This is a genomic window from Pseudomonas sp. SH10-3B, assembly GCF_019891415.1.
GTDB lineage: Bacteria > Pseudomonadota > Gammaproteobacteria > Pseudomonadales > Pseudomonadaceae > Aquipseudomonas.
Genome location: NZ_JAFLXD010000040.1, coordinates 1 through 54,767, shown reverse-complemented (window position 1 = coordinate 54,767; position 54,767 = coordinate 1). Strand labels below are relative to the sequence as shown.

The following is a 54,767-nucleotide window of genomic DNA, read 5'->3' as shown; positions in this document are numbered from 1 at the left end:
GCACAAACAGCCGCCGGTCAAGGTGGAATGGGTTGACCCGACCCTGGCGGTGGAGGATGTGCTGGAGATGGTCCAGGCGGGTATTTTTCATCTGACTATTGTCGAGAAACCGATTGCTGAGCGCTGGTCGAAGATCCTGCCCAAGTTGCGCTTCGACAAGCAGGTGGCAATCAGCGAACCGGGCGACGAGTACTGGTTTGTGCGCCAGGACGCCTCGATGCTGCGGGCCAGTATTGATCGATTTCTCAAGACCTATCGCACGCCGTCCGACCAGGACGTGGCATTCCAGCGCATCTATCGACGCCTCTACCAGGTGCGCAACCCGCTGGCCCGAGCCGACCGCCAGCGCCTGGAAAAACTGCGCCCGGTATTACAAAAACACGCCCGTGAGCAGGGTATGGACTGGCTGAACCTCGCGGCGCTGGCGTTCAAGGAGTCGGCTTTCGAGCCGGGTGCGCGCAGCAGCGGTGGCCCTACCGGCCTGATGCAGATCACCCCCTCGGCGGCGCAGCGGGTGGGCGTCAACAACATCGAGAGTCTCGACAGTAATGTGCAGGCGGGCGCGCGTTACCTGGCGTTGATCCGTCGCAAATTCTTCGCCAGCCCCAAGCTCAATGAGCGCGAACGCATGGCCTTCGTATTGGCCGCGTACAATATGGGGCCGGAGCGGGTGCAGGGCATGCGCACCGAGGCCAAGCGCCGGGGCCTGAATCCCAACCAATGGTTCTTCCAGGTGGAGCGCATTGCCATGGAGCAGGTGGGAATGGGGGGTGTCAGCTATGTTAATAGCGTCAACAAGTACTACTTGGCGTTCGATCGGGAGCGAGAGTCCCTGGAACCGCCAGCGCCGAAAATCGCCTCACGGAAGTAATCGATTTTTTCGATATTAATCAGGCATTTTTTCGGCTTTTATCATTGTTTAAACTGATTAATATAGCGGCCAACCAACCCCTACTTCGAAAAGGATTCACCCCATGAGCCCAATGATCAAAAGCCTACTGTCCACCCGTGCCGGCTACGGCCTGACCATCCTGCGCATTGTGGTCGGCATCATCTTCGCTGCCCATGGTTCGCAAAAACTATTCGGCTGGTTTGGCGGTTATGGCCTGGCGGGTACAGCCCAGTGGATGGAAAGCATCGGCCTGGCGCCGGGTACCTTGATGGCGCTGCTGTCGGGTGGCACCGAGTTTTTTGCCGGCCTGGCGCTGATTATCGGTTTGCTGGTACGCCCGGCTGCATTGGGTCTGACCATTCTGTCGCTGGTGGCGATCTTCTCGGTGCATATCCATAACGGCCTGTTCATGGCCAACAACGGTTATGAGTTCGCACTGGCCCTGCTGGGCGGCTCCCTGGCGGTGTTGCTGGAAGGTGCTGGCAAGCTGTCGGCTGACCGCGCCATCGCCAACTGACGACTCTGCAAAACCCTGAAAAGGCCCGCCATGCGCGGGCCTTTTCGTTGCTCAGGATTCTTGACATGGGCCCTCCGGCTTCTCTAGGATGCTGCTCATGCGCCGATTTAAACAGCTAATTGCGGGGCGCCACGGGGTCTCAATGCGACCCGACAGAAGCCTGATCTCCCCTGAGGAGGTCACTTCGAAATACCGCTAAAGCGCTGGTTCGGTGTTGCCTCTCACCTGCCCGCAGACTTTTGAGGCAGAGACACGACACAATGAATGCACTACGCCCCCTGATACGCCTGGCTCCGATCACTGCGGACCTCACTCAGCGCAATCCAAAAATCCTCCTTGGCGGCAAGCATCAGCCGACGCTCCTGCGTTATCTGGACGGCTGGCCACGTCGCAGCGGGCGGCCCTCGGCATTCTTGATTCAGTTTGTTGAAGACGGCGATTCTCTCGCTCGTTTTGCGAATAACAGCTTCGATCTGGCAGTTATTCAGGCCCCCAGCGCTGATAACGCGCAGGAAGTCATTCGACAATTGACCCGCATTGCCAGGCAGGGATTGATTGCCCGGCGCTGAACGCTCAGTGGAGCACGACGTCCGCTTGCAATCGACGCCGGCGATTACCCAGGAAAACCAACCACGCAACCAGGCATAGCATCAGCGGAATCGCCAAGGTCACGACCATTTTTATAGTGAACTCCAGGCGATCTACCTGCGCGTACGCCTCGGCCTTCAGTGCATGTAATTCCATTGGCAAGCGCAGGCGTTCCTTGTTGAGAGCCACCAGTTGGGTCGAAGTGTCCACTGCCTGGGAGCCAAGGGAGACCGCTGTCGGGCTCAACATTTGCCATTCCTGCTCCGTTCGCAGCAGGCGCTTTTCCAATTCAATCGCCTTCTGACCGTAGGCCTGTAAGGCGCTATTGCGCATCCGGTCCAGCACATTCGGCGGTCTGTCCGCCGGCGCGCGTGGGCGAATATTGGTCAGTGCGTCGTCGGCGGACAAGTTATCCAGTGTATTCAAGATAAACAACGTGTTGCTGTCGGCCGCTGAGCTGTTGACTTGATCCGTGAGTAAATCAGTGTCGGCAACCACCACCACATGGATCTGCGCCTCGTTTTGCAAACCTGCTGGCTTCCCTTCAACGCCGTCGGGGAATATCGAATAGGCCGGCCCTTCTATACGGGCTGCAATCACCTGGCTTTGCGCTTGATTGGAGGCATCATTGCTCATGGAGTCGAACTCGGTTGCTGAGACCAACTGGTTGGTTTCCAGCAACTCGGATTGCCCAGAGCTTTGCAGAAGAGGGGTGAACGTCGTGCGACCTTTTGGGCGGCGAATGAGCACGCCGCTGCTCGACACCGTCACAGTATTCAGTTTCCAGGTGCTGATATCGTGTGTGCTCATTGCCTGCCGAGGCAGGTTCAACCTACCCGGATACGGCGCTTTGAGATTCCCAGGCTCTGGTACCTGCGACGCCGCGTAGCGGTGGTCGATCAGAAACTTGTCCGTTGGCATCTGTATACCCCACGCTGCAAGCAGCTCAGGCAGTCGGGTATTGCTGTCGGTGGAGGTATTGGTTTTGGCTTTGGTGGAGGTGAGGTTCGATTTTTGCTCGCTTACCGGGTCGATAAATACCATTAATCTACCGCCCCTCAGTACAAATTGTTCAATCTCATACAGTGATTGCTCAGGCAGCGCCTGAGGTTGCACGACCATGAGCGTTTTGACCTGTTCAGGAACACGCTGGGTGGCCGCTCCCAGATCGACCAGGTTGAAATGTCGCTGCAGTTCCTTCAGCAACCGGCTGGCAGACTCTCCCATGGCCAGCCCCGAAAGCAGTCCGACAACAGGGCGCTCCGGACGCTGCAATTTATAGATCAGATGGCCGATTTCATATTCGAGCAAGGTCTCCCGGTCCAGGCTGAATGATTCGATGCGTTGTGCTCTGTGGCCGGCTCGGGTGCCGACCAGACCCAGGAACCCCTCATGGTCGTCGAGACCGAAAAGCCTGGCTTTGTAGGCGTCTTCTGAAAAAGGTAAGGGATCGACAAGGTGCAGGTTGATCATGCCCTTCGCGGCCTTTTCGTACTCCAGCAACCGGTCTTCGATGCGTTTGCCATAGCGTTTCAAGGCGTAGCTTCGTTTTGGATCGTTGTTGGCATTGAAGTAATACAAGTCCAGAGGGTGTTGCAGTGACACGAGTAGCTGACGTACTTGAGGAGATAGGGAATTGGTTTTCTCTGGTGAAAAGTCCCATCGGATATCAGGAAGTTTGCCTACCCAAACTAAATTGAACGCCAGGAATAGTAACCAGATGACAGTGAGTGTCATACCGGTGCGCAGAGCAGGTCGCATGGATGGCTTTCCTTCTCAGCTGTATTTGTAGTTGAGAGTAACTGTCGTCGCGGCGAGAAAGGCTAAGATCATGCTAATGAAGTAGAGCGTGTCACGAAGCGTGAACTTTCCATTGTCGATGGCGCTGTACCTCGAAAAAGGGCTGAGGGACACAAGGCTGTCTACTGCCCAGAGGGGAACCTGATGCTCAAGTGCGTCGAGCAAGTAAGACAGTCCGCTGATGATGAGCATCAAGCCCACTGTCAGTATGAAAAGGGCATTACGCTGACGCACCAACGTGAAAATAAAAAAGCCGACAGATAAATAACTGCCTGCCAGCAGCCAGCTCGACATGAATTGTGAGGCAATGACGCCGTTTTCCGCCCCACCCAAGTAGTTCGCAGTAATGACCAGCGGGAAGGTCAACAACAGGCCGATGCCCGCCACGACCCAGGCTGCTAAGAATTTGCCAAAAACCCATTCAAACGTCGTGATGGGTAATGTTTTCATCAGTTCGAGAAAGCCGGCGTTGGACTCGTCCGACCAGAGTTGTGCCGCCAATACAGAGATCAATAACAAATAGAGCCAGGGATGTAACTGGAAGAAAATCTGCATGTTGCTGCTGTCTTCTTCCGGCCAAGGACTCATGTGCAACCCCAATGCCACAGACAGTACTGAAAAAATCGCAATGCTCAGGTAGGTGCCGGGCGTACGGGCATAGTGGTTGAGCTGACGCTTGAAAATGACGGGCAGCAGTTTCAAAGGGGGGCCTCTCGGCTCAGATAGTGAACTACGTCGCTCAACCGACCGGGCTCCACGTTCAACGAGTTGATTTTCCAGCGACGATTGGCAATGAGCGTATTGATGTGGGGGTAGATGGTGTGCCCCGGCATGGCCAGAACGGTCACCGTACCGGGTGCATGCAGATGCTCTTCAATGCCCGCCACCCCAGGCAGCACGGCGAGAGCCAGCAGATCCAAGGGGGCATCGGCACGGAGGGTGACTGCCTGGAAGTGTCGGGAGTCGCGTTGTAGATCAGCCATTGGGGTATCTGCCACCAGGCGATCGCCTGCGATAACCAGTGCGCGCGTACAGAGTTCGGACAATTCATCGCAGTGGCGGGAAGCCACGATCACGGTCATTTCTTGTGTCAGCGACTGGATGAGCGTCCTGAGCTTTTGTTTTTGATCAGGTGCGAGCCCCTCGGTCGGTTCATCCAGTAATAGCAAGGCCGGGGTATGCAAAATGGCCTGGGCGATGGCGACTTTGCGCTTCAAGCCGATGGAGAGCGCGTCGAGGGGAGTGTTGAGGACTGGCAGCAGTTCCAGGCGTGTGGTGGCCTGTTCCACCTGAGTGCGTATTGCCGTGCCGCAGAGTCCGCGAATGGTTGCGATGTAGGCGAGGAACTCTTTAACCAACATCGTCGGATGACTGACACCGCTCTGAAGTTGGTAGCCGATGAGTTTTTTTGCTTTAAGTGGGTGGGTTCTAGTGTTGATACCCTGAATCTTGATAAGCCCCTCGGAAGGAACGGTCGAGCCCGCTATTACATCGAGAAGTGCTGTTTTAACTGTAGGATTTTCTCCGAATAGCCCCAGGCATTCCTTTTTGTTTGCACTAAATGAAAAATCACTGATTATTTTTTTCTTATCCAAGTGTTTTGTCAGGTTGATTACTTCGATCATTTAGTTTTATGTGGTGTAGGGGGTGAGGTTAAAAAGGGTACGAGTAATAGCTGTTTTTGGGAACGCCGATCAGCGTTAATAGGAAAAGTCCTACGTGCGTGCCAGGTATATCGCTGAAACAATTGTTTCGTGTTTTAAACCTTTAAATATTGAGTGTTTGTCTGAAGGTTATAGAGACTTTTCGAATTTTAATAAGGCCCGATTATCATGATGCTTCTACGTACTCTTGTTCTTGAACGCGATGGTCAGGATGCTCCGGTCAACGGCGCATTGCTCTGTGGCTTTGCTGTTGGTCAGATCGCTTCCAACTTCCTGGTTTATAGCCTGGATGAAGAGGTTGAACCGGCGAGTTCCAGGGTTTATGTCGCAGTCTTGCGCAAAAAACTCGATCGGTATTTTCTCGGGGGGGTTGAGTCCCAGGAAGACCTGCAAGTGGCGATGCATGTCTTCAAGCAAATTCTCACCTCGGCGGCGGCGGGCACTAAGACGGGCGGCGTTACCGAAACTCAGGTTTCCTACCACTTCATCGATTTGAAGGGCTGCAAGCTGCCGCCTGCGAGGCCCGAGGAACATCACTCGGTGATCATCAAGAAGGCGCTGGTGATGAAAGTGATCACCCTGGGAATGTCTGCTCCGGTGATGCCGGCAATCGAAAGTGCTTCATTGATTGTGCCGTCCATTCGTTTCTCGTCGAAAATGAGTTCGTCTGCCAGGGAGGCTAATCCACCCGAGCCTCCTCGACTTCCCGTGCATGAATCTGTTGTAGAGGAGCCCCGGCCGATGCCAGTCGAAGCGCCTGTGGCCATTGCGCGGGCGGTTCCGGTTGCGCTGAATGAGCCAAGCGCCCCGGCGCAGCCGAAGCCTCAGGCATCCATGGACGACAGCACCCTGTTCGAAGTGGACAGTACGCTGACCAACCTCGCTCGTGTCGCTCAGGAGTTGACCCAGCAGAAACTCGCTGCCATGGAGCGGGAAGCGGCGCTTGATCAATGGCAGGCTCGATTGCAGCAGGAGCAAACGCAGTTGGATGAAAAGAACCGGGATCTGGAGCACCGCACCGCTCAGCTTCATGACCAGTCGCTGGCAGTCAGTCAGCGGACCGAAGCCCTAAGGGGGATGGCCGCGCAAGTCTCAGGCTTGCGACAGAGCTTGCGCGGTGTGCTGCTTGAACTGGATCAGGCTTTGGACGGTTAGACAGACCTGGCTACTTTCTCGGGTTCATTTATCATCCATGCCAGCGAACCGACGCCAGGATGTGATTTCCTGCCCTATCGGTACCTATGACATTGCCTGGGGATGCATGCGTTTGAGTACCAAGCTGATAACCAAAGAAGGTCATGAAGCGCTGAAGAAAGAGCTGGATTACCTGTGGCGCGAAAAGCGTCCGGATACCACGCGCAAGGTGACGTGGGCGGCCTCCTTGGGGGATCGCAGCGAGAACGCCGACTACCAGTACAACAAGAAGCTGCTGCGCGAAATCGACCGGCGGGTGCGTTACTTGCGCAAGCGTCTGGAAGACATGCGTGTGGTGGAGTACATGCCCGAGCAGGAGGGGAAGGTATTTTTCGGCGCATGGGTCGATATTGAAAACGAGCAAGGCGAGACCAAGCGTTTTCGCATCGTCGGCTATGACGAGATTTATGATCGGATGGACTATATCTCCATCGACTCACCGATGGCCCGTGCACTGCTGCGCAAGGAAGTCGACGATGAGGCCATTGTGCAGACCCCGGGAGGCGAGGTGTGTTGGTGGATCACCGCTATTGAGTACGTGAAGTAAGCGCCGCTACCCGCCCCCGGCAAGGGAGGCGGGTCATTGGCCGCTCAGCCCTCGCGCAATACCGTCAGCGGGCTCGCATTCAGCGCACGGCGTGTGCCGAACACCCCGGCACCGCCGATCAATGCAGCGCCGATCACAGGCAGCATCAATAGCCAGGGGTGCGGGTGCCAGGCCAGGTCGAAGGCGTAGCGGTACAGCACCCACGTCACCAACTCGGTACCCAATGCCGCCAGCAAGCCACTGACTGCGCCCAGCAAGCCAAACTCGATACGCCGCGCCTTGACCAGCAACTTGCGCTCTGCGCCCAGTGCTCGCAGCAGTGCGCCTTGGCGAATGCGCTCATCCAACGTGGCTTGTAGGCCGGAGAACAGCACGGCCATCCCTGCAGCCAGTACAAACAACAACACGTACTCCACTGCCAGGGTCACTTGGGCGAGGATGCTGCGCAGCTGCTCCAGCAGGGCCTCGACCTGCAGGATGGTCACCGCCGGAAAGGCGCGGGACAGATCAACGATCTGCTGATCATGCCCAGGTGCGAGGTAGAAGCTGGTCAGGTAGGTGGCCGGCAGGTCCGTCAAGGTACCCGGTTGGAAAATCATGAAGAAGTTCGGCTGGAAGTTATCCCAGTTGATGGTTCGCAGGCTGGCAACCCGCGCCTCACGATTTTCCCCGGCAATGGTGAACACCAGATGATCGTTCAGCTTGAGCTTGAGGCTTTGCGCGACCTTGGCTTCCACCGAGACTCCGGGAATTCCATCGGTGGGTTGTTGCGACCACCATGAGCCTTCGGTCAGGGTATTGCCCGGCGGCAGGTCGGCGGCCCAGGTCAGGCTCAAGTCGCGCTGTACCGCGCGGTCACCGCTGGAGTCCTTGCTGACGATTTCCTGTACCGGCTCGCCATTGATACTGATCAACCGTCCTGGCACGACCGGGTACAGCGGCGCTGATTGTGCCTGCACTTCCAGCAGTCGGGCACTAAAGGCGTCCTTATCGGCTGGCAGGATATTCAGGGCGAAATAGTTAGGTGCGTCCTTGGGCAATTGGTTTTGCCAGGTGTCCAGCAACTCGCCACGCAGCAGTGCGATCAAGCCCATGGACAACAGGATCAAGCCGAACGCCAGGGACTGGCCCGCCGCCGCCAGCGGGTGGCGCAGCAATTGGCCCAGGCCCAGGCGCCAGGGCAGGGACGCGCGGGCCAGCAGGCGTCGTAGGCTCTGCAACAGCAGCAGGAGCAAGCCACCCAGCACCAGCGCGGCGACCACGCCGCCGCCCAGCAGGGCGAAGGTCAGCACAAGGTCGAGGCTCAGGCGCCACATGATCAGGCCCAGGGCGAACAGCGCAGCGCCGTAGACCATCCAGGTGCTGGACGGGATGGGCAGCAGGTCGCGCCTCAACACTCGCAGCGGTGGTACGCGACCAAGTGCGGCCAAGGGTGGCAGGGCGAAACCCGCGAGAGCGACCAGTCCGGTGCCGATCCCGGCAATGGCCGGCAACAGTCCGCCTGGCGGAACGTCCGCCGGCAGCAGGTCGTGCAGGAAATAGAACAAGCCAAACTGTGCCAGCCAGCCGAGCAGCGCACCGGCCAGGCTCGCCAGCAACCCCAGTACACTCAATTGCAGGCTGAACAGCAACATGGCCTCGCGTCGCGACAACCCAAGGCAACGTAGCAACGCACTGGCGTCGAAACGGCGGGTGGCAAAACGGTTGGCCGACAGGGCCACGGCCACACCGGCCAACAGCACGGCCACCAGGCTGGCCATGTTCAGGTAGCGTTCGGCTTTGCCAAGGGCGCCGCCAATCTGCTGGTTGCCGTCCCGTGAATCCTGAAGACGCTGGTTGGCGGCGAGCCCCGGCTTGATCAGGTCACGGTAGGTTTGCAGCGCGGTGCTGGCCTGCGGCCCACGCCACAACTCGCGGTAGCTGACACGACTGCCTGGCTGGACCACGCCGGTGGCGTCCAGGTCTGCCAGGTTGATCATCACCCTGGGCGTCAGGCTGTAGAAGTTGCCGGCGCGATCCGGTTCGTAGGTCAGTATGCGTGCCAGGCGCAGGGTCTTCATGCCCACATCGATACTGTCGCCGACTTTCAGGTCCAGTGCCGTCAGCAGGCGCGACTCGACCCAGGCTTCACCGGGTTTCGGCCCGCCACCCGGGGTTTCGTCCCCAAAGGGCGCCCCTGCGCTCTTTAGCTCACCTCGCAGCGGGTACTGCTCGTTGACCGCCTTGATGCTGGAGAGCTGGATACCATTGTCGGTGGCAATGACGCTGGAAAATTCAACCACGCGGGCGTGATCCAGGCCCAGTTCGGTCCCGGAGCGAATTTGTTCGGGGCGGGCCGGTGAGCTGCCTTCGAGCACCAGGTCGGCGCCGAGGAATTCGGTGGCGCGCAACAACATCGCGCCGTTAAGGCGGGCGCCAAAATAACCGATGGCCGTACTGGCGGCCACGGCTACCAGCAGGGCGAAGAACAACACACGCAACTCGCCGGCGCGGGCGTCGCGCAGTAATTGGCGCATGGCAAGGCTGAACAGGCGCAACAGCGGCAAGCGTGCCATCAAGGCTCCAGGGGGGCGACCATCAGGCCGGCTTCAAGGCGGATCAGGCGTCGGCAACGATGAGCCAGGCGCTCGTCATGGGTGACCAGCACCAGGGTCGTGCCGCTTTCTTTATTGAGCTCGAACAGCAGATCGCTGATGCGCTCGCCGGTGTGGCTGTCGAGGTTGCCGGTGGGTTCATCGGCAAACAGCACGTCCGGTTCGGCGGCAAAGGCGCGGGCAATCGCCACCCGTTGCTGCTCGCCCCCGGAAAGCTGGCGCGGTGAGTGGGTCAGGCGTTGGCCGAGGCCCACGCGTTCCAGCAGGTGCTTGGCGCGTTCGCGGGCGTCTTTGCGGCCATCCAGCTCCAGCGGCAGCATGACGTTTTCCAGCGCATTGAGGCTGTCGAGCAGTTGGAACGACTGGAACACAAAGCCCACGTGTTCGGCACGGATGCGGGCGCGCTGGTCTTCGTCGAGGGTGCTGAGCGCCTGGCCAGCGAGCGTGACTTCACCGCTGCTGGGCAGGTCGAGGCCAGCCAGCAGGCCGAGGAGGGTGGATTTACCGGAACCGGAGCTGCCGACGATAGCGAGGCTATCGCCCTTGTTCAGTTCCAGGCTCAGTTCGTGCAGGATAGTCAGTTCACCTTCCGCGCTGGGAACCACTTTGCTGAGGTTCCGCGCGGTGAGAATGCTTGCGCCCATGGAGAATCCGATGCGAATGTGGTTTTTGAGTGCTGGCCTGGCCTTGATGTGCATGGCCCAGAACGCAGCGGCGGGTACAGTCCTGATCGTTGGCGATAGTATCAGTGCTGGTTTCGGCCTGGATACCCGCAAAGGGTGGGTGGCACTGCTGGAGCAACGGCTCAAGAAGGAGGGTTTCGACGATAAAGTGGTCAACGCCTCCATTAGTGGTGACACCAGTGCCGGAGGCCTTGCGCGGCTGCCTGCGGCGCTTGCAGAGCATAAGCCGGACGTGGTGGTGATCGAGTTGGGCGGTAACGACGGCTTGCGTGGGCAGCCACCGGCGCAATTGAAACAAAATCTTGCGTCGATGATTGATCAGTCCAAGGCCGGCGGTGCCAAGGTGCTGTTGTTGGGGATGCAGTTGCCGCCCAATTATGGCCCGCGATACACCACGGCATTCGCCGAAGTCTTTGGCACGCTGGCCAAGGAAAAAAACATCCCGCTGGTACCGTTTTTCCTTGAAGGAGTGGGTGGTCATCCGGAGCTGATGCAGGCGGATCAACTTCACCCGGCTGTCGGCGCCCAGGGCAAATTGCTGGAAAATGTCTGGCCGACGCTAAAACCGCTGCTATGACGCTTTTCTACCGGCAGGCTTTCGGCTAAGGTGGCGCCCCCCCGATCTGGAGCCCCCGATGTCGCGTCCTGCCTGGTCCCTGTTTAACTACCAACTGATCGAGCCGGATGAGCAGCTGGATCTGTTCGCCTGCCAGGAAGTGCGGGTGCATCTGGTGACGCGCCAGTTGGAACTGGGCGGCTCCATTGATCGCACGCTGTGCGGCACACTATTGCCGGCGCAACCGCGCTGGTCGCAGGTGGATCGTTCGATTTTCCAGGACCAGCGCCTGTGCCCATTGTGCCGCGCTATTCTGGAGTCGCAGAAGCGTGGCACGCCGCCGATCTGGCCTGAGTTACGTTTCGAGTTGTAGGGGCAGCTAGAAGCGCGCTTCACGTATACAATCGATTTTTACCTACCCGTCGTTCTGCGAAGGATTTTCCGGATGTTGTCGCGCCTTTCCGTCATCACCTGCTGCCTGTCTCTCGCTGCCCTTTGTGCGGCCGGCTCTGCGTCAGCCTTGCAGCTGCCCTTGCCACCACCGGGTGAAGATATCGTCGGTCAGGTCCAGGTGATCAAGGCCAAGTACGAAGATACCTTTGCCGATCTGGGCACTACCTACGACCTGGGTTATTCGGAAATGGTCGCGGCCAACCCGGGTGTCGACGCCTGGTTGCCGGGGGCGGGGACCGAGATTGTGCTGCCGACACGTTTCATCCTGCCACCTGGTCCACGGGAAGGCATCGTGATCAACCTGGCGGAATACCGGCTCTACTATTTCCCCAAGGGCCAGGACGTGGTCTACACCTTTCCGCTGGGAATCGGTCGTGAGGGCTGGGGTTCACCTATCGCCCACACCAGCATTATCGCCAAAACACCGAATCCGACCTGGACTCCGCCGGCCTCGATCAAGGCCGAGCACGCCGCCAACGGCGACCCGCTGCCCAACGTGGTGCCGGCCGGTCCGGATAACCCCTTGGGTCCGTTCAAGTTCACCCTGGGGACGCCGGGTTACCTGATCCATGGTTCCAACATGAAATTCGGCATCGGCACGCGGACCAGCCACGGCTGCTTCCGCATGTTCAACAACAACGTGCTGGAAATGGCCGGGATGGTCCCGGTGGGGACGTCGGTGCGCATTATCAACGATGCCTACAAGTTCGGCAGCAGCGGCGGCAAGGTGTATCTCGAAGCGCATACGCCCTTGAACGACGACGGCACACCCTCGGTGGTCGACAAGCACACGGCCGTGATCAACGCCTTGCTCAAGCGTGAAGACCTGGCCAATCACCTGCGGGTGAACTGGGATCAGGTGCGTGATGTGGTCGCGGCCGAAGATGGCCTGCCGACCGAGATCGGTGTGCCGGGTGCTGCACCGATTGCCTCCAGCGCGCCGATTGATCTGCAGCAGTAAACGTCTGGTCCGCTAATGAGCCCGCCACGGCCTTGCGCTGCGGCGGGCTTTTTATTGCCTGCAATCGAGAGCCGAATCGCAGGCAATAAAAAAGCCGATCCAAGAATGGATCGGCTTGATAACAATCCCGAGGGATTATTACTTGCGGCTAGCTTTTTCAAGCATACGCAGAGCGCGCTCGTTAGCTTCGTCAGCAGTCTGTTGTGCTTTTTGAGCAGCAGCCAGAGCTTCATCAGCTTTACGGTAGGCTTCGTCTGCACGGGCCTGGGAGCGAGCTGCTGCGTCTTCAGTTGCAGTCAGACGAGCTTCGGTTTCTTTGGAGACGCTGCTGCAACCGGTAGCCAGAACTGCGGCCAGAGCCAGAGCAGAGAATTTCAGAACGTTGTTCATCGTGTTCCCCTTCAAGGACTTTCTATTAAATGGCTACTTTCTCAGAGTGAGCTAATAGCCGGCGTACATACTACCCATTACTTGTAGTAAGTAAACTGACGTAGCGCAAGAAGCAAAAAAAATTCTCGCACCGAATCTATTTTGGCTAATCTTTTGGAGGTTTGTATAAAAACCGTCCAAATTTTTTCATTCTGATGAAGATTGGATCCAGGCTGAAAGCACCGGCCCGCATGTGCCGAGCCTGGCAATCAGATGAAAATTTATATATCTGCGCCGACACTTTGGTTACGTTTGACGTTGCTTGCCAGAGTATCTTTTACGCATGTAGAGGTGACTTTAAGAGCGCCTGTTCGTCTTAAGGTTCAACTGCCGGCAATGTTCAGGCTTTCGGTCACCGGTTGATCGAGGCCCTTTCTATATCCACCAGCGGCTGGGATGACGGGTACGTCTTGAGCAACGACAGGATTGGTGCCTACTATTCCCTACGTGCTGGTTGTGAGCGCTAGAGGTTTTCTCGTTGTCGAAACCGGCACGGGGTGGCGTAGATGTTCCTTCGCCGGAAAAACATCGGTAAGGTAGGGGTCAGAATCCAAGACCCGCGAGGAGTAGTGATGAGCGAGGCGTTGTCCATCCACCATGACCAGGCTGGTCATCAGTTCGAGACCAATGTGGACGGTCATCGTGCCTATCTGACCTATATGGACCTCGGGAAGCAGACCCTGGACATCTATCGGACCTTCGTGCCCAACGCACTGCGCGGCCGTGGCATTGCAGCCGCGTTGACCGAGGAAGCGTTGAAGTTCGCCGAAGAGCAAGGCTACACGGTGATCCCGTCGTGCTCCTATGTCGAACGCTACATGGAGCGCCACCAGCGCCATGCCGCGAAGCTTTGAAGCATAAAATGCAGCATGAAAAACGCCGGGCTCAGCCCGGCGTTTTTGTGTGCGCACCCTTCAGATACAGGTTCAGGTGCGTTTGCGTTTCGGCAATACGTCCTTGAGCTTGGCGTGCATGCTGCGCAGGGTGTTCTCGGTGGCAGACCAGTCGATGCAGGCATCGGTGATCGACACGCCGTACTGCAAGTCGGCCAGGTCCTTCGGAATCGCCTGGCAACCCCAGTTCAGGTGGCTCTCGACCATCAGGCCGATGATCGACTGATTGCCTTCGAGGATCTGGTTGGCAACGTTTTCCATCACCAGTGGCTGCAGGGCCGGGTCTTTGTTGGAGTTGGCGTGGCTGCAGTCGACCATGATGTTCGGCTTGATCTTGGCCTTGTTCAGCGCCTGCTCGCACAGCGCAACGCTGACCGAGTCATAGTTGGGCTTGCCGTTGCCGCCGCGCAGCACCACGTGACCGTAGGCATTGCCTTTGGTTGTGACAATGGAGACACCGCCTTCCTGGTTGATACCCAGGAAACGGTGAGGACTGGAAACCGATTGCAGCGCGTTGATCGCCACGGTCAGGCCGCCGTCGGTGCCGTTCTTGAAGCCTACGGCCGAGGACAGGCCGGACGCCATTTCGCGGTGAGTCTGGGATTCGGTGGTACGTGCACCGATGGCCGACCAGCTGATCAGGTCCTGCAGGTACTGCGGGGAGATCGGGTCCAGCGCTTCGGTGGCGGTGGGCAGGCCCATTTCGGCCAGGTCCAGCAGCAATTTACGACCGATGTGCAAACCGTCCTGGATCTTGAACGAGTCGTCCAGGTACGGGTCGTTGATCAAGCCTTTCCAGCCGACGGTGGTACGCGGTTTCTCGAAATAGACGCGCATCACCAGGTACAAGGTGTCGGACACTTCCGCTGCCAGCACCTTGAGGCGCTCAGCATATTCGTGGGCAGCCTTGAGGTCGTGGATCGAGCAGGGGCCGATCACCACAAAGAGGCGATGGTCGGTGCCGTCGAGAATGTCACGGATGACTTCGCGGCCCTTGGTGACGGTCTGCAGGGCAGCGTCGCTCAAGGGGATTTCGCGCTTGAGCTGATCGGGTGTGATCAGGGTCTCGTTGGATTCGACGTTTAGGTCATTGATCGGTAAATCAGCCATCGTGTTACTCGCCAGGGTCACGGGTGCCGGCCGCCAGCCATCCCCGTGCGGCGGGCACAGCATGATTTGAATGCAGGGGGGAGGAACCTTAGCGCGTAATACGGGCCCGCGACAATGGGCAAAGCCCGCTTTAATCCCGCACAGCCTGCACAACCGCCTCATGGGAGAACTCGACGGCATGGCGCAGCACCCATTCCCGCGCCAGGGCTTCGACCTGCTGGGGCGTCGGCTCGGCATCTTCGTGCTGGCGGCAATAGCGCTCTATCCTGCATGCTTGCTCGCCCATGCGCGCGCCGAACAACGCGTGTTCATCGGTAAACGAGATGCCTACGCGGTAGCCGTTTTCCACCTTGCGACACCAGGCCACGTAGCCTGGGTAGCGAGCGGTGGCGCCCAGGGAGGGAATGAGCAGATCAACAGCCGTGCCCTGACGCCAGGCACGGGGCCAATTGCAGGCGATGCCGCCCAGGCCGACAGTGAGCAGGCGTTGGCGGGGTATGGCGGGAGAGGGGCGTTGGATTAACTCGACAGCGACATCATCAGGGTGAGGTAAAAAACGACCCATGTACACGGACTCCGAGCACCGTCCAGTTGACGGCGGCAGCAGCAGTATAGTGAAGGAACTGGAATTGACCGACCTGGATATTGACCAGCAATTGCTGGGATTGCCAGGTATTTCGCTGGTGGTGTTCACCAGCGTCGGTTGTTCCAGTTGCCGTTGGGCGCGCCAGCAGTTGCCGGGCTGGCGTTTGCCTGTGGACCGCGTGTGTTGGGTGGATGCCGGGCACAACGGCGGTGCGGTCGAACGCTACCAGATCTTTCATTTGCCGGCGTTGTTTGTGGTGTGCGAGGGTCAATTCCTCGGACAGATACAGACACGCCTTACGCCAGCTGACACCTGCGAAGCAGTAAAAACAGCACTTACCCGCACCCCGGAGGATTTGCCATGACCGCACTTGCACCCCAGTCGCCACGTATTGGCATTATCGGCACCGGCGCCATCGGGGGGTTCTACGGCCTGATGCTGGCACGTGCTGGCTTCGATGTGCACTTCCTGCTGCGCAGTGAATACGCGGCGGTCAGCGAGCGTGGACTGCGCGTCAATAGCAATCTGCATGGCAACCTGCACCTGCATCCGGTGCAGGCCTACGCCCGTGCCGCCGATATGCCGCCGTGCGATTGGCTGCTGGTGGGGACCAAATCCACCGGCAATGTGGAACTGGCGCCGACCCTTGCCCAGGTCGCGGCGCCTGACGCCAAAGTGGTGTTGCTGCAAAACGGCCTGGATGTCGAGGACAGTCTGCGCGAACACCTGCCGGCGTCGCTGCATCTTCTCGGCGGGCTGTGCTACATCGGCGTGCACCGCTCCGGTCCGGGTGTGGTTGAACATCAAGCCCTGGGTCGGGTCAACCTGGGCTATCACAGCGGTTCGGCTGCCAACGATGAGGCTCGTCAGAAAGCGATTGTCGAAGCCGGCGCCGCGTTGTTTCATAAGGCCGGGATCGAGTCCCAGGCCATGGCCAATGTGCATCAGGCGCGCTGGCACAAGCTGGTGTGGAACGTGCCGTACAACGGCCTTTCTGTATTGTTGGGAACGGGCACCACGGCAATGATGGCGGACGAATCCAGCCGAGAGCTGATCCAGGCATTGATGGCCGAGGTGGTACAGGGCGCCCATGCCTGTGGCCATGAAATCCCCAAGAGTTACGCTGAGCAGATGTTTTCCATGACCGAGACCATGGATGACTACTTGCCGAGCATGTACCACGACCACCTGCATAAACGACCGCTGGAGCTGGCGGCCATCTATGCTCGACCATTGGCAGCCGCCAAGGCCGCCGGTTGCGAGTTGCCGCGGATGCAGGCGCTGTACCAGGCCTTAAGTTTTATTGATCGGCGTAATCGCTGAGTCGGGGGTAAATGCATGGCGAAGGGATTGGGCGATAAACTGGTGCTGGCGATTTCGTCGCGTGCGCTGTTCGACTTGAGCGACAGCCACAAGGTCTACCTGGCGCAGGGTGTCGAGGCCTACCGCAAATACCAGATTGAGCACGAGGAAGAAATCCTCGAACCTGGCGACGCCTTCCCGCTGGTCAAGAAGTTGCTGAGTCTTAACGCCAGCCTGGGCCGCGCTCGGGTCGAAGTGGTGCTGGTATCGCGCAATAGCGCCGACACCGGCCTGCGCGTATTCAACTCGATTCAGCACTACGGCCTGGATATTTCCCGCGCTGCTTTCGTAGGAGGGCGTAGTCCTTATCCTTATTTAGCGGCGTTTGGTTGCCATCTGTTTCTTTCTACCCATGCTGAAGATGTGCGCAGCGCCCTCGAGGCCGGCTTTGCAGCGGCGACGATTCTGTCGGGCGGTGCGCGCCGGGCTTCCAGTGAGGAACTGCGCATCGCCTTTGACGGTGACGCGGTGCTGTTCTCCGATGAGTCGGAGCGCGTTTACCAGGCCGGCGGGTTGGCGGCATTCCAGGCCAGCGAGCGCGAATCGGCGCGCCAGCCCTTGCACGGCGGGCCCTTCAAGGGGTTCCTGGCGGCGCTGAACCTGTTGCAGCGTGAGTTTCCTGATGAGGCGTGCCCGATCCGCACGGCGTTGGTCACCGCTCGTTCGGCGCCGTCTCATGAGCGGGTGATTCGTACGTTGCGTGAGTGGGACATTCGCCTGGACGAGTCTTTGTTTCTCGGCGGCCTGGAGAAATCCGCGTTCCTGGAGGCGTTTGCCGCGGATGTGTTTTTCGATGACCAGGCCGGTCATTGCGAGAAAGCCAGGGAGGTGGTGGCCACCGGGCATGTGCCCCATGGCATCAGTAACGAAGTGAGGATTCAGGCCGAGAGTTAGGGGCGCTGCTAAGCTCATTCAATCTCCTCCATTCCGGCAGTCCAGGGAGGTTTTATGATTCGTTCGATGCTGTACGCCACGGACCTTGGTCTGTACGCGCCCTATGTGATGCAGCATGCACTGGCGCTGGCGCGGACGTTCAAGGCTGACCTGTACGTGATTCACGCTGTCGAACCCATCGGGTTGTTCGCCGAATCGGTGTTGCAGAGCTACCTTGATGAACAGGCCTTGAGTGAGTGGCAGGCTCAGGGTTTGAGTACGGTGATGGCGACTATCGAGCAGCGGGTGCTCGAGAGTTTCCGTGAGGAGTTGGGGGAGAATGAGCAGGATTTGAAGTTGATCCGCTCGGTGCGGGTGATCCAGGGGGATCCGTGCGAGGTGATTCTCGACCAGTTGCGCAAACTGTCCGTAGACCTGTTGATCGTCGGAAGTCACAGCCACGCGACGGGAACGTCCACACCGCTTGGACGTACTGCCGCGCGGGTGCTGCAGCTGTCTACGGTGCCTGTTTACCTGGTGCCATCGTTACAACGTCGACGCAGTGATGACGTGTGATCGGTTGGAAACGATAAAAAGTTCTAGATTTATAAGTCTAACCTTTAATATAGTTATATACCGTCGCTGATACCCGTGGCGTCTATCTGCTTTGAGGGATACATATGAAGCTTCAACAACTGCGCTACATCTGGGAAGTGGCGCACCACGACCTCAACGTTTCCGCTACCGCTCAAAGCCTTTACACCTCGCAACCCGGTATCAGCAAGCAGATCCGCCTGCTCGAAGACGAGCTGGGCGTCGAGGTGTTCGCGCGCAGCGGCAAGCATCTCACCCGTGTCACCCCGGCCGGTGAACGCATCATCACCACTGCCGGCGAGATCCTGCGCAAAGTCGAGAGCATCAAGCAGATTGCCCAGGAATTCTCCAACGAGAAGAAAGGCACCCTGTCGATTGCCACGACTCACACCCAGGCGCGTTATGCATTGCCACCGGTGATCCGTGACTTCATCAAGCAATACCCGGACGTGGCGCTGCACATGCACCAGGGGTCGCCGATGCAGATCGCCGAGATGGCCGCTGATGGCACCGTCGATTTCGCCATCGCCACCGAAGCCCTGGAGCTGTTCGGCGACTTGGTGATGATGCCGTGCTACCGCTGGAACCGTTGCGTTGTCGTGCCCCAGGGCCACCCATTGGCCAAGTTGCCGAAGCTGACCCTGGAAGCCCTGGCCGAATACCCGATCGTGACCTACGTCTTCGGTTTCACGGGTCGTTCCAAGCTCGACGAAGCCTTCAGCCATCGTGGCCTCACGCCGAAAGTGGTGTTTACCGCTGCCGACGCCGACGTCATCAAGACCTATGTTCGCCTGGGCCTGGGCGTGGGTATCGTTGCCAAGATGGCGGTCGATACCAACCTCGATAAAGACCTGGTGGTGCTGGATGCCAGCGAGCTGTTCGAGTCCAGCGTGACCAAGATTGGCTTCCGCCGTGGCACTTTCCTGCGGGGCTTCATGTGCGACTTCATCGAGAAGTTTGCCCCGCACCTGACCCGCGAAGTCATGGCCAAGGCGATCCAGTGCCACAACAAGCAGGAATTGGAAGAGCTGTTCGACGGCGTGGAATTGCCCGTCCATTAAGGGGGTTATTTGGCCTCGGTAACCGTAAAGTGTTGCCGGGCGCCTGCCACCAGAATCTCCACCTCATCACCTTCGAACTTGCCCAGCAGGCTTTTGCCCAAGGGGGAGCGCGGGGTGATGACGGTCACCGGTTGCCCGACCACGTCCACCTTCAAACCCGCCGCATCCGGTGCCAGGAACAGCCACTGCTGGCGGCCGTTCTCGTCTTCCAGGCCCAGCAGTGTGCCGACTTCTATGCCACGTTGATCATCGTACGCACGCAGTGGCAGGTTCTGGCACAGCGCCAGCGCCTGCTTGATTTCCTCGACGCGCTTGGCTTGCCCGGCTGCCAGGTAAGACGCCTCCAGACCGAGGGTGTCGTATTTGTTTTCGGCGATATTTTCTTCGTGGGTCGCGGTTTCGTAGGCGGTCTGCGCGGCGCGCTGGGCGATGTCGAGGTCGGCGGTGAGCTTTTCCAGGATCAACTGGTGAACAGCGTGTTTATTCATGGTCATCAATCGCAGAATTGCAGGACATTGGCCCGGGTCTTTTCATTGGGTGCGTTCTGGTCCTGTTGCAACCAGAACTGGCATTTGGGGTTGGACAGATTGCGTGCGTTGTTGCGTGCCTGGTCCAAGGCTTGCTGTTGTTCCTGCTTCTGCAGGTTCTGTTGGTACTGCTCGAACATACGGTTCGGCGGCTCCGGCGTAACCGGTGCAGGTTTACCCAGTTGCTCAACGGCCTGGGCCACGGGCGCCAGGCTCTGCGGGAACAGATAGCGCGACGCCAGCCAGGTGGTCAGCGCAATGGCGATAAATCCCAGCCACACCCCCAGGGCAATGGCGAGCGTGAGCTTGGGCAGCGACAACGAGCGATCGGACATGATGGCCTCCTGGCAGGCATTAACGGCATGGCGGCGATTGTCGCACAGCCACTGCGCAGAATAATCGCGATCAAGCCTTCTGCATCAGCGCATTTATGCGGACAATCGAGTCCTTTGAGCGTTGGAGCCCGGAATGAAAGCCCGCTGGGATATTTTTTGCAGCGTCGTCGATAACTACGGCGACATTGGGGTGACCTGGCGCCTGGCCCGGCAATTGGTGGCAGAGCAGGGGTGCGAGGTGCGCTTGTGGGTCGACGACCTGCGCGCCTTCGAGCGTATGTGTCCTGACATTGATGTGGGTCTTGACCAGCAATGGCAAGAGGGTGTCGATGTGCGCCATTGGCCGGCCGTGTGGTCGAGCGCCCCGGCAGCCGATGTGGTGATCGCCGCCTTCGCCTGCCAGTTGCCGCCTGATTACATGGAAGCCATGGCCGCGCGTGAGCGCACGCCATTGTGGATGAACCTGGATTACCTCAGCGCCGAAGACTGGGTGGTGGGTTGCCATCGGTTGCCATCGGTGAAGTTCAAGGGAGTGCAGAAGTACTTCTTTTTTCCGGGTTTCCGGCCCGGCACGGGTGGGCTGTTACGCGAGACAGGATTGCTGGAGCAGTGTCAGGCGTTTCAGCAGGATGCCGCTGCGCAGCGCCAATTCCTGCAAGCATTGGGTGTGTTTCCGGCAGCCGGTGCGCGACTCATCTCGTTATTCGCCTACGAAAACGCCGGGCTGGCCAGTTGGCTGGACGTCCTGTCGACCGACGGGCATGCCACTCATCTCTTGGTGCCGGAAGGGCGCATCCTCGGGGATGTGCAGCATTGGCTCGGTGTCGAAGGCTTGTCGGCAGGGGATGTTCATCAGCGCGACGCCCTGACCGTGCAGGTGCTGCCGTTTGTGCGCCAGGAGCAATATGACCGCCTGCTGTGGTGTTGCGACCTCAACGCCGTGCGCGGCGAAGACTCGTTCGTGCGCGCCCAATGGGCCGGGCGGCCGTTGCTGTGGCACATCTATCGCCAGGATGAGGACATCCACCTGGACAAGCTCGACGCGTTCCTGGACCTGTACACCGCCGGCTTGTCACCGGCCGCAAAGATCGCCTTGGTCGAACTCTGGCAAGCCTGGAACACTGATGGCGATATGGCACAACCGTGGAAAATGCTGTTGGAGCACTGGCCAGAGTTGACTCGGCACGCGCAGAGGTGGCGTCTGGAACAAGGCTTGCAGGTCGATCTTGCGACGGCGCTGGTACAGTTTTATGAAAGTTGGATATGATACGCCACCTTGATTTTTGTAAATCCCATCCAAATTTCGGATATATGCAATGAAAACTGGTAAAGAACTGAAACCCGGTACAGTGATCCGTCTCGAAAACGACCCTTGGCTGGTTCAGAAAGCTGAGTTCACCAAGTCCGGTCGTAACAGCGCAATCATGAAGACCAAGCTGAAGAACCTGCTGACCGGTTACAAGACCGAGATCGTCTACAGCGCCGATGACAAACTGGACGACGTGATCCTCGACCGCAAAGAAGCGACCCTGTCCTTCATCAGCGGCGACACCTACACGTTCATGGACACCACCGACTACACCATGTACGAGCTGAACGCTGAAGATATCGAAGCCGTTCTGCCGTTCATCGAAGAAGGTATGGAAGACGTCTGCGAAGCTATTTTCTTCGAAGAGCGCCTGGTTTCCGTAGAGCTGCCGACCACTATCGTGCGTAAGGTTGCCTACACCGAAGGTTCCGCTCGCGGTGACACTTCGGGCAAAGTGATGAAGCCTGCCAAACTGAGCAACGGTACCGAACTGCAAGTAGCCGATTTCATCGAAATCGACGACCTGATCGAGATCGACACCCGCGAAGGCGGTTCGTACAAAGGTCGCGCCAAGAAGTAATTCTGGCCCCGCCGATACGAAACAAGCCCACTTCTAGAAGTGGGCTTTTTTGTGGGCGCTTTTTACTTCGACGCTTGGCGGGCTTGCATCAGCGCCTAGACGGTTACGTGCAGTCGCACATCGACATTGCCACGGGTGGCGTTGGAGTACGGGCAGACTTGGTGAGCGGCGTCGACCAGGCTTTGCGCATCGTCCTGGGCCAGGCCTGGCAGGCTGACGTGCAGGTCGATATCCAGGCCGAAACCGCCGGGGATCTGGCCAATGCCCACGTGGGCAGTGATCGATGCGTCATCCGGGATTTTGCGTTTGGTCTGGCTGGCGACGAATTTCAGTGCGCCGATAAAGCAGGCCGAGTAACCGGCGGCAAACAGTTGTTCCGGGTTGGTGGCCTGGCCACCGGCGCCGCCCAATTCTTTAGGGGTGGAGAGTTTGACGTCGAGGATGTTGTCGTTGGAAACAGCGCGACCATCACGGCCGCCGGTGGCTGTAGCTACTGCGGTATAGAGAGTTTGCATGGTGTCGTCCTCTTGGTTTGTAGTGCTAAAATTTTGCGCGCTAAGTAGTTGGTGGTGCGAATGTATAGCGCTAATGTTTTGCGCGCAAGATAAATCTACAAATATTTTTGTGGGTAGCTACAAACCAATGTCGGAGGGGGCTTGCTGTGTTTAGATCGCGTTCTGCAGGTTGCCCCGCAACACAAGCAAATCAGCCTGCAGCTTGCGCAATTGCTCCAGCTCCAAACCGCTGGCGCCGAGAATGCACTGTGGAACACCCATGGCCTTTTCCTGCAAGGCACGCCCAGCGTCGGTCAGTTCCACCACCACCACGCGTTCATCTTCACGGCTGCGGGTGCGGCTGAGCAGGCCTTCGGCTTCCAGACGTTTGAGCAGGGGCGTGAGGGAGCCTGGATCGGTCAGCAAGCGGCTGCTGATTTCGCCGACGGTCAAGCCATCTTCTTCCCACAGCACCATCATGGCCAGGTACTGCGGGTAGGTCAGGCCGAGGGCCTGCAGCAGCGGTTTATAGACCTTGGTCATCAGCAACGAGGTGGAGTGCAGGGCGAAGCACAGTTGATTGTCCAGTAACAGGGATTCGCACGGGGCGGGATTTTTGCTCATGGTAGTGCCTCAAAAAAGCGTGTCTGCCCTGGAATCTAGCGGGCAAATCTTTAATGCGCCAGATAATTCGCTCCAAGCGGTCAGACCAGTCCACTCTGCAGCGCCAGATCCCAGGGTGGCACGGGGCTGAATCGGGACTTGAGGTATTCCAGCAACAAGCGGCTGCGCGCATTGGGTTGCTGTTCCAGGCGCAGTGCGTAGATCCCGGTGGTCTCCGGGCTGGGCAGGCCGTTTTCGCAAAACAGTGGCAACAATTCTCCGCGCACCAGGTACTCACTGGCCAGCCAGGTGGGCAGATGGGCGATTCCCAGCCCTGCGAGAGCGCCCGATAACAACGCTTCAGCGTTGTTGGCACTCATGCGGATGCGCCGCGGGCGATACGTTGCACGTCGCCCGTCCAACTCAAAGCGCCAGGCGAACATCGGCGCCAGACCGTCCCAGTCCAGGCCGTCATGCTCGCTCAACTCACTTGGATGCGCCGGCGTGCCACGGCTTTTCAGGTAGGCCGGGCTGGCGCAGGCGATGCGCACGATACTGGCCAGAGGCGTGGCGATCAGCCGGGTATCGACGATATGCCCGGCACGCAATACCAGGTCGACCTTGCCCAGGTGTGCGCCCTGCATATCGACAAAACTGTCGATCAAGTGCAGGTGTACATCAAGTCCGGGGTAAACGTTGAGGAAGTCGGCGATCACCGGTGCCAGGTGCCGGCGACCGAACGCTGCCGGTGCATCCACACGAATCACTCCCTCCGGCGCATGGCTCAGGGAAACGGCTTCCGCCCGCGCCAGTTGCAACTCGCTGACGATCCTGCGCGCCCGTTCGGCAAAGGCCAGGCCCGCCGGTGTCGGCACCACCGCGTGAGTGCTGCGCTGGAACAGGCGGCTGCCCACGGAGCTTTCCAGGCTGTCGATGCGTCGGGCGACTGCCGAGGGTGTCAGCGGATGGCGACGTGCAGCGGCGGAGAAGCTGCCGGTTTCCAACACATCGAGAAACAGGCTCAGTTGATCGGTCAGTGTATTGGGGTTCATCGGTAAGTGCTTGTGCGAGATTGGCACAGCCATTGTGCGTTGCTGTGCGTTTCCGCGCTAGAGTCGACTGCGTAGCATGCAAGGCCTGAGAACGTGGAGTAGCGAGCGGTGTTGGATTTAGCGATTTACGTGATATTGGGCGCGGCCCTCGGCACGGTGGGTGGCCTGTTTGGGATTGGTGGCGGACTGATTGCGATCCCGGTGCTCGGCGTGTTGTTCGGCCTCGACCAGCAACTCGCCCAAGGCACGGCGCTGGTGATGGTGGTGCCCAACGTGATGCTGGCCCTGTGGCGTTACCACCAGCGCAACCGCATCGAACTGCGCCACGCATTGCCATTGGGGGTCATGGGCTTCAGCTTTGCCTGGCTCGGCTCAATCTGGGCGGTGGGGCTGGACGCAGGCGCCATGCGCATCGGCTTTATTGCGTTCTTGCTGACGCTTTCGGCTTACAACCTGCTGCGCATGTTCACACGCAATGCGCCGCCAACGGCACACATGCGTTACTCCTGGCCCTGGCTTGGCGTGTTGGGCGCGGCGTCCGGTTCCATGGGCGGATTGTTTGGAGTGGGCGGCGCGGTGGTTGCCACCCCGGTGCTCACCAGTCTGTTTGGCACCACCCAGGTCGTCGCCCAAGGTTTGTCGCTGGCCCTGGCGTTGCCCAGCACCGGCGTGACGTTGGTTACCTATGCCTGGCACCACGAGGTGGACTGGATGATCGGCGTGCCGCTCGCCGTCGGCGGCTTGCTCAGTATCAGCTGGGGCGTGAAGGTCGCCCATGCGTTGCCGGAGCGTGTGTTGCGCGGCCTGTTCTGCGGCTTTCTGGTGGTATGTGCGGTAATGCTGACCTTTAAAGTCTGAAGCCTTCAACGATGTATTCGGCCAGGCACTCGGTGATGGGGGAGGTCATTTGCGGGTTACGCAGCAAGTGCAGATTCATCGAGGGCAGCGCTGGGAACCCCTCGTCGCTGCCGAGTACGCGCAAGTCTTCAGTCACCAGGCTTTCCATGCAGATCATGGCAGCCAGGCCGGCACTCACCACTGCCAGGATCGCCGCCACGTTGGTGCTGTGATACGCCAGGCGATAATCCCGCCCGATTGCATCCAGTGCGGCCTGGGTCCACTGCGTGTACATGCAGTCGGGACCGGACACCGCCAGGGGCACGGCATCGTGCTCTTCCACGCAAAAACATGGCGCCGCTGCCCATACCATGCGCTCTGTGCGCAAAAGCTCGCCGATTTCCTTGCCGGGCTCGCGGCTGATAACGGTCAGCGCCAGATCCCGTCGCTGCATCAGCACTCTTGATGACTCGCAGTGCAGCTCGATCTGGATCAGCGGATATGCCTTGGAAAACCGCTTGAGGATCCCGGGAAGGAAACGCATCACGTAGTCGTCCGGCGTACCGATGCGTACCAACCCCACCATATGCGGCTCGCGCAGTGTGTTGAACACCTCGCTGTGGAGCTTCAGGATGCGCCGCGCATAACCCAGCAACACCTGGCCCTCGGGCGTCAGTCGCACCTGCCGGCCATCGCGCTCGAACAGCTTGCGCTGCAACACGTCTTCTTCCAGGCGCTTCATCTGCATGCTCACCGCCGATTGGGTGCGGTTGACCAGTTCTCCGGCGCGGGTAAAACCGCCCTGGTCGGCGATGGCGACGAAGGTGCGCAGCACTTCAGTGTCGATGCTCGGGTAGCCGGACAATTGATCAATCTCCGAGATGTATTGCATAAGAAACATTCGTTGGATTGATCATAAGGCCAGGCACACACTCGCGTCATCCCCACTGGAGGGCGAGAAGATGAAAGGTCAGAAAGGTTATGTGTTGATCGCCAAACAGCCGTTTTCCAGGCTGCTGCAAGTGGTATTGCGTTGGCAGGTGTTGCGCCACGAACGCCAGGTCCTGGCGAGCATGAACGATGATGCGCTCAAGGACATCGGCCTCAGCCGTGCCGACGTGGAGCAGGAGAGCCATCGGCATTTCTGGGAAGATCCGCTGCGAAAATGACTGCGGGTGCAGTAGGGTAGGTCGCGAGCATTCAAGGAGATTCCCATGCCCGTCGACCTGTCTTTTTCACTCAAGCAAGCCCGACGCATGGCGCTGGCGGCCCAGGGATTTTCCGGGCGTCAGGCGCCAGCACAGATTAAAGCCGCACACATCAACCGCGTGATCGAGCGCTTGGGCGTGTTGCAGATTGATTCGGTCAATGCACTGGTGCGCTCTCATTACCTGCCGCTGTTCTCGCGCCTGGGCAATTACTCGCCGTTGATGCTTGAGCAAGCGGCCTGGAGCCAAGGCCGGCGGCGTTCGCTGTTTGAGTATTGGGGGCACGAGGCCTCGCTGCTGCCGATGGCGTTGTACCCGTTGATGCGTTGGCGTATGGAGCGGGCGCAGCAGGGGCGCGGCATTTATTCGCAGATGGCGCGTTTTGGTCGTGAGCAACAGGCCACGATCCAGCGCGTTTTGCAGACCGTCGAGCAGCAGGGCGCGCTGGGTGCGGGCAGTTTGTCGACCCGCGAAGAACGAGCCGGCCCCTGGTGGGACTGGAGCGATGAAAAACATGCGCTTGAGTGGCTGTTCGCCGCTGGCCTGGTGACCGTTGCTGGCAGACGTGGTTTCGAGCGGCTCTATGACTTGCCCGAGCGCGTCATCCCCGGCGACATCCTCCAGCAGGCACCATTGGCCGAGGCCGAGGCCCAGCGTGGCTTGTTGCTGCACAGCGCCACCGCCTTAGGTGTAGGCACCGAAAAAGACCTGCGCGACTACTTCCGCCTTGACCCCGCCGATAGCCGCAGTCGCCTGGCCGAACTGGTTGAGGACGAGCAGTTGCAGGTCTGCCAGGTGCAAGGCTGGAAGCAAGTGGCCTACTGCCTGCCCGAGCCCAAAGTGCCACGCAAGGTGTCGGCCAGCGCACTGCTGTCGCCCTTCGATTCGCTGGTCTGGGAGCGCAGCCGCACCGAGCGACTGTTCGATTTTCGCTACCGGCTGGAGATCTACACCCCACAAGACAAACGGGTGTACGGCTACTACGTGCTGCCGTTTTTGCACAATGAGCGGATCGCTGCACGGATCGACCTGCGGGCCGAACGCGCCAATGGGTGCCTGGCCGTGCATGCGGTGCACGAAGAGGAGCCGGGGCTGGATGAAGAGGGGATGCAGGCGCTGGCGCTGAACCTGCGGCAAATGGCCGACTGGCTGGGGCTTGAACATATCCAGCTCAATTGCCAGCGGCCGAGTGCCGACCGGTTGCGGTTAGCCATGCTGCACCTGTAGGCGGAAGGCGCTTTGGTGGCAAGCCCGCTCGCCACACGGGGCTTTGTTGCCACAGGAAGCCCTATTTCCACACGTCTGCTAGCGTTTGACCTGCTTCAACGTCTCGGCAATCAGGAACGCCAACTCCAGCGACTGATCGGCGTTCATCCTTGGGTCGCAGTGGGTGTGGTAGCGGTCCGACAAGCCATCTTCAGTGATCGGCCGCGCGCCGCCGATGCATTCGGTAACGTTCTGCCCGGTCATCTCGATATGAATCCCGCCGGCATAAGTGCCCTCGGCCTGGTGCACCTGGAAGAACTCCTTGACCTCGCCGAGGATCTGCGCGAAGTCGCGGGTCTTGTAGCCGCTGCTGGCCTTGATGGTGTTGCCGTGCATCGGGTCGGAGCTCCACAACACCTGCTTGCCTTCGCGCTGCACCGCGCGGATCAGGTTGGGCAGGTGGTCGCCGACTTTGCCTGCACCCATGCGCGCGATCAGGTTGAGACGGCCGGGGTCGTTGTCGGGGTTGAGGATGTCGATCAGACGGATCAGGTCGTCCGGGTTCATGCTCGGCCCGACCTTGACGCCGATCGGGTTGTTCACCCCGCGCAGGAATTCGACATGGGCGCCATCCAACTGACGGGTGCGGTCGCCGATCCACAGCATGTGGGCCGAGCAGTCGTAGTAGTCGTTGGTCAGGCTGTCGCGGCGTACGAAGGCTTGTTCGTAGTTGAGCAGCAGCGCTTCGTGGGCGGTGAAAAAGCTGGTCTCGCGCAGTTGCGGCGAGCTGTCCATGCCGCAGGCGCGCATGAAGGCCAGGGTTTCGTCGATGCGGTCGGCCAACTGGCTGTATTTTTCGGCCAGGGCGGAGTTGGCGATAAAGTCCAGGTTCCACTTGTGCACCTGGTGCAGGTCGGCAAAACCGCCCTGGGCGAAGGCGCGCAGCAGGTTGAGGGTGGCGGTGGACTGGTGGTAGGACTGCAGCAGGCGGTCCGGGTCCGGTACGCGGCTTTTTTCGTCGAAGCCGATGCCGTTGACGATATCGCCACGGTAGGCGGGCAGGGTGATGCCATCGATGGTCTCATCGTTGGCCGAGCGCGGCTTGGCGAACTGGCCGGCCATGCGTCCGACTTTCACCACCGGGCAGCCGGCAGCGAAGGTCATCACGATCGCCATCTGCAACAGCACCTTGAAGGTGTCGCGGATTTTTGCCGCGGAGAACTCAGCAAAGCTCTCGGCGCAGTCGCCACCTTGCAGCAGGAACGCGCGCCCCTGGGTCACTTCCGCAAACTGACGGCGCAACTCGCGGGCTTCCCCGGCAAACACCAGCGGCGGATAGCTGGCCAGGCTTTGCTCTACTTGCAGCAAGTGCGCAGCGTCCGGGTACTGGGGTTGTTGCTGGATTGGCAGGGCGCGCCAGCTGTCGGGGCTCCAGGGTTGGCTCATCATGAACTCGATTGGCTGATTGACGGTCGGGCGCCAATGTTATCAGCAATTAGTGCGTGACCTGTTGCCGCCGGTTGGCCGACAATCGCGCCTTTGCCGTGCAGCAAGCCCGTTTAGGAGTTGTGATGACAGAGGAGCGTGTCGAGCGCCTACTGGCCGAAGTCCATGATGATTTCGGCATGATCCGCGTGCTCGAAGTGGCCGATTACCGCTTTCTCGAATTTGGCGACGCCATCGAGCAAAGCTGCGTGTTCACTGCCGACCCGAGCTGGCTGGAGTATGACTATACCCGCGCGATGCTGATCGGCGCGTTGTGCCATGAGCAGCCGGAGAGCGCGCTGTTCCTCGGCCTGGGAGCTGGCACATTGACCCAGGCGTGCCTCAAGTTCCTGCCGCTGGAAGACGTCGAAGCCATCGAGCTGCGTCCCGATGTGCCGCGCCTGGCCATCGAGTACTTGGGGCTGGATGATGATCCGCGCCTGTATATCCGCATCGGTGACGCCTTGGAATTGTTGGAGACTGCTGAATCGGCGGACCTGATTTTCGTAGACCTCTACACCGATGTCGGCCCCGGCGTCGGACACCTGGCGTGGACTTTCCTGGAGAACTGCCAGAAGAAACTCAACCCCGGTGGTTGGCTGGTGATCAACCAGTGGGCCACCGACGATGGCAAGCCCTTGGGCGCGGCGTTGCTGCGTGGTTTGTACCACCGCCATTATTGGGAACTGCCGGTGAAGGAGGGCAATGTGATCCTGCTGGTGCCTTCGGAGCTGGACCAGGAGCTGGATCTGGATGCGCTGTCTACTCGGGCTGAGTCGTTGGCGCCGCGCCTGGGGTATTCGTTGCAGCCGTTGATCAAGGCGATTCGGCCGGCTACGTAGTCGCCTGTACAGGCGACTCAAATGCCCTTGAACACCCCCGGCCGCTTCTCGATCATCGCCCGCACGCCTTCCTTGGCGTCTTCGCTGTTCAGCAATTTATCCACCATCGGCGGCAGCGCGGCAGCCGCAACGGTTTCGCCTTCCATGCGCGCCAGGCGGGCCGACATCAACGTGGCCTGGACGCCAAGCGGCGCCTGGCGCGCAATGCGACTGGCCAGTTCGATGGCGCGGGGCAGCAGGTCTTCACTGGCCATCACCTCCTGCACCAAGCCCAGGCGCAGCGCTTCATGGGCGTCGAACTCATCGCCGGTGAGCAGCCAGCGCATGGCGTTGCCCCAGCCGGCGATCTGATGAAAGCGCAATGTCGCACCACCAAACGGAAAAATCCCACGTTGCACTTCCATCTGCGCAAAGCGGGTATTGCTCGCGCACAGATTGATATCCGCAGCTAGCATCAACTCGATGCCGATGGTCAGGCAGTAGCCCTGGGCCGCGACGATCACCGGTTTACTGACCCTGGGGCCTGCGAAAACGCCCCACGGATCGCAACCTCCCAGCGGCGGTTGCCAGCCTCCCGCCATCACGCCGCTGACATTTGCCAGGTCCAGGCCCGCAGTGAAGTGGTCGCCGTGGGCAAATACTACGGCCACCCGTGCTTCTTCATTTCGATCAAAATCGCCATAAGCCAGGCTCAGCTCATTGAGCAAGTCCAGGTCAAAGGCGTTGCGCTTGGCGACCCGATCCAGGCCCAACAGCAGGACATGGCCCTGCAGTTCACGGCTGACGCGGCTGCTGTTGGCTTGATTCATGGGGTATGCCCTCGGACAGGGGAAAGGTTTCGGACCAATGGGAGGTGAACCGTTTAAGCGTCATGAGCAACAGGGCCGGGCCTTTGAAAAATAGACCCTGGTGCGCTTATCTGCAAAGGCTGTGATGCAGCGCGGTTTATCGGCGCCTGGCGATAAAAAAAGCTCCCTTTTTCAGGTATTTCCGGTATAGTGCGCGCCGGCCTTTAACCGGGCCGCGTTTAGGTAGCGCAATTCCCCGAAGTCAGCTTCGGCTGCATGTCCGCACAGCGGACTCTCCCTTGACGAATCTTTTTCATTCATTCGTTTTCGCAAATCCCCGCCGACAAAGCAGCCAGGGCGACTCTTGAGTCTCAACACGGCATGCGCAGCTTTGGAGCATGGGTCTTTGCGGATGCACTTAGAGGCAGACCCATGACCCAGGAAACCGGCGGCTTCGCCGCTTTTAATCTTAACCCGAACATTCTCGCTGCCGTCATCGCGACCGGCTACGAAGAACCTTCGGCGATTCAGCAGCAATCGATCCCGATCATCATGGCCGGCCAGGACATGATTGGCCAAGCGCAAACCGGTACCGGTAAAACCGCCGCGTTCGCCCTGCCTATCCTGCACTGCATCGATCCTGCCAAGCGCGAACCGCAAGCCCTGATCCTGGCGCCAACTCGTGAGTTGGCGCTGCAAGTAGCAACCGCTTTTGAAACCTACGCCAAGCAAATGCCAGGCGTTACCGTTGTTGCCGTTTACGGCGGCGCACCTATGGGCCCGCAACTGAAAGCCATCCGTAATGGCGCTCAGATCGTTGTTGCCACCCCGGGCCGTCTGTGCGACCACCTGCGTCGCGACGAGAAAGTCCTGTCGACCGTGAACCACCTGGTTCTGGACGAAGCCGACGAAATGTTGAAGCTGGGCTTCATGGATGACCTGGAAGTCATCTTCAAGGCGCTGCCACCGACCCGTCAGACCGTACTGTTCTCGGCCACCCTGCCACAGTCGATCCGTGCCATTGCCGAACGCCACCTGCGCGATCCGCAACACGTGAAGATCCAGACCAAGACTCAGACCGTTACCGCGATCGAACAGGCTCACCTGTTGGTTCACGCTGACCAGAAGACCTCGGCTGTATTGAGCCTGCTGGAAGTCGAAGACTTCGACGCCCTGATCATGTTCGTGCGTACCAAGCAAGCGACCCTGGACCTGGCCAGTGCCCTCGAAGCCAAAGGCTACAAAGCCGCTGCGCTGAACGGTGACATCGCCCAGAACCAACGTGAGCGCGTGATCGACTCCCTCAAGGATGGCCGTCTGGACATCGTTGTGGCGACCGACGTAGCGGCTCGTGGTCTCGACGTTCCGCGTATCACTCACGTGTTCAACGTTGACATGCCTTACGATCCAGAATCCTACGTTCACCGTATCGGCCGTACTGGCCGTGCCGGTCGCGAAGGTCGTGCACTGCTGTTGGTGACTCCACGTGAGCGCCGCATGCTGCAAGTGATCGAGCGTGTAACCGGTCAGAAAGTTGCCGAAGTCCGTCTGCCGGATGCCCAGGCCGTTCTCGATGCCCGCATCAAGAAACTGACCAACAGCTTGTCGCCGCTGGTGGCTGACGCTGAATCGACCCACGGCGACCTGCTGGACCGCCTGACCGCCGATATCGGTTGCACCCCACGTGCCCTGGCTGCAGCCCTGCTGCGCAAGGCTACCAATGGTCAGGCCCTGACCCTGGCAGCGATCGAGAAAGAGCGCCCACTGGTGCCGAACAACGCGCCACGCGGTGATCGTCCAGAGCGTACCGGCGACCGTCCGGACCGTGGTGATCGTGAGCGTCGCGCTCCGGTTCCATTGGCTGAAGGCCGTGCTCGTTGCCGTACAGCGCTGGGTGCGCGTGATGGTATCGCTGCCAAGAACCTGCTGGGCGCTATCCTCAACGAGGGTGGCCTGGCACGTGAAGCCATCGGTCGCATCCAGGTCCGTGACAGCTTCTCCCTGGTGGAGCTGCCGGAAGACGGTCTGGAAAAACTGCTGGCTAAGCTGAAAGACACCCGCGTTGCCGGCAAGCAATTGAAGCTGCGTCGCTACCGCGAAGATTGATCCGCCCTTGGGCTGATTGATCGCACATAAAAAATCCCCGACTGGTTCGGGGATTTTTTTTGTCCGGTGTTAACCGAAGCGGTAGATGTCCATACCCAGCGCGCCCAGGGTGAACCCCTGGTGTGCAACGCTGAAGTCACCCCCTGCGCCGCGCGCAAAGTACAGCGGCAACAAATGTTCATCGCTGGGATGGCTGCGCACGGCGTGTGGCGCCTGGCGACGGTAATCATGTAAGGCCGCCTCGTCATTGGCGGCGAGTGTGTCCACCATCCAGTCACGGAAGTCGCGTGCCCAAGGCTCGATACTCTCAGGTCCGGCCTGCCAGTTCAGCTCGCCCAGGTTATGGGTGATGCTGCCGGAGCCGATCAACAGTACGCCCTGTTCGCGCAAGCTGGCCAAGGCGTGCCCGACGCGGGTTTGCAGGGCAGGGCCCATGCGACTGGGCAAGGAGACTTGCACCACTGGAATGTCCGCTGCCGGGTACATCAGCGAGAGCGGTACCCAGGTGCCATGGTCAAACGGGCGGCGCTCATCGATTCGCGCATTCAAGCCGTCGGCATGAAGCAGGTCGACGATTTGGTTGGCCAATTGCGGGTCGCCCGGCGCCGGGTACTGCACGGCGAACAGCTCGCGGGGGAAACCGCCGAAGTCGTGCCAGGTCTCGGGCGCAGCGCTGCCGCTGACCAGCAGTTCCTGGCTTTCCCAGTGCGCTGACACCACCACAATTGCCTTCGGCCGTGGCAGTTCAGCGGCCAGGCGCTGCAGGGCAGGGCCGCTGGCGCCGGGTTGCAGGGCAAGCATGGGCGATCCGTGGGAGATAAACAGGCTGGGCAACATAAGGAAGGTCCTGAGGTTTAACATGGGCCCATCTTTAATCAGATCATTGATCTAAATCTAATATAAGTTTTAGCGCTTTTTGATCGAATTTTCGGAGGTGATTCCATGGAGCCCACATTTTGGCAGGAACGCTGGGCGCGCAATCAGATCGGCTTTCACTTGCCCGAGGTCAATCCTTACCTGCTGCGGTACTGGCCTTCGCTGACCCTTGCCCAGGGCGCGAAGGTACTGGTGCCGCTGTGTGGCAAAAGCCTGGACCTGATGTGGCTGGCCAGCAACGGCTATCACGTACTCGGTGTTGAACTGTCGGAGCAGGCGGTTGAAGCCTTTTTCAACGAGCAGAACCTGACGCCGCGAATCACTCTGCACGGTGTGTTCAAGGTGTACCAGGCTGATTTGATCGAAGTATGGTGCGGCGATTTTTTCGCCTTGGACGCTGGGGTACTGGCTGATTGCACTGCGCTTTACGACCGTGCCGCCCTGATCGCCTTGCCGCCGCTGATGCGTGCGCAGTACGCCGAGCAGTTGAACAGCCTGTTGCGGCCAGGCTGCCAGGGGCTGTTGATCACCCTGGACTACGACCAGACGCAAAAAGCCGGCCCGCCCTTTGCGGTGACGGATGATGAGGTGAAGGTGCTGCTGGGGTTCCACTGGAACCTGGAGGTGCTCGACACTCAAGATATTCTGGGTGAGAGTTGGAAGTTCGTGCAGGACGGTGTCACGCGCCTGGAAGAGTGCGTTTATCGGCTCACCAAGATATAAAATCCGGGCACAAAAAAAGGGGCGATCCAATCGCCCCTTTTTCATTGCCGGGTATCAGCCCCGACGACGCAGTGCGTCGATACGCTCTTCCAGCGGCGGGTGGCTCATGAACATGCGAGCCAGGCCCTGCTTGACGCCGCCGTTGATGCCAAAAGCGGTCAGGCTGTCGGGCATATGCACCGGCAGGCCCTGTTCGGAGCGCAAGCGCTGCAGCGCACTGATCATTGCACTGGTGCCTGCCAAGCGTGCGCCGGCTTCGTCTGCGCGGAACTCTCGTTTGCGCGAGAACCACATCACAATCGCGCTGGCCAGGAAGCCCAGTACCACTTCGGCAAAGATGGTCGCTACAAAGTAGGCGATACCGCGGCCGCCTTCGTTCTTGAAGATCACCTTGTCGACAAAGTTGCCGATGATCCGCGCAAAGAACATCACGAAGGTGTTAACCACGCCTTGCACCAGCGCCAGGGTAATCATGTCGCCGTTGGCTACGTGACCAATTTCGTGGGCGAGTACCGCCTTCACTTCATCGGGTGAAAAACGTTCGAGTAGCCCTTGGCTGACCGCTACGAGGGCGTCGTTCTTGTTCCAGCCCGTTGCAAAGGCATTGGCCTCGTAAGCAGGGAAAATCCCGACTTCGGGCATTTTAATACCTGCTTCTTGAGACAACTGCTCCACGGTTTGCATCAGCCATTGTTCATGGCGAGTGCGTGGTTGAGTGATGATCTGGGTGCTGGTGCTCATCTTCGCCATCCACTTGGAGATGAACAGCGAGAACAGCGAACCGGCAAAACCAAAGACCGCACAGAAAATCAGCAGCTGATTGAGGTTCAGATCAACCCCGTTGGCCGCCATGAACCCGTTGAAGCCGAAAAGGCTCAGGGTGATGCTGGCAATCAGCACGACCGCCAGGTTGGTGGCCAAGAACAGCAGGATGCGCATCATGGTTGTAGAATTCTCCTCATGCTTAATATGTCGCGTACTGCGGGGTATATAAGGTGCGGCTTGGGGTGATTCAACCGAGCGACTATTTCAAACTGTGTCCTACAGCTTGAATGTAGAGCCTTGAAGGGATTTTCCGATGACGAATGTCATCCGTTAAAAGCCACTTTTTGCCTTGCGGCCCCGTAACCACAGGGGCTTGTGGGTGTAGAAACGCAAGTGCAGTGCGGGGAAAGTGGATAGTCAGAGAAGTGTTGCCAGATAATCGCTGTACGACCGAATGTCGGTCGTACAGCGCCATGGCTGTTACTGGCGATAGGACTTGAGGAAGTTGCCGATACGGCCAATGGCCATGTCCAGGTCATCCACGCGCGGCAAGGTCACCACGCGAAAATGATCCGGCCACGGCCAGTTGAACGCCGTGCCCTGGACCACCAGCAGCTTTTCCGACAGCAGCAGGTCGAGCACGAACTTCTCGTCATTGAGGATCGGGCAGACTTTCGGGTCGATCCGTGGGAAGGCGTACAACGCGCCCATGGGCTTCACGCAGCTCACGCCCGGGATTGCATTGAGCAGCTCCCAGGTACGGTTGCGCTGTTCCAGCAGGCGGCCCTGGGGCAGGACCAGGTCATTGATGCTCTGGTAGCCGCCGAGGGCGGTCTGGATCGCATGTTGGCTTGGCACGTTGGCACACAGGCGCATGTTGGCCAGCATGTCGATGCCTTCGATGTAGCTCTGGGCGTTGTGCTTGGGGCCGGAAATGGCGATCCAGCCGGAGCGGAAGCCCGCCACGCGGTAGGACTTGGACAGGCCGTTGAAGGTCAGGCACAGCAGGTCGGGCGCCAGGGACCCGGTGCAGATATGGACTGCATCGTCATAGAGGATCTTGTCGTAGATCTCATCCGAGAACACCACCAGGTTGTGCTGACGTGCCAGCTCGAGCATGCCCAGCAGCACTTCCTTGGAATACACGGCGCCAGTGGGGTTGTTTGGGTTGATGATCACCAGGGCCTTGGTGTTCGGTGTGATCTTGGCCTTGATGTCGGCCAGGTCGGGGAACCAGTCGGCACCTTCGTCACACAGGTAGTGCACCGGATGGCCGCCGGCCAGGGTCACGGCAGCGGTCCACAGTGGGTAGTCCGGCGCCGGCACCAGCACTTCGTCGCCGTTGTTGAGCAGGGCCTGCATGGACATCACGATCAACTCGGACACACCATTGCCCAGGTAGATGTCTTCGATGCCGACACCTTCGACCTGCTTCTGCTGGTAGTACTGCATCACCGCCTTGCGCGCGCTGAACAGACCCTTGGAGTCGCTGTAGCCCTGGGCGGTGGGCAGGTTGCGGATCACATCCTGGAGGATTTCGTCCGGCGCTTCGAAACCAAAGGGCGCCGGGTTGCCAATGTTCAGCTTGAGGATGCGATGGCCTTCCTCTTCCAGGCGTTTGGCGTGCTTAAGCACCGGGCCGCGAATGTCGTAGCAGACGTTGGCGAGCTTGTTCGATTTGCTGACCTGCATGGCGATGTGATCCTGAAAATGAACGATCCAGACGGCGTGGGCACTACCGTACTGTGAATCCTGCGAGGCCCGCACCCATAAATACGTTTGAATGCCGATAGCGCGGGTGCCAGACTGGCGTTTTGAAGAGGCGCAATCATACGTGCCGCCTGATCCATGGAAAAGACACAGATCAGGCTTTTTAAGTTGCCGAGGTGTACCGATGGAAAAGTTGCAGAAAAGCGTTGAAGAATGGAAGGCAATGCTCGATCCAGAACAGTACAACGTGTGCCGCCTCAAGGGCACCGAGCGGCCTTTCAGCGGTAAGTACAATGAGACCAAGACCGAGGGCGTGTATCACTGCATCTGCTGCAATGAGCCGCTGTTCGATTCGACCACCAAGTTTGATTCCGGCTGTGGCTGGCCAAGCTTCTACGCGCCGATCGCCGACAGCGCAATGATCGAGATCCGTGACGTCAGCCACGGCATGATTCGCACCGAAGTCACCTGCGCCAAGTGCGATGCGCACCTGGGCCACGTGTTCCCGGACGGCCCGCCGCCCACTGGCCTGCGCTACTGCATCAACTCGGTGTGCCTGGACCTTGTTCCTCGTTAACTCGACTGACGGCGGGCCCCTGTAGGAACGAGCTTGCTCGCGAAAGTCGTCAACGATTACGCGTGCATTCTGGTTCAGCGCGGTGTCCTTGAGTTTTTTGCGAGCAAGCTCGCTCCTACAGAGTGTTGATGGGATGCCATCAGTCCGGTCAATTAAATTGCACACAATTGAATTGCCTACTATGTTTCACCTTCTTCCCCCTTTATCGAGGCACTGCCATGAGCAACAACCTGCTGAGCATCCCTTGCACCACCATCAAGGGTGAGCAAAAGACCTTGGCCGATTTCGCCGGCAAGGCCGTGCTGGTGGTCAACACCGCCAGCAAATGCGGCTTCACCCCGCAATACAAGGGCCTGGAGCAACTCTGGCAGCAGTACAAGGACCAGGGCCTGGTGGTGCTGGGCTTTCCCTGCAATCAGTTCGGCAAGCAAGAGCCCGGCGACGAGGGGGCGATTTCCCAATTCTGCGAGCTGAATTTCGGTGTCAGCTTTCCGTTGTTCAAAAAGATCGACGTCAATGGCAGCGATGCCCATCCACTGTTCGTGCAACTGAAAAAACAGGCGCCGGGCCTGCTGGGGTCCAAGGGCATCAAGTGGAACTTCACCAAGTTCCTCATCGGTCACGATGGCCAAGTGGTTAAACGCTTTGGTCCTACCACCAAGCCGCAGGACTTGACCCAAGAGATCGAAGCCTTGCTCAAATGACCGACCTGCCCACCGTGTCACTGGCCCTGGACAACCAGCTGTGTTTCAAGCTCTACGCGGCGTCGCGCGCTGTCACCCGCGCCTATAAGCCGATGCTCGATCAGTTGGGGCTGACTTACCCGCAATACGTGGTAATGCTGGTGTTGTGGGAGTGGCACGACACGCCTGCGCTACAGCCGACGGTCAAGGCCCTGGGTGAGCGCCTGATGCTCGACTCGGGCACGCTGACGCCGCTGCTCAAGCGCCTTGAGCAGCTTGAGTTAGTGACGCGTCGGCGCAGTGCCAGGGATGAGCGTGAAGTGCACCTGAGCCTGAGCGAGGCCGGTGTGCAACTGCGGGACCAGGCCCATGGCCTGAAGACGCGCTTGTTGTGTGATCGCGGCATCGACCTGAATCAGGCCGATGCCTTGCGCGATGGCCTCGACCAGTTGCTTGCGCAGCTTAAAGACTTGTCGTCCCAGGCACCCACAGGTCCAGCAGCGCATTGAGTTCTTCGCGGCGGAACGGCTTGGCCAGATAGTCATTCATCCCCGCCGCACGGCAGCGCTCGCGTTCTTCGGACAGGGCGTTGGCGGTCAACGCGACAATCGGCAGGTCCGGCCAGCGCCCGCTGCGACGAATCTGCCGGCTGGCCTCATAGCCATCCATCACCGGCATATTGCAGTCCATCAGCACCATATCGAAGCGTTGTTCTTCAAGAAACTTGAGGGCTTCGCCACCGTGGGCGGCCACGATCACTTCGCAGCCCAGCTTGCTGAGCATGCCCTTGGCCACCAGTTGATTGACCGGATTGTCCTCCACCAGCAGGATGCGCGCCCGATGTGCGAGCGGCGCGGCATCCACTTGGACGGGGTCAAGCACCAGGTGCGCATCGGTGCGCAAGTTGCGTTGCAGGATCTGGTACAGCGCGTTGCGGCTCAACGGGCGCGCTTGCTGGTGCAACGGCGCCAGTGCCGCCACTTCTTCGCTGGGCATGAAATTGCCATAGGCGGTCACCAGCAGGATGGGCGCGGTAATCCCCGGCCGTATGCGGAACAGGCATTCCGGGCAGTCGGTAATCAGCAGGTCAGGCGTGTACCCGCTCAAATCGTCATCCATTGTGAAACAGCGCGGGGCCAGCCCCCAACTGGGCAGCAGGGTCGTGAGCAGCTCTGTCAGGCCGCCGCCGACGTTGGTGATGGCAATGACCTCGCCCTTGAGGGGCGGCGGCTGCACAGCGGGCAAATGGGTGGGCAGTGGCAGGTCTGCGCAGAACTGGCTGCCAAAGCCCACTTCCGAGCTGATACTCAAGCGCCCCTTCATCGCTTCGCACAGGTTGTGCGTCAGCGCCAGGCCCAGGCCCGTCCCGCCAAACTGGCGAGTGATACCGGCGCCGGCCTGGGTGAACGGTTGGAAAATTCTCACTTGGGCTTCCTGCGCAATGCCGATGCCGGTGTCGCAGACTTCAATGCGCACCCCGCCGTCGTGGGTACGCAGGCGCACATCCACCCGACCAAAGCGTGTGAACTTCAAGGCGTTGGAGAGTAGGTTACTGACAATCTGCCGCACACGGGTCGGATCACCCAGTACCTGGGCCGGGAACTGCGGGTCGATCAGGCAGCTCAGTTCCACGCTCGGTGCGGCGTTCTGCGACAACAGGTTGGCGGTGTCTTCCACCAACGCGCCCAGGTCGAAGGGGATGCGCTCCAGCTCCAACTGGCCCGCGTCGAACTTGGACAGGTCGAGAATATCGTTGAGCAATTCCACCAGCACTTTGCCGGAATCATGGGCGATAGACAGTTGCTGGCGCTGCTCGGCGTTCAACGGGCTGTCCAGCGACAGTGCGATCATGCCCAGCAGGCCATTGAGCGGGGTGCGGATTTCGTGGCTCATGTTCGCCAGGAAGGCCGCCCGTGCCTGGGCCATGCCCAATGCATTTATCTTCGCTGCTTCCAGTTCATCGTTGGACTGGGTCAGTCGCTGGTTGCTGGCCTTGAGCTCAAGGGTGCGCGCGGAAACGATGTGTTCCAGTTGCCCCAGGTATTCAGTCAGCCGGTCTTCGGCGTGGCGACGCTGCTGGATCTCGGTTTCCATGTTTTCGAATTGCTGGTTGGCGACGGTCACCAATACGCCGATTTCATCGTGCTCATGCCCTGGCGGACAGTCCAGGCGTGCCTGCTTGCGTGTGCTCAGCTCGCGAATAATGCGCACCAGTGGTTGGGTCAGCATCACGTAGAACAGGCCCAGCAAAATCCCGGTCAGCAGCAGGCTGCGGGCGAACCCGTTGAGCAGGGTGATCTCGGCGCGGCGCAGGAACCGGCTACCGAAGGCGTAGGTATCGACGTCCAGGCGCAGTACGCCAAGTGACTCGTTGGGCATGTGGCTCAGGAACAGTTGGTCTTCGAACTGGCGGTTGGCGCCAAACATGAAGTCACTGATAGGCCGGTACGTGCTTTCCTTGCGTGGCCGGTCGACATCGGCCAGCACCACACCGTTGTTGTCGATCAACTGCGCGCGAATGATGGCGGGGGAGTGCAGCAGGCCCAGGGTCAGTTCCTGGGCCAGTTCGGCATCGATGTTGTAGGCGATACGTGACGCGGGGTTATGGCTGATTTCGATCAGCGAACGTATTTCACGGTTGATGGATGCGTCTTCGCTGGCATAATCAATGCCGATTTGGATCAGGCTGAGTAAGGTTCCCAAGACGAAACCGACCAGCACAGTCAATCTGGCTTGTTTATAAGACAAGCGGTGGGCGAACTTGATATCCATCGAGTGTTGAACCACTTCACGTTTCCCTTCGCCCGGCAAGCATAGCTGAACATCCACAGGCTCAGGCTTGCCCGGTATGAATCGTTTTTCACGCAGCCCCAAGCGGTCTGTCGCAGGGTTGCCAATACGCCATCTTTTGCAAGAACTTGCCAGAGGAATAATCGTGGATTCTCGATTGAGTGCCTTTCTAGAACGAGCCGATGCAGTGCTTGCTCGCCTGGAGCCGCTATTGCCCGCGCCACGCCAAGCCATCGACTGGAACCAGTGCCTGGCCGCCCGTTGGCAGCGTGAGGGCCGCAGTGGCTTCCTGTTGCCGCTGGACGTGAGCCTGGACATGCGCCTGTCCGACCTGATCGGCGTGGATAAGCAACGTGAAACACTGGCGCGCAACACCCAGCAGTTTCTCGATGGGCTGCCTGCCAACCATGCGTTGCTGTGGGGGTCGCGGGGTACAGGTAAATCGTCCATGGTGCGCGCTTTGCTCGCCCAGCACGCCCAGGCCGGTTTGCGCCTGATCGAAATCGAGCGTGACCACTTGGCCGATCTGCCGCGTGTGGTTGAGCAACTGCTCAAGTTGCCGCAACGTTTCATTCTGTTCTGCGACGACCTGTCGTTCGAAGCGGGCGAAGGCGACTACCGTGTGCTCAAGAGCGTGCTGGACGGCTCCCTGGAACAGGCCCCTGAAAACGTGCTGCTGTATGCCACGTCCAACCGCCGCCACCTGGTACCGGAAAACCAGAGCGACAACGATAACTGGAAACGGGTGGATGGCGAGTTGCACCCCAGCGAGGCGGTGGAAGACAAGATTGCCCTGTCTGACCGTTTTGGCTTGTGGCTGTCGTTCTATCCCTTCACCCAGGAGCATTTCCTCGACGTGGTCGAGCACTGGATCGGTGAGCTGGCGAACAAGGCGGGTTTGCAGTGGCATCGCGATGAAGCCCTCGACATTCTCGCCGTGCGTTGGGCCACCGGGCGCGGCAACCGTAACGGCCGTTGCGCGTATCAATTCGCCCGTTACTGGGTGGGTCTCAAATTGCTGGAGCGTCAACCATGATCGATTTAAAGCAAGCCGGCACCGGCCTCGGTGGTTATGCCATGCTGTGCGCCCAGTTGGAGTCACTGCTGGCCGATGAACGTGATTTCATCGCCAACAGTGCCCAGTTCTCGGCTTTCCTGTTCAGCCAACTTGAGGATCTGAACTGGGCCGGTTTTTACCTCAGCCGCAATGAAGAACTCGTGCTGGGTCCGTTCCAGGGGCAGATCGCTTGTGTGCGCATTCCGTTTGGCCGTGGCGTGTGCGGTACGGCGGCGGCCTCGCGGCAAACCCAGCGAGTAGAAGATGTGCATGCGTTCCCCGGGCATATCGCTTGTGACAGCGCATCCAACAGCGAACTGGTGGTGCCACTGGTCAAGGACGGTAAATTGCTGGGTGTCCTTGACCTCGACAGCCCGTTGCCAGCCCGCTTTACCCCTCAGGATCAGGCGGGTATCGAACAACTTGCAGCGATTTTCCTGCGCTTGACCGACTGTTGATCAAACAGGGGCGCGTCCCGCCCCTTGCTGGCTATCCAGCGCGTGAAGCCGCACTTGCAGAATCCTCTCCAGCTCCAGCATCAGCTTTTCCAGGGACTTCACACTCGCTTCGATCCGAGGCCGATCATCGCCTCTGGCACAGGCCTGTTCGAGGGCTTCGCACTGCGAGGCCAGCGCACTGGCCTGAACGATGCGAGCAGCACCCTTGATCTTGTGAGCCTGTTCGATGATGTCCTCGGTGCCGGCCTGAGCCGTTATCAGCGCGACCAACTCCTGGCGATCCTGGCGACTGCTGCGCAGCAGTTCCTGGAGCAGTAGACGGCTCATATGTGTGTCGCCACCGGTAAGGGCCTCGAAATTGCCGATGTCCATGACCAGGCCTTTGGGGTGGGGACTGATCTTTGCCAGTTGCCGCTCCAGCGCCGTGAGGTTGATGGGTTTGAACAGGCAGTCATCCATGCCTGCCTGTGCACAGCGTTGCTTCTCTTCGGGTTGGGCATTGGCAGTAAAACCCAATACCACACAAGGCGTCAGTTGTTCGCGCTGCTCGTATTCGCGGATCGAACGGCTCAACTCGTAGCCATTCATGATCGGCATGTTGCAATCGGCGATTACCAGGTCGAAGTGCTCCTGGCGCCAGGCCTGGAAACCGGCGGCGCCGTTCTGGGCTGCGGTGAACAGGTGGCCCAGGTAACCCAACTGCTGACACATCAACAGGCGATTCGCCGGATGATCGTCCACGACCAGCACATTGAGCACTGGCACGTCCGCAGTTGCGGCGGGCTTGAGTTCGTCCACCACCTGCACCGCCTGCAGGCGATTCATCTTCAGGTTCACATGCACCTGGGTGCCCACCATGGGCACGCTGCTCAGGCTCAGTTGCCCGCCCATCATTGCGCACAGGCTGCGGCAGATCACCAGTCCAAGGCCGGCACCGCTCCTGGCCAACTGTCCTGAGTTGTCCGCCTGGGCAAAGGGTTCGAACAGACGCATCTGGTCCTCCCGGCTGATACCGATGCCGGTGTCCTCCACCACCAGTTTCATCTCGACCTGCTGCGCCAGTTCGGTGGCTGAGACGTCAACCTTGATTTTTACCTCGCCACGTTCGGTGAATTTGATGGCATTGCTGACGAGGTTGGACAGCACTTGCTTGAAGCGCAACGGGTCGATCAGGACTTCGGTGTGTTCGAGATCGGAGGTGAACTCCAGCAGCAGGCTCAGGGTCTTCTGGCGTGCCAGGCCGTCGAAGACACGTACCACCGACTCGATCACCTCCCTCAGGTTGACGCGTTCCGGTGCCAGGCTGAGGCGGCCGGATTCAATACGCGCAATGTCCAGGATGTCGCCGATCAGCTCCAGCAGGTCCTTGGCCGAGTTGTAGGCGACTTCGATGGCCGGGCGATCGAGGTGGCCCTGGTCCGCACGCTTCAGGGTCAACTCCAGCATGCCGATCACCGCGTTCATTGGCGTGCGGATTTCGTGGCTCATGGTGGCGAGGAACGTACTCTTGGCCCGATTGGCTTCGTCGGCCCGCTCCTTGGCGGTGCGCAGTTCGTCGAACAGCTGGCGTCGCTCACTGATGTCGATCCAGCCACCGATGATGCCCTGAACTTCGCCGACGGAGTCGCGGTACGGCAGGATCCAGTGGTAGATCGTGAGTTTTTTTCCGCGAATATGCAGGGTGCGGTCCAGGATCAGCGGCTTGCCTTCGGCCACCACCCGCTGATAGTCGGCATGGTATTGCGCCGCTTCTGCTGCAAGGGCAGTGCTTATCTGGACCGCGCTTCTGCCTATCACGTCCTCACGCTTGACGTCGAACACCTGCAGGTAACTGTCATTGCAGGTCTGCAGCAGCCCCTTGTTATCACGGACGTAGATCGGATGCGGGGTTTCATTGACCAGGGCGCGCATGAACTCGAACTGGTCATTGAGGGCGCGCTCGGCCATTTTTCGGTGTTTGATCTGGCGGCGCATGTAGGCGTTCCAGCTCAGGGAAATCAACAGCAGCAGCCCCGTGCCGATGATGATGCGCGCAATCAACTGGTGGTAGTCACGCCAGTAGCTGTCGGATGCGGCGCTATAGCCGCGCCAGCGACTGTTGATCACCCCCAGTTCATCGGGGTCGATGCTGAGTAAGGCCTTGTCGAGAATCGAGCTGAGTTCGGTGGCGCTGCGGGATGTCGCCAGCCCGAAGGTGGCCGGCATCGTGCCAATGCTGGAGCTGATTTGAATCTTGTCCTGGAACATTTGCGAAGACAGGAAGTAATTGGCGACCACCAGGGTATTCACCGCGCCTTCCACATTGCCTTGTATCAGCAATTCGGCGGACTTGAACGTGTCACCGGTTTCTACCAGTTGGATCTTCGGAAAGTGTTCACGCAGGAATTTCTTCAGTGGGCTGCCTTGGGTGACCGCCAGGCGCTTGCCTTCCATTTCCTCCAGGCTTGCTGGGGCCTGGCCGTCCTTGCGTGTCAACATCACATAGGAGTTTTCCAGGTATGGCCGACTGAAGTTCAGTTGGGCTTCCCGCTCCACGCTGGGGATGATTGCTCCGATGAGATCCGCCTTGCCGGCCTCCACCTGCTCGATCATCGTGTTTACATCACGCCCGCGCTGGATCTCGAAGCGCAGCCCGGTGCGCAGGCGAATCAGTTCCAGCAGGTCGGCTGTAATGCCGCGAAAATTGCCATCGGCGTCGAAGAACGTCAGCGGCGCGAAAGTGGGGTTCACGATCACATTGACCACCGGGTTTTCTCGCAGCCAGCGTTCTTCGCGAAAGGACAGTTGCAGCTTTTGGTCGGTCAGCAGGATATCGCTGCCGGCACTCCAGCGTTTGGCGATCGCTTCCCGTTCGGTGGTGGGGACGGCCATCAGTACGGCGTCGACGATGCTCAACAGCATTCGCTGGTCCTGGGGCATTGCAAAGCTGAATCCATAGGCTTCATGTTTGCCGAAGTTCGCCATGCGAATGTTTTTCAGATAACCCTTGTTGATCATGTAGTGGGTGGAAATGGTATCGCCGAGAAAAACGTCAGCCTGGTCAAATGCCACTGCATTCAAGGCGTTTTGATAAGAGGGGTAGGCACGGATGATTGCCTTGGGGTACAGCTTTTCCACCTCGTGCAGTGGCAGATAGTGATAGACCAGTGCCAGCCGCATGCCGGCCAGCCCATCATTCAGGCTGCGGGTTTCGCCTTCGCGAGTCACCAGTACCGGCCGATCCACGGCGTACGGTTTCGACAGGGTCAGGTTGGGAATTGCCGCTTCAAAGCTGTTGGAGGAACCCAGTAAGTCGATATCCCCCGCTTCAAGGGCACGAATGGCGGCCTCTCGTGAGGGGTAGCGCAACACCTTTACCGGCAAGGCCAGCGCCATTGCCAGCAAGCCGGCGTAATCGGCGGTGAGTCCTTCATAGTCGCGTCCGCTGGAGGTGAGGTCAAAGGGCGGGTAGTCAGGGAACGCCGTACCCAGCACCAGTTCGCGTTTGTTCTGGAGCCATTGGCGTTGGGTCTTGCTCAGGTGGGGTTCCAACTGTACGGAACTTGCGCGACTCAATAGGCTGAAATGTTCCGCGTTCGCTGAAGGGGCTGCAGGCACAGCGGTGCTGAAGCACAAACCGGCACTCAATATAATCAAATAGTCCTTTATACGCCTGGGCATCCGATTTCTCACACTAGCGCGTTTCGTTTTGCCATCTCGATAAGTTCTACCAAGGACTTGGCTTGAAGTTTTTGCATCAGCCTCTTTTTATAGGTGCTTACTGTTTTGTTGCTCAGGAACATGCCTTTCGCTATTTCCTTGTTGGTACGGCCTTGTGCAAAAAGTTGCAGTACCATCAACTCCCGATCGTTAACGGCCTTGAACAGTTCAAGTTCCTTGCCGCTCTCGTCGTTGGTGTTCAAGGCCTGGCTGGGGAAATAGTTGTACCCGGACAGCACGGCGCGGATGGCGCTCATCAACTCACTCAGGTCACCTTCCTTGCACACGTAGCCATCGGCCCCGGAGCGCATGCAGCGAGTGGCAAACAGGGTGGGGGATTGAGCGGTCAGAACCAGGGTTTTCATCGAGGCGTTCATGGCGTTGAATCGACACAGCACTTCCAGTCCGTCGAGTTTTGGAATGCTGATGTCCAGGATGATCAGGTCCGGCATGCATTCGCGGACCATTTGTATGGCATCGCAGCCGTTATCCGTTTCGCCGACTACTTTGAAGTTTTCTTCGTGCTCCAACAACATTCGTATGGCAAGTCTTATAACGGGATGGTCATCAATAATAAAAACTGTGTTCATGATCATATTCCATGCAAGTGCAAATAAAGCGGGCACATTAGCTCAGAAGTCGAGGGGTAAGCATGAACCTGAGTGGCAACAGGTATAAAACAGGAAACTTCCTACGTTAAAAAAGGTAATGACCTACCCATCCATCAGGCGCTGTAAGTCGAGAGGTTAGGGTTTCGCAGGGAAACGGTCTGGATCGGCATGGCAGGGGACTTGCGGTGCTTATGCGCGATTTTTTCGACGGGTGAATTTGTTTAAAGTCCTACATTCATAACGTGAGTAATGTATCGGTCAAATGGGCAAGCTCATCTTTATTCAACGGCTTCAGCAAGTAACCGAGCAATGGCAGGCCACGGTTGAGGGCTTGGGTTTGCAACACGGACAGTTCTGTCTCGGGAAGTCCGCTAAGCAAGATGGCGGCCTTGATAAAGCATTGGCGACTGGCAATTTCAATCAATTCAAGTCCAGGCAGGTCGGGTAGGCACTGGTCACACAGGATGATGTCGAAAGGCGCTTCGGCCTGGGTCATCACTCGGATTGCCTGCTCGGCGTTTTCGGCCGGGGTCAGTTGTTCGAAGCCGAAACTTCTGAGCAGGCATTGCGTCGCGAGCAGTTGAAAGGGATGGTCCTCCACCAACAGGATTCGAAGGGGGTAACTGGGCATAGAAGGCACACGGTGAGTTAAGCATCGATGGGGGGCACGTAGGAACTGTTCGCCAGACTTGCCCGGAGCGTGCGCGATTATTCTTTGGGTGTTTGTGCGAATTCGATCAGGCCGCTCTGTTCCCGTCGTAGGCAGATTCTGTTCAGTGAACAGGCGGCGTGACCCGGCTGGTTATTGAGGGCTGGAGCGCCCGGTCATCTCCCGTGCCATTTCAGTGGCATAGCTGTCCGTCATGCCGGCGATGAAGTCGATCATCCGCAGGAACGACTTGTGCAACGGCCACGCCGGGTCCGGCGCGTTGTTACCCAGCAGGTCGAGAATGCGCCGGTTCTTGAACGATGGCGTGCGCCCGCCATGCTGCTCCAGTGCCGCGCCGCAAAAGGCGTTCAACAGGATTTCCAGGGTGGTGTAGGCGCCGATCTCGTGCAGGGTCTTGCGCTTGTCCTGGAAGATTTTCTTGCGCGCCATGTCCTTGGCATCCAGCACGCAACGTTTGGCGGGACCGTGCATATGCTCCACCAGGTCGCCGGGCAGGGTGCCGGCCAACAAGGCATCCTGTTGCTCGACGAAGGAGCGCGCCGCGGCGTTGGTCAAATGCTCGATGGCCTTGCCGCGCAGGATCGCCAGCTTGCGTCGGCGTGAATCCTGGGAGCCCAGTTGCCGATAGGTCTGCGGCAGGTCATCGCCCACCAGGTCGAGCAGCAATGACTCGACTTCGGCGTACTCCAGCAGGTCCATTTCCAGGCCGTCTTCCAGGTCGATCAAGGCGTAGCAGATGTCGTCCGCCGCCTCCATCAGGTAGACCAGGGGGTGGCGAGCCCAGCGTTGTTCTTCGAGTTGCGGCAGGCCGAGTTTGTGGGCGATCTGTTCGAGGATCGGCAACTCGCTCTGGTAGCAGCCGAATTTGTGTTTCTTGTAGCCCAGGGAGTCGGCGTGGCGGGCGGTCCAGGGGTACTTGAGGTACGTGCCCAAGGTCGCGTAGGTCAGCCGCGTACCGCCGTCGAACTGATGATATTCAAGTTGGGTCAGTACCCGGAAGCCTTGGGCGTTGCCTTCGAAATTAAGGAAATCGCCACGCTCGGCGGCGCTCATGTCGTCCAGCCAGCCGCGTCCGGCCGCCTGCTGGAACCAGTGGCGGATAGCATCTTCGCCGGAGTGCCCGAATGGCGGGTTACCGATGTCATGGGCCAGGCAGGCCGATTGCACCACCATGCCCAGGTCGCTCGGGTCGCACCAGTCGGGCAGGGCGCTGCGCAAGGTTTCGCCCACGCGCATGCCGAGGGAGCGGCCTACACAGCTGACTTCCAGGGAATGGGTCAGGCGTGTGTGGATATGGTCGTTGCTGGACACCGGGTGCACTTGGGTCTTGCGCCCCAGCCGACGAAACGCGCCCGAGAAGATAATGCGGTCATGGTCTTTGTGAAACGGGCTGCGGCCGAGTTCTTCCGGGCTGTGCAGGGGTTTTCCAAGGCGTTCGCGGGTAAGCAGGGTGGGCCAATCCAAGGCGGGTACTCTCCGTACGGTGAATGACCCTCCCAGCTTCCCGGTTAAGCCCCGACGGGGCAAGCGAAAATCTAGAGTCCGGCCGCGTCGATATCGATTAACAGCAAGCGCTGACCGTTATCGAAGAATTGTCCGGCGGTGAGGCAATACTGGTTGGTCGTGGCGTCGCGATAGGTCGAGGACAAGGTCAGCCGTCGCTCCTCCCAACCTTCGGCCAGCAGATGATAGAAATACGGGCGCCAGGACCAGTTGTGGCCCAGGTAGCGGCTGTCGGCTTGCCAGGCGTCCTGATGCCACTCGAAGTTGGGTGTCAACTGGGTGCCATGCCGGTCGCACTGGTAAAAGCGCAGCAGCCAGGGGAAGTCAGGTAGTTGCGGCAACTGGCTCAGCGGCGCCTGGCCCAGGGCCCAGGCCTGCAGGATTTTCATCAGTTCAACCAATTGCTGGCGCAATTGCATGATGCGCCCGCGTTCCGCCAATTTCTGCTGCACGTACGTCGCACGCAGTTGGGCAAAGCGCGGCACGAAGGCGTCGGTGGCGAACCAGTCCAACTGCGCCTGGGCAAACAGGTAGCCCTGCACATAGCGCGAACCGCATTCCAGGGCGAAGCTCAACTGCGCCTCGGTTTCCACGCCCTCGGCAATGATCCAGCAGCCGGTCTTCTCCGCCATCTGCGCCAATGCGCGCACCACCTCACTGCTCGGCCCACCCTTGGCGGCTTCCTGGAACAGGCGCATGTCCAGCTTGAGAATATCCGGCTGCAACGCCAGCACGCGGTCGAGCTGGGAATAGCCAGCGCCAAAGTCATCGATGGCGATGCGTGCGCCGGCCTCGCGATAGCGCACGACCACCTCGGCCAGGCGCTGGATGTTACCGCCCAGTTCGGTGATCTCGAACACGATGCGCCGGGGATCGACGCCATGGCTGTGGATCTGTTTGAGGCTCGGCAGCGCCTGGCCCGGGCGCAGGCGGTTGATCCAGCGCGGTGAGATGTTCAGGCTGAGGAACCAGTCTTCGGGGGCTTCATGCAAACGGCTCAAGGCATCGTCGCGGATCTGCCGGTCGAGGCGGCGTAAGGTCGCGCCTGGCGTGCGCGGGTCGGCGAACAGCGGCCCCACGGACTGCAAACGACCGTCAGCCTGGCGTAGACGCCCCAAGGCTTCGACGCCGGCAATGCGGCCGGTGGCGGTGTCGATAAACGGCTGGAAGCAGGCGAGCGGTTGCCCGTCGATCACGGAGCCTCCTTAAGAGAGGTGGCGAAAAAAGACCCGGACCTCGAAAACGAGGACCGGGCCGATTCTGTTAGCAAGAATGCAGCCAGCAGGCTCAACCTTTGCGTGAATTGCCTTGCATGGCCAGTTTGATCAGCGGGATTAATCCGGCACCGAGCCGAACCAGGCGCGTCACACTGCTGATACCGCCGCCCTTGGCGCCCTTACCGGTGAAGAAACCGATCAGCGTTACAGCGGCCACGCCCCACAGCGGCGCGTGCTTGATGCCCAGGCCGCCCTGGAAGCTCTGGCCCATGTTGCGCACCTTGTTCAGTGGCACCATCAATTGCTGGGACTCGTGGCGAATCTCCTGGCGGTGCATCTCCATGCGCAAGCGGATCAACGCCTTGCGCATTTCCCGGCGGGAGGTTTGCTGGATTTCATTCGAGCTCATGGCAACAGGCGCTCCCGATCGTTGGCCAGCTCTTCGAGAGTGGCGTGGAACGGCGTGGACTCATCGAACACTGCCGCTTTCAAGCGCACCCCGCAAAAGGCGGCGGCCAGGGAATAGAACACACAGAGGCAAATGATGCCGGTCAGGCGGTAGCCCGTGTCCCACACCAAGATCATCACCAATGTCGACAATCCCACCAGCAACAACAGAGCAAACACCAGCGCGAGGCCGGCAAACAGCAGCAGGCTGACGGTGCGGGCCTTCTGTTCCTGCAACTCGATGCCAAACAGTTCGACGTGGCTGTGCAGCAAGCCAAGAACGGCCGCGCCCAGGCGTCGTGAGGTAGTACCAGTGGACGAGCCAGTTTCGCCGATAGACATGATTAGCGCCTTGTGGCCAGCAGGCCGATCAGAAAGCCCACGCCGGCGGCAATGCCTACCGACTGCCAAGGGTTGGCCTGCACGTAATCTTCGGTCGCGGTGACCGCCGCCTGGCCGCGTTCGCGCAGGGAGTCTTCGGTTTGCTTGAGGGTTTCACGGGCCTGCAACAGCGTGTCATGAATCTTGGCGCGCAGCTCATCGGCCTGGTCGCCCGCAAGCACCTTGGTGTCGTCCAGCAACCTTTCGGTGTCAGTCACCAGGGTTTGAAAATCCGCCATCAATATTTCTTGAGCAGTCTTTGCAGTTCTTCTGGCCATGGTTATCTCCGTGATTGGCTGATCGGTACGTGTGGTTTCGAGTCACCGGCATCGGTGAAGGTTCAGTGCAATTGTCTGGTACAGCTTTTGCTTTGCCTTGGTGCGCACGCCCCGGGGCTTGCGCTGAATCCGGGCGGTCGGGGCTCAGGTCTCGAAAAACCTTACCCTAAATAACTGAAACTCGCGGAAAAACCCTGTCGGCAACGGCCTGTTGTGTTGAACGCTGCGCTAAAGCGGTTCACGCCCTCTGAAGAGGGGCGGTACCGGTGGTGCCAATTTAGTGCGCGCAACCCTGGCTTGAACCGCTTTGGTGCTTTTTGCCTTTAACGCAGGCCTGCCAACCTCCATGGAAAATTTGCAAAGTGCGGTGGACACCTTGGTCCACAGCTCCAACACCCTGTTTATCCTGATCGGTGCGGTCATGGTCCTGGCCATGCACGCCGGCTTCGCATTTCTGGAAGTCGGCACCGTGCGCCAGAAAAACCAGGTCAATGCGCTGTCGAAGATCCTCAGTGACTTCGCCATCTCGACCCTGGCCTATTTCTTTATAGGCTATTGGATCTCCTACGGTGTGAGCTTCCTGCAACCGGCGGCCGTGATCAGCGCCGATCATGGTTATGGCCTGGTGAAGTTCTTCTTCTTGCTGACGTTTGCGGCAGCGATCCCGGCGATCATCTCCGGCGGTATTGCGGAGCGTGCAAAGTTCGCTCCGCAGTTGTGCGCCACCGCGTTGATCGTGGCGTTTATCTACCCGTTTTTCGAAGGCATGGTGTGGAACGGCAATTTCGGTTTGCAGGCCTGGCTGCTCGCGACGTTTGGCGCCAGCTTCCATGACTTTGCCGGCTCCGTGGTCGTGCATGCCTTGGGCGGTTGGCTGGCGCTGGCGGCGGTGCTGTTGCTGGGGCCGCGTAATGGACGCTACCGCGAAGGGCGCCTGGTGGCATTCGCGCCATCGAGTATTCCGTTCCTGGCCCTGGGCTCGTGGATTTTGATCGTCGGCTGGTTCGGCTTCAACGTGATGAGCGCGCAAACCCTGAACGGCGTCAGCGGCCTGGTGGCGGTCAACTCGCTGATGGCCATGGTCGGTGGCACCGTTGCCGCCCTGGTGATCGGCCGCAATGACCCCGGCTTCCTGCATAACGGTCCGTTGGCCGGTCTGGTGGCGATCTGCGCCGGTTCTGACCTGATGCATCCGGTGGGCGCGCTGGTCACGGGCGTGGTCGCGGGCGGGCTGTTTGTGTGGTGCTTTATCGCTGCCCAGGACCGCTGGAAGATCGACGACGTGCTGGGCGTATGGCCGCTGCATGGCCTGTGCGGTGTATGGGGCGGGATTGCGTGCGGCATCTTCGGCCAGACCGCGTTGGGTGGCTTGGGCGGCGTAAGCCTGATCAGCCAATTGATCGGTACGGGGCTTGGCGTGGCGGTCGCGTTCGGCGGCGGTCTGCTGGTGTACGGGGTGATCAAGCGCGTGTACGGGCTGCGCCTGAGCCAGGAAGAGGAGTATTACGGCGCGGACCTGTCGATCCACAAGATCGGCGCGGTCAGTCAGGATTGATCGGCGCCTCTTGGTCGGTGCTCGGGTGCGTGTAAAAACCGTGCAGCAGGCGATAGCGGTTATGCCGTACTTCATCGACCCGCGCCTGCACCTGTTGGTCCGGCAGGCCCAGCAGGATCAGGGCGTGGGAGGCGAGCATCAGGCTCGACTCCAGCAATTCGGGCACCACTTCGCTGGCGCCCGCGGCTTTCAATTCGGCTAACTGGCTGTCATCGCGGGTGCGCACCAGGATCGGCACGTCGGGGTTGATGTGGCGCGCTTCCTTCAGCACCGCCAGGGCGACATCGCTGTTGTCCACGGCAATTACCACCAGGCGCGCGCGTTCCAGGCCCACTGCACTGAGCAACGCGCCACGTCGACAATCGCCGTAATGCACGCTGCTGTCTTCGGTGGCGGCTTCCTGTACCCGCTCCGGGTCGTCATCCAGGGCGATAAACGCCTGTTGCTCATTGCGCAGAAAGCGCCCGATGGATTGCCCGACCCGGCCATAGCCGCAGATGACGGCATGCCCGCGTAATTGGGCGTTGAGGGCGGTAATTTCTTCAAGTTGCACCTGTTGGTTGGGCTTACGATGCAGGCGCAGGGCAATCGCTGGCGCGGCGCGCAACAGCAGTGGCGTCAACAGCATCGAACAGAACGTGGCAGCCAGCAGCAAACCGTTGAATTCATCGGGGATCAGCCGGCTCTGCTGCATCTGCGCCATCAGCGCAAAGCAGAACTCACCGCCCTGGGCCAGGGCCAGGCCGCTGCGCCAGGCGGTTTCACTGTCGCTGCCGCGCAGCTTGACCAACGCGGCCACCACACACCCCTTGATCAGCATCAGCGCGAGGGTCATGCCGAGGATCAACAGGCTGTGGCTGACGAACAACTGCAGGTCGATAAGCATGCCGATGCTGACGAAAAACAGCCCCAGGAGGATGTCGCGAAACGGGCGGATATCCGCTTCGATCTGATGGCGATAATGGCTTTCTCCCAACAGCATGCCGGCCAGGAACGCACCGAGGGCCGGGGAGAGGCCCAGCAAGTGGGTGAGCCAGGCCGTCAGCAAGACGATCACCAGCGCCAGCAGCACAAACAGCTCTGCCGAATGCGAGGCGGCGACCTCATGAAACAAGCGCGGCAATAACCAGCGGCTGGCGAGCAACAGGCCCACGAACAACACCACGGTTTTGCCCAGCGTCAGCGGCAATGCCCAGTACCAGGCCTGCTCGCTGCTGCCGGCGAACACCGGTACCAACGTCAGCAGCAACACCGCCACCACATCCTGAAACAGCAACACGCCAATCGCGTTCTGGCCATGGCTGCTGAAGATCTCGCCGAGGCTGGTCAGCTCCTTGCTGACGATCGCTGTGGACGACAGCGCCAGCCCGGCGCCGAGCAACAAGGCGATGCCCGGCGCCACCCCAAAGGCCATCAACAGGCCCCCCAGCAGCGCGCTGCAAGCCAGCACCTGCAAACTGCCCAGGCCAAACACCACGCGGCGCAGGGCGAGCATCTTGGTCAGGGAAAACTCCAGGCCCAGGGAAAACAGCAGGAACACCACGCCCAGTTCGGCGAGGTCGGGCAGCTCTTCGCTGTCATTCACCCAGTCGAGGGCCGTCGGCCCCACGGCAAGGCCCACGCACAGGTAGCCCAACACGGGTGGCAGTTGCAGCCGGCGAAACAGCGCAATCACCACCAGGGATGAGGCCAGAATGATCAGCAGGTTGGCGAACACAAGCATCTCCGTTGCAGCGTGAGCGGGCAAAAAGCCGCGAGAATCGCTGAATCAGTTATAGGCCATGGTGATCTGAGTCAGGGTTTATTGTGGCCGGCAGGTTTCCGGAGAGCGAACGCTGTACCTGTGGCGAGCGGGCTTGCCCCGCGTTGGGGCGCGAAGCGGCCCCGGTAGTGCCACCGCGCTCCTTCAGACAGAAATACGGTGCTTGTTTTGGGGCCGCTTCGCAGCCCAACGCGGGGCAAGCCCGCTCGCCACAACAAGCCCACTCGCCACAGGTTTTTGTCAGGCTTAGAATGCTCGTCTATTTACTGATCAGGT

At 59.6% G+C, this 54,767-nt stretch carries 57 protein-coding genes (1 of these 57 running past the window's edge); 28 read left to right on the top strand and 29 right to left on the bottom strand.

Annotated features, from left to right (window positions below):
* From J1G35_RS24130 to J1G35_RS24120, 3 genes are all read left to right on the top strand, one after another.
* Positions 1-871 carry the 3' portion of a transglycosylase SLT domain-containing protein gene (locus tag J1G35_RS24130; protein ID WP_053130730.1) on the top strand. It extends 551 nt beyond the left edge of the window, so the window shows 871 of its 1,422 coding nt (coding positions 552-1,422); the start codon falls outside the window, past its left edge; the stop codon is at positions 869-871.
* Between the two features lie 103 nt (positions 872-974).
* Entirely contained in the window at positions 975-1,409 is a 435-nt protein-coding gene (locus J1G35_RS24125; protein ID WP_017529401.1) for a DoxX family protein, read from the top strand.
* Positions 1,410-1,669: 260 nt separating this feature from the next.
* Positions 1,670-1,978: a class I SAM-dependent methyltransferase gene (locus tag J1G35_RS24120; protein ID WP_223016197.1), complete on the top strand. Its 309-nt coding sequence runs from the start codon at positions 1,670-1,672 to the stop codon at positions 1,976-1,978.
* 4 nt (positions 1,979-1,982) lie between these two features.
* Here the strand turns inward: J1G35_RS24120 and J1G35_RS24115 are convergent, their stop codons facing one another.
* Genes J1G35_RS24115 through J1G35_RS24105 form a run of 3 tightly spaced genes read right to left on the bottom strand, consistent with a single transcriptional unit; the run spans position 1,983 to position 5,422 of the window.
* Positions 1,983-3,758: a Gldg family protein gene (locus J1G35_RS24115; RefSeq protein WP_223016196.1), complete on the bottom strand. Its 1,776-nt coding sequence runs from the start codon at positions 3,756-3,758 to the stop codon at positions 1,983-1,985.
* Between the two features lie 15 nt (positions 3,759-3,773).
* Complete coding sequence (locus J1G35_RS24110) at positions 3,774-4,499, bottom strand: heme exporter protein CcmB (protein WP_053130721.1); 726 nt, start codon at positions 4,497-4,499, stop codon at positions 3,774-3,776.
* Positions 4,496-5,422 (bottom strand): ABC transporter ATP-binding protein, encoded by a 927-nt coding sequence (locus J1G35_RS24105; protein WP_223016195.1) that lies wholly within the window; start codon positions 5,420-5,422, stop codon positions 4,496-4,498. The genes J1G35_RS24110 and J1G35_RS24105 overlap by 4 nt, the downstream gene beginning before the upstream one ends.
* A 207-nt stretch (positions 5,423-5,629) precedes the next feature.
* Here J1G35_RS24105 and J1G35_RS24100 point away from each other — a divergent pair, with 207 nt between their 5' ends.
* Together J1G35_RS24100 and greB are read left to right on the top strand one after the other, a co-directional pair.
* Positions 5,630-6,616, top strand: coding sequence for a hypothetical protein (locus tag J1G35_RS24100; protein WP_053130715.1), 987 nt, complete (start codon positions 5,630-5,632; stop codon positions 6,614-6,616).
* Positions 6,617-6,728: 112 nt separating this feature from the next.
* Positions 6,729-7,202 carry a transcription elongation factor GreB gene (gene greB / locus J1G35_RS24095; RefSeq protein WP_053130756.1) on the top strand — a complete coding sequence of 158 codons (474 nt, stop codon included), beginning with the start codon at positions 6,729-6,731 and terminating at the stop codon, positions 7,200-7,202.
* Positions 7,203-7,246: 44 nt separating this feature from the next.
* Here greB and J1G35_RS24090 read toward each other — a convergent pair whose 3' ends face one another.
* Together J1G35_RS24090 and J1G35_RS24085 are read right to left on the bottom strand one after the other, a co-directional pair.
* Positions 7,247-9,757 carry an ABC transporter permease gene (locus tag J1G35_RS24090; protein WP_223016194.1) on the bottom strand — a complete coding sequence of 837 codons (2,511 nt, stop codon included), beginning with the start codon at positions 9,755-9,757 and terminating at the stop codon, positions 7,247-7,249.
* Positions 9,757-10,440: an ABC transporter ATP-binding protein gene (locus tag J1G35_RS24085; RefSeq protein ID WP_016972350.1), complete on the bottom strand. Its 684-nt coding sequence runs from the start codon at positions 10,438-10,440 to the stop codon at positions 9,757-9,759. Before J1G35_RS24085 ends, J1G35_RS24090 begins: the two co-directional genes overlap by 1 nt.
* Positions 10,441-10,450: 10 nt before the next feature.
* On the opposite strand from J1G35_RS24085, the gene J1G35_RS24080 reads away from it, so the two are divergent.
* The 3 genes from J1G35_RS24080 (at position 10,451) to J1G35_RS24070 (ending at position 12,449) form a co-directional block, all read left to right on the top strand.
* Complete coding sequence (locus tag J1G35_RS24080; RefSeq protein WP_053130709.1) at positions 10,451-11,056, top strand: arylesterase; 606 nt, start codon at positions 10,451-10,453, stop codon at positions 11,054-11,056.
* Between the two features lie 58 nt (positions 11,057-11,114).
* On the top strand, positions 11,115-11,408 hold the full coding sequence (locus tag J1G35_RS24075) for a hypothetical protein (protein ID WP_053130706.1): 294 nt from the start codon (positions 11,115-11,117) through the stop codon (positions 11,406-11,408).
* A gap of 72 nt (positions 11,409-11,480) precedes the next feature.
* Complete coding sequence (locus tag J1G35_RS24070; RefSeq protein ID WP_223016193.1) at positions 11,481-12,449, top strand: L,D-transpeptidase family protein; 969 nt, start codon at positions 11,481-11,483, stop codon at positions 12,447-12,449.
* Positions 12,450-12,587: 138 nt separating this feature from the next.
* Here the strand turns inward: J1G35_RS24070 and oprI are convergent, their stop codons facing one another.
* The gene (gene oprI / locus J1G35_RS24065) at positions 12,588-12,839 is read right to left on the bottom strand and encodes an outer membrane lipoprotei OprI (RefSeq protein WP_003172710.1); all 252 of its coding nucleotides are present in this window, start codon (positions 12,837-12,839) and stop codon (positions 12,588-12,590) included.
* Positions 12,840-13,450: 611 nt separating this feature from the next.
* Here oprI and J1G35_RS24060 point away from each other — a divergent pair.
* Positions 13,451-13,732, top strand: coding sequence for a GNAT family N-acetyltransferase (locus J1G35_RS24060; protein ID WP_027606976.1), 282 nt, complete (start codon positions 13,451-13,453; stop codon positions 13,730-13,732).
* Positions 13,733-13,804: 72 nt separating this feature from the next.
* Here J1G35_RS24060 and J1G35_RS24055 read toward each other — a convergent pair whose 3' ends face one another.
* A complete protein-coding gene (locus J1G35_RS24055; RefSeq protein WP_053130701.1) occupies positions 13,805-14,881 on the bottom strand; it encodes a 3-deoxy-7-phosphoheptulonate synthase in 1,077 nt (358 codons plus the stop codon).
* 130 nt (positions 14,882-15,011) lie between these two features.
* Positions 15,012-15,446, bottom strand: a complete 435-nt coding sequence (locus J1G35_RS24050; protein WP_223016192.1) for a PilZ domain-containing protein — start codon at positions 15,444-15,446, stop codon at positions 15,012-15,014.
* Between J1G35_RS24050 and J1G35_RS24045 the strand changes: the two genes are divergently transcribed.
* The 5 genes from J1G35_RS24045 to cysB all read left to right on the top strand — a co-directional run bounded on the left by J1G35_RS24045 (position 15,445) and on the right by cysB (position 19,357).
* On the top strand, positions 15,445-15,831 hold the full coding sequence (locus tag J1G35_RS24045; RefSeq protein ID WP_053130696.1) for a thioredoxin: 387 nt from the start codon (positions 15,445-15,447) through the stop codon (positions 15,829-15,831). The two genes, J1G35_RS24050 and J1G35_RS24045, sit on opposite strands and share 2 nt — an antisense overlap.
* On the top strand, positions 15,828-16,790 hold the full coding sequence (locus J1G35_RS24040) for a putative 2-dehydropantoate 2-reductase (protein WP_223016191.1): 963 nt from the start codon (positions 15,828-15,830) through the stop codon (positions 16,788-16,790). The genes J1G35_RS24045 and J1G35_RS24040 overlap by 4 nt, the downstream gene beginning before the upstream one ends.
* 15 nt (positions 16,791-16,805) lie before the next feature.
* The gene (locus tag J1G35_RS24035; protein ID WP_053130692.1) at positions 16,806-17,723 is read left to right on the top strand and encodes a 5'-nucleotidase; all 918 of its coding nucleotides are present in this window, start codon (positions 16,806-16,808) and stop codon (positions 17,721-17,723) included.
* A 54-nt stretch (positions 17,724-17,777) separates the two neighbouring features.
* Positions 17,778-18,278, top strand: coding sequence for a universal stress protein (locus tag J1G35_RS24030; RefSeq protein WP_053130690.1), 501 nt, complete (start codon positions 17,778-17,780; stop codon positions 18,276-18,278).
* A gap of 104 nt (positions 18,279-18,382) precedes the next feature.
* Positions 18,383-19,357: an HTH-type transcriptional regulator CysB gene (gene cysB, locus J1G35_RS24025; protein ID WP_003189876.1), complete on the top strand. Its 975-nt coding sequence runs from the start codon at positions 18,383-18,385 to the stop codon at positions 19,355-19,357.
* Between the two features lie 5 nt (positions 19,358-19,362).
* Here the strand turns inward: cysB and J1G35_RS24020 are convergent, their stop codons facing one another.
* Both J1G35_RS24020 and J1G35_RS24015 read right to left on the bottom strand, forming a co-directional pair.
* On the bottom strand, positions 19,363-19,845 hold the full coding sequence (locus J1G35_RS24020) for a transcription elongation factor GreAB (RefSeq protein ID WP_223016190.1): 483 nt from the start codon (positions 19,843-19,845) through the stop codon (positions 19,363-19,365).
* Between the two features lie 5 nt (positions 19,846-19,850).
* Complete coding sequence (locus J1G35_RS24015) at positions 19,851-20,219, bottom strand: hypothetical protein (RefSeq protein WP_223016189.1); 369 nt, start codon at positions 20,217-20,219, stop codon at positions 19,851-19,853.
* A gap of 133 nt (positions 20,220-20,352) precedes the next feature.
* Here J1G35_RS24015 and earP point away from each other — a divergent pair, with 133 nt between their 5' ends.
* Positions 20,353-21,486: an elongation factor P maturation arginine rhamnosyltransferase EarP gene (gene earP, locus J1G35_RS24010; protein ID WP_223016188.1), complete on the top strand. Its 1,134-nt coding sequence runs from the start codon at positions 20,353-20,355 to the stop codon at positions 21,484-21,486.
* Between the two features lie 49 nt (positions 21,487-21,535).
* Positions 21,536-22,108 carry an elongation factor P gene (locus J1G35_RS24005; RefSeq protein WP_003172723.1) on the top strand — a complete coding sequence of 191 codons (573 nt, stop codon included), beginning with the start codon at positions 21,536-21,538 and terminating at the stop codon, positions 22,106-22,108.
* Between the two features lie 95 nt (positions 22,109-22,203).
* On the opposite strand, the gene J1G35_RS24000 is transcribed toward J1G35_RS24005, so the two are convergent.
* The 3 genes from J1G35_RS24000 to J1G35_RS23990 all read right to left on the bottom strand — a co-directional run bounded on the left by J1G35_RS24000 (position 22,204) and on the right by J1G35_RS23990 (position 24,257).
* Positions 22,204-22,623, bottom strand: coding sequence for an organic hydroperoxide resistance protein (locus tag J1G35_RS24000; protein ID WP_223016187.1), 420 nt, complete (start codon positions 22,621-22,623; stop codon positions 22,204-22,206).
* Positions 22,624-22,773: 150 nt separating this feature from the next.
* Positions 22,774-23,226 carry a MarR family transcriptional regulator gene (locus J1G35_RS23995; protein ID WP_223016186.1) on the bottom strand — a complete coding sequence of 151 codons (453 nt, stop codon included), beginning with the start codon at positions 23,224-23,226 and terminating at the stop codon, positions 22,774-22,776.
* 80 nt (positions 23,227-23,306) lie between these two features.
* Complete coding sequence (locus tag J1G35_RS23990; protein WP_223016185.1) at positions 23,307-24,257, bottom strand: LysR family transcriptional regulator; 951 nt, start codon at positions 24,255-24,257, stop codon at positions 23,307-23,309.
* A gap of 108 nt (positions 24,258-24,365) precedes the next feature.
* On the opposite strand from J1G35_RS23990, the gene J1G35_RS23985 reads away from it, so the two are divergent.
* Entirely contained in the window at positions 24,366-25,115 is a 750-nt protein-coding gene (locus tag J1G35_RS23985) for a sulfite exporter TauE/SafE family protein (protein WP_053130675.1), read from the top strand.
* Here the strand turns inward: J1G35_RS23985 and J1G35_RS23980 are convergent.
* A complete protein-coding gene (locus J1G35_RS23980) occupies positions 25,105-25,986 on the bottom strand; it encodes a LysR substrate-binding domain-containing protein (protein ID WP_053130672.1) in 882 nt (293 codons plus the stop codon). The genes J1G35_RS23985 and J1G35_RS23980 overlap by 11 nt on opposite strands.
* Before the next feature lie 70 nt (positions 25,987-26,056).
* Here J1G35_RS23980 and J1G35_RS23975 point away from each other — a divergent pair, with 70 nt between their 5' ends.
* Together J1G35_RS23975 and J1G35_RS23970 are read left to right on the top strand one after the other, a co-directional pair.
* Complete coding sequence (locus J1G35_RS23975; protein WP_262417395.1) at positions 26,057-26,263, top strand: DUF1127 domain-containing protein; 207 nt, start codon at positions 26,057-26,059, stop codon at positions 26,261-26,263.
* A 45-nt stretch (positions 26,264-26,308) separates the two neighbouring features.
* Positions 26,309-27,529: a winged helix-turn-helix domain-containing protein gene (locus J1G35_RS23970; protein ID WP_223016183.1), complete on the top strand. Its 1,221-nt coding sequence runs from the start codon at positions 26,309-26,311 to the stop codon at positions 27,527-27,529.
* A gap of 78 nt (positions 27,530-27,607) precedes the next feature.
* Here the strand turns inward: J1G35_RS23970 and J1G35_RS23965 are convergent, their stop codons facing one another.
* A complete protein-coding gene (locus J1G35_RS23965; RefSeq protein ID WP_053130664.1) occupies positions 27,608-28,954 on the bottom strand; it encodes a 3-deoxy-7-phosphoheptulonate synthase class II in 1,347 nt (448 codons plus the stop codon).
* A gap of 125 nt (positions 28,955-29,079) precedes the next feature.
* Between J1G35_RS23965 and J1G35_RS23960 the strand changes: the two genes are divergently transcribed.
* A complete protein-coding gene (locus J1G35_RS23960; RefSeq protein WP_223016182.1) occupies positions 29,080-29,835 on the top strand; it encodes a spermidine synthase in 756 nt (251 codons plus the stop codon).
* 17 nt (positions 29,836-29,852) lie between these two features.
* Here the strand turns inward: J1G35_RS23960 and J1G35_RS23955 are convergent, their stop codons facing one another.
* Complete coding sequence (locus tag J1G35_RS23955; protein ID WP_223016181.1) at positions 29,853-30,644, bottom strand: crotonase/enoyl-CoA hydratase family protein; 792 nt, start codon at positions 30,642-30,644, stop codon at positions 29,853-29,855.
* Positions 30,645-31,055: 411 nt separating this feature from the next.
* Between J1G35_RS23955 and J1G35_RS23950 the strand changes: the two genes are divergently transcribed.
* On the top strand, positions 31,056-32,729 hold the full coding sequence (locus J1G35_RS23950) for a DEAD/DEAH box helicase (protein ID WP_017136163.1): 1,674 nt from the start codon (positions 31,056-31,058) through the stop codon (positions 32,727-32,729).
* 69 nt (positions 32,730-32,798) lie between these two features.
* Here J1G35_RS23950 and J1G35_RS23945 read toward each other — a convergent pair whose 3' ends face one another.
* Positions 32,799-33,566 (bottom strand): class III extradiol ring-cleavage dioxygenase, encoded by a 768-nt coding sequence (locus J1G35_RS23945; protein ID WP_223016180.1) that lies wholly within the window; start codon positions 33,564-33,566, stop codon positions 32,799-32,801.
* A gap of 105 nt (positions 33,567-33,671) precedes the next feature.
* On the opposite strand from J1G35_RS23945, the gene J1G35_RS23940 reads away from it, so the two are divergent.
* On the top strand, positions 33,672-34,328 hold the full coding sequence (locus J1G35_RS23940; protein WP_223016179.1) for a thiopurine S-methyltransferase: 657 nt from the start codon (positions 33,672-33,674) through the stop codon (positions 34,326-34,328).
* 54 nt (positions 34,329-34,382) lie between these two features.
* Here the strand turns inward: J1G35_RS23940 and htpX are convergent, their stop codons facing one another.
* Positions 34,383-35,270 (bottom strand): protease HtpX, encoded by an 888-nt coding sequence (gene htpX, locus J1G35_RS23935; protein ID WP_027607000.1) that lies wholly within the window; start codon positions 35,268-35,270, stop codon positions 34,383-34,385.
* 303 nt (positions 35,271-35,573) lie between these two features.
* Positions 35,574-36,785, bottom strand: a complete 1,212-nt coding sequence (locus tag J1G35_RS23930; protein ID WP_017136168.1) for a pyridoxal phosphate-dependent aminotransferase — start codon at positions 36,783-36,785, stop codon at positions 35,574-35,576.
* 202 nt (positions 36,786-36,987) lie between these two features.
* Here J1G35_RS23930 and msrB point away from each other — a divergent pair, with 202 nt between their 5' ends.
* The 3 genes from msrB to J1G35_RS23915 all read left to right on the top strand — a co-directional run bounded on the left by msrB (position 36,988) and on the right by J1G35_RS23915 (position 38,572).
* Entirely contained in the window at positions 36,988-37,380 is a 393-nt protein-coding gene (msrB, locus tag J1G35_RS23925; protein ID WP_053130652.1) for a peptide-methionine (R)-S-oxide reductase MsrB, read from the top strand.
* Positions 37,381-37,598: 218 nt separating this feature from the next.
* The gene (locus J1G35_RS23920) at positions 37,599-38,084 is read left to right on the top strand and encodes a glutathione peroxidase (protein ID WP_053130650.1); all 486 of its coding nucleotides are present in this window, start codon (positions 37,599-37,601) and stop codon (positions 38,082-38,084) included.
* Entirely contained in the window at positions 38,081-38,572 is a 492-nt protein-coding gene (locus J1G35_RS23915; RefSeq protein ID WP_223016178.1) for a MarR family transcriptional regulator, read from the top strand. Before J1G35_RS23920 ends, J1G35_RS23915 begins: the two co-directional genes overlap by 4 nt.
* Here J1G35_RS23915 and J1G35_RS23910 read toward each other — a convergent pair.
* Positions 38,526-40,835, bottom strand: coding sequence for a response regulator (locus J1G35_RS23910; RefSeq protein ID WP_223016177.1), 2,310 nt, complete (start codon positions 40,833-40,835; stop codon positions 38,526-38,528). The genes J1G35_RS23915 and J1G35_RS23910 overlap by 47 nt on opposite strands.
* Positions 40,836-40,998: 163 nt before the next feature.
* Here J1G35_RS23910 and J1G35_RS23905 point away from each other — a divergent pair, with 163 nt between their 5' ends.
* Positions 40,999-41,889, top strand: a complete 891-nt coding sequence (locus J1G35_RS23905; protein ID WP_053130643.1) for an ATP-binding protein — start codon at positions 40,999-41,001, stop codon at positions 41,887-41,889.
* Positions 41,886-42,368 carry a GAF domain-containing protein gene (locus J1G35_RS23900; RefSeq protein WP_223016176.1) on the top strand — a complete coding sequence of 161 codons (483 nt, stop codon included), beginning with the start codon at positions 41,886-41,888 and terminating at the stop codon, positions 42,366-42,368. Before J1G35_RS23905 ends, J1G35_RS23900 begins: the two co-directional genes overlap by 4 nt.
* On the opposite strand, the gene J1G35_RS23895 is transcribed toward J1G35_RS23900, so the two are convergent.
* The 8 genes from J1G35_RS23895 to J1G35_RS23860 form a co-directional block, all read right to left on the bottom strand.
* Positions 42,369-46,028 (bottom strand): transporter substrate-binding domain-containing protein, encoded by a 3,660-nt coding sequence (locus J1G35_RS23895; RefSeq protein WP_053130639.1) that lies wholly within the window; start codon positions 46,026-46,028, stop codon positions 42,369-42,371.
* A gap of 8 nt (positions 46,029-46,036) precedes the next feature.
* Complete coding sequence (locus J1G35_RS23890) at positions 46,037-46,657, bottom strand: response regulator transcription factor (protein WP_053130637.1); 621 nt, start codon at positions 46,655-46,657, stop codon at positions 46,037-46,039.
* 256 nt (positions 46,658-46,913) lie between these two features.
* Positions 46,914-47,309 carry a response regulator gene (locus J1G35_RS23885; RefSeq protein ID WP_053130634.1) on the bottom strand — a complete coding sequence of 132 codons (396 nt, stop codon included), beginning with the start codon at positions 47,307-47,309 and terminating at the stop codon, positions 46,914-46,916.
* Between the two features lie 171 nt (positions 47,310-47,480).
* Positions 47,481-48,812: a deoxyguanosinetriphosphate triphosphohydrolase gene (locus J1G35_RS23880; RefSeq protein WP_223016175.1), complete on the bottom strand. Its 1,332-nt coding sequence runs from the start codon at positions 48,810-48,812 to the stop codon at positions 47,481-47,483.
* A gap of 71 nt (positions 48,813-48,883) precedes the next feature.
* On the bottom strand, positions 48,884-50,047 hold the full coding sequence (locus J1G35_RS23875) for an EAL domain-containing protein (RefSeq protein ID WP_053130630.1): 1,164 nt from the start codon (positions 50,045-50,047) through the stop codon (positions 48,884-48,886).
* 91 nt (positions 50,048-50,138) lie between these two features.
* Positions 50,139-50,477, bottom strand: coding sequence for a hypothetical protein (locus J1G35_RS23870; protein WP_053130627.1), 339 nt, complete (start codon positions 50,475-50,477; stop codon positions 50,139-50,141).
* Complete coding sequence (locus J1G35_RS23865) at positions 50,474-50,857, bottom strand: phage holin family protein (protein ID WP_012723020.1); 384 nt, start codon at positions 50,855-50,857, stop codon at positions 50,474-50,476. The genes J1G35_RS23870 and J1G35_RS23865 overlap by 4 nt, the downstream gene beginning before the upstream one ends.
* A 2-nt stretch (positions 50,858-50,859) precedes the next feature.
* The gene (locus tag J1G35_RS23860; protein ID WP_012723021.1) at positions 50,860-51,174 is read right to left on the bottom strand and encodes a YqjD family protein; all 315 of its coding nucleotides are present in this window, start codon (positions 51,172-51,174) and stop codon (positions 50,860-50,862) included.
* A 346-nt stretch (positions 51,175-51,520) separates the two neighbouring features.
* On the opposite strand from J1G35_RS23860, the gene J1G35_RS23855 reads away from it, so the two are divergent.
* The gene (locus J1G35_RS23855) at positions 51,521-52,729 is read left to right on the top strand and encodes an ammonium transporter (RefSeq protein ID WP_223016174.1); all 1,209 of its coding nucleotides are present in this window, start codon (positions 51,521-51,523) and stop codon (positions 52,727-52,729) included.
* Here J1G35_RS23855 and J1G35_RS23850 read toward each other — a convergent pair.
* Positions 52,716-54,452 carry a monovalent cation:proton antiporter-2 (CPA2) family protein gene (locus J1G35_RS23850; protein ID WP_223016173.1) on the bottom strand — a complete coding sequence of 579 codons (1,737 nt, stop codon included), beginning with the start codon at positions 54,450-54,452 and terminating at the stop codon, positions 52,716-52,718. The two genes, J1G35_RS23855 and J1G35_RS23850, sit on opposite strands and share 14 nt — an antisense overlap.
* Between the last annotated feature and the right edge of the window lie 315 nt (positions 54,453-54,767).

Coding starts and splice junctions, on each gene's coding strand:
- J1G35_RS24125 (WP_017529401.1), top strand. CDS start 975: ATGAGCCCAATGATCAAAAGCCTACTGTCCACCCGTGCCGGCTACGGC.
- J1G35_RS24120 (WP_223016197.1), top strand. CDS start 1,670: ATGAATGCACTACGCCCCCTGATACGCCTGGCTCCGATCACTGCGGAC.
- J1G35_RS24115 (WP_223016196.1), bottom strand. CDS start 3,758: ATGCGACCTGCTCTGCGCACCGGTATGACACTCACTGTCATCTGGTTA.
- J1G35_RS24105 (WP_223016195.1), bottom strand. CDS start 5,422: ATGATCGAAGTAATCAACCTGACAAAACACTTGGATAAGAAAAAAATA.
- J1G35_RS24100 (WP_053130715.1), top strand. CDS start 5,630: ATGATGCTTCTACGTACTCTTGTTCTTGAACGCGATGGTCAGGATGCT.
- J1G35_RS24090 (WP_223016194.1), bottom strand. CDS start 9,757: ATGGCACGCTTGCCGCTGTTGCGCCTGTTCAGCCTTGCCATGCGCCAA.
- J1G35_RS24085 (WP_016972350.1), bottom strand. CDS start 10,440: ATGGGCGCAAGCATTCTCACCGCGCGGAACCTCAGCAAAGTGGTTCCC.
- J1G35_RS24080 (WP_053130709.1), top strand. CDS start 10,451: ATGCGAATGTGGTTTTTGAGTGCTGGCCTGGCCTTGATGTGCATGGCC.
- J1G35_RS24075 (WP_053130706.1), top strand. CDS start 11,115: ATGTCGCGTCCTGCCTGGTCCCTGTTTAACTACCAACTGATCGAGCCG.
- J1G35_RS24070 (WP_223016193.1), top strand. CDS start 11,481: ATGTTGTCGCGCCTTTCCGTCATCACCTGCTGCCTGTCTCTCGCTGCC.
- oprI (WP_003172710.1), bottom strand. CDS start 12,839: ATGAACAACGTTCTGAAATTCTCTGCTCTGGCTCTGGCCGCAGTTCTG.
- J1G35_RS24060 (WP_027606976.1), top strand. CDS start 13,451: ATGAGCGAGGCGTTGTCCATCCACCATGACCAGGCTGGTCATCAGTTC.
- J1G35_RS24055 (WP_053130701.1), bottom strand. CDS start 14,881: ATGGCTGATTTACCGATCAATGACCTAAACGTCGAATCCAACGAGACC.
- J1G35_RS24045 (WP_053130696.1), top strand. CDS start 15,445: ATGTACACGGACTCCGAGCACCGTCCAGTTGACGGCGGCAGCAGCAGT.
- J1G35_RS24050 (WP_223016192.1), bottom strand. CDS start 15,446: ATGGGTCGTTTTTTACCTCACCCTGATGATGTCGCTGTCGAGTTAATC.
- J1G35_RS24040 (WP_223016191.1), top strand. CDS start 15,828: ATGACCGCACTTGCACCCCAGTCGCCACGTATTGGCATTATCGGCACC.
- J1G35_RS24035 (WP_053130692.1), top strand. CDS start 16,806: ATGGCGAAGGGATTGGGCGATAAACTGGTGCTGGCGATTTCGTCGCGT.
- J1G35_RS24030 (WP_053130690.1), top strand. CDS start 17,778: ATGATTCGTTCGATGCTGTACGCCACGGACCTTGGTCTGTACGCGCCC.
- cysB (WP_003189876.1), top strand. CDS start 18,383: ATGAAGCTTCAACAACTGCGCTACATCTGGGAAGTGGCGCACCACGAC.
- J1G35_RS24020 (WP_223016190.1), bottom strand. CDS start 19,845: ATGAATAAACACGCTGTTCACCAGTTGATCCTGGAAAAGCTCACCGCC.
- J1G35_RS24015 (WP_223016189.1), bottom strand. CDS start 20,219: ATGTCCGATCGCTCGTTGTCGCTGCCCAAGCTCACGCTCGCCATTGCC.
- earP (WP_223016188.1), top strand. CDS start 20,353: ATGAAAGCCCGCTGGGATATTTTTTGCAGCGTCGTCGATAACTACGGC.
- J1G35_RS24005 (WP_003172723.1), top strand. CDS start 21,536: ATGAAAACTGGTAAAGAACTGAAACCCGGTACAGTGATCCGTCTCGAA.
- J1G35_RS24000 (WP_223016187.1), bottom strand. CDS start 22,623: ATGCAAACTCTCTATACCGCAGTAGCTACAGCCACCGGCGGCCGTGAT.
- J1G35_RS23995 (WP_223016186.1), bottom strand. CDS start 23,226: ATGAGCAAAAATCCCGCCCCGTGCGAATCCCTGTTACTGGACAATCAA.
- J1G35_RS23990 (WP_223016185.1), bottom strand. CDS start 24,257: ATGAACCCCAATACACTGACCGATCAACTGAGCCTGTTTCTCGATGTG.
- J1G35_RS23980 (WP_053130672.1), bottom strand. CDS start 25,986: ATGCAATACATCTCGGAGATTGATCAATTGTCCGGCTACCCGAGCATC.
- J1G35_RS23975 (WP_262417395.1), top strand. CDS start 26,057: ATGAAAGGTCAGAAAGGTTATGTGTTGATCGCCAAACAGCCGTTTTCC.
- J1G35_RS23970 (WP_223016183.1), top strand. CDS start 26,309: ATGCCCGTCGACCTGTCTTTTTCACTCAAGCAAGCCCGACGCATGGCG.
- J1G35_RS23965 (WP_053130664.1), bottom strand. CDS start 28,954: ATGAGCCAACCCTGGAGCCCCGACAGCTGGCGCGCCCTGCCAATCCAG.
- J1G35_RS23960 (WP_223016182.1), top strand. CDS start 29,080: ATGACAGAGGAGCGTGTCGAGCGCCTACTGGCCGAAGTCCATGATGAT.
- J1G35_RS23955 (WP_223016181.1), bottom strand. CDS start 30,644: ATGAATCAAGCCAACAGCAGCCGCGTCAGCCGTGAACTGCAGGGCCAT.
- J1G35_RS23950 (WP_017136163.1), top strand. CDS start 31,056: ATGACCCAGGAAACCGGCGGCTTCGCCGCTTTTAATCTTAACCCGAAC.
- J1G35_RS23945 (WP_223016180.1), bottom strand. CDS start 33,566: ATGTTGCCCAGCCTGTTTATCTCCCACGGATCGCCCATGCTTGCCCTG.
- J1G35_RS23940 (WP_223016179.1), top strand. CDS start 33,672: ATGGAGCCCACATTTTGGCAGGAACGCTGGGCGCGCAATCAGATCGGC.
- htpX (WP_027607000.1), bottom strand. CDS start 35,270: ATGATGCGCATCCTGCTGTTCTTGGCCACCAACCTGGCGGTCGTGCTG.
- J1G35_RS23930 (WP_017136168.1), bottom strand. CDS start 36,785: ATGCAGGTCAGCAAATCGAACAAGCTCGCCAACGTCTGCTACGACATT.
- msrB (WP_053130652.1), top strand. CDS start 36,988: ATGGAAAAGTTGCAGAAAAGCGTTGAAGAATGGAAGGCAATGCTCGAT.
- J1G35_RS23920 (WP_053130650.1), top strand. CDS start 37,599: ATGAGCAACAACCTGCTGAGCATCCCTTGCACCACCATCAAGGGTGAG.
- J1G35_RS23915 (WP_223016178.1), top strand. CDS start 38,081: ATGACCGACCTGCCCACCGTGTCACTGGCCCTGGACAACCAGCTGTGT.
- J1G35_RS23910 (WP_223016177.1), bottom strand. CDS start 40,835: ATGGATATCAAGTTCGCCCACCGCTTGTCTTATAAACAAGCCAGATTG.
- J1G35_RS23900 (WP_223016176.1), top strand. CDS start 41,886: ATGATCGATTTAAAGCAAGCCGGCACCGGCCTCGGTGGTTATGCCATG.
- J1G35_RS23895 (WP_053130639.1), bottom strand. CDS start 46,028: ATGCCCAGGCGTATAAAGGACTATTTGATTATATTGAGTGCCGGTTTG.
- J1G35_RS23890 (WP_053130637.1), bottom strand. CDS start 46,657: ATGAACACAGTTTTTATTATTGATGACCATCCCGTTATAAGACTTGCC.
- J1G35_RS23885 (WP_053130634.1), bottom strand. CDS start 47,309: ATGCCCAGTTACCCCCTTCGAATCCTGTTGGTGGAGGACCATCCCTTT.
- J1G35_RS23870 (WP_053130627.1), bottom strand. CDS start 50,477: ATGAGCTCGAATGAAATCCAGCAAACCTCCCGCCGGGAAATGCGCAAG.
- J1G35_RS23865 (WP_012723020.1), bottom strand. CDS start 50,857: ATGTCTATCGGCGAAACTGGCTCGTCCACTGGTACTACCTCACGACGC.
- J1G35_RS23860 (WP_012723021.1), bottom strand. CDS start 51,174: ATGGCCAGAAGAACTGCAAAGACTGCTCAAGAAATATTGATGGCGGAT.
- J1G35_RS23855 (WP_223016174.1), top strand. CDS start 51,521: ATGGAAAATTTGCAAAGTGCGGTGGACACCTTGGTCCACAGCTCCAAC.
- J1G35_RS23850 (WP_223016173.1), bottom strand. CDS start 54,452: ATGCTTGTGTTCGCCAACCTGCTGATCATTCTGGCCTCATCCCTGGTG.